Raw genomic sequence first — 57,671 nt, forward strand, 5'->3', positions numbered from 1 at the left:
GCCGGTGCCGCAAGACCTGACACAAAAGAACGGGGCAGTCTGGTCATCTTCCTCTTAATCCTCATCATCAGTGCTTGTTCTATCTTTCCGTTACGAAAACAAAACAAGCAAGCCATTTTATGTTGGCCAGTCTATAAAACTGACCCCGTTTTAGTCATCCAGGCGGAAACGGATAACATAGACCTTGTGCAATTCCTTTACCGGCGCGCCATTGCGTGTAGCCGGGCGGTAGCGGGCCTTGTGCACGTAATCCAATGCAGATTGCGCAAAAGCCTGCCCGCCAGAGACAGACTGCACATGGCAGTTGCTGGTCATGCCCGAAGCTTCCACATCACAAATCAATGTGACGCGACCCTCAATATTTTCTTCCTCCATTTCTGGCGGATACACCGGCTGCACATTGTTTAACGGCGCAGAACCAGCAGACGTATCTGGTGCATCTGTGGTGCCTTCACCCGCTGCTGCTGCATTGCTGGGTGCAGATGTTGCGGGCGGTGCCTTGGCCGTTTTGGTCTGCGGGGGCGTCGGGTGTTTGGGCGGCGCCTTGGCCACATGCTTGATGGGCGGCTTGGGCGGCGGTGGCACCTTGATTTTGGGTGGCGGAATATATGGTGGTGGAGGCACCGCCATAACGGGTGGCGGAGGTGGCGGTGGCGGAGGTGGTGGTGGCGGAGGTGGTGGTGGAAGCATTTCCGCTTTAATGGGCGGATGCATAATGGGTACATTTGCCGTTGTGCCCATGCCGTACATCAGCCCCAGCACGCCTATCATATGCAGCGCAACAACCACAAACAGGGCAATAACACTGACAACAGCCCCTACTCGGAACGTATATTTCACCGATCCCGGCTGTTGCTCGTAGTCATTCATACTTGCACGTCCTCCTTTATCACCCTGCATCTCAACAGATGCTGTCGTCCTACCCTTGATACACAGGGCGTTACCGGAGCCTGTTTACCTTGGTATGCCAACAGCTGATTGCTGGTTTGCCATACAGGTAACCTTTCCCGACTTCCGATTGGGCAATTAGAGAGGACATCTGTCAAGAATGATCTGAAGATTTCACATTTTCTTTCATTCAGATAAACCGTTCTGATAATGGAATAATTTGGCTTTGAAGCAGAGTTTTCCCGGCGTGTTAGAACGCTTTGCCTACTCTTGTTCTCATTTTTCGCCCAACAAAAAAACAGGCCCATAATGGGCCTGTTTTCCTGATTTTTTATTGCTGATAGGAAATAACTGTCTACTGCGCAGAAGCACTGGCCTCTGATCGCGTTGCCCCTACCCGCATGGCAAGAGCCGCCGCCATAAAGGCATCCAGCTCACCATCCAGCACGGCATCCGGGTTGCCGGTTTCCACCCCTGTGCGCAAATCCTTTACCATCTGGTAAGGTGCAAGCACATAAGAACGGATCTGATGCCCCCAGCCGATATCTGTTTTGGCGGCCTCTTGCGCTGCGGCTTCGGCCTCCCGCTTCTGCAACTCAGCCTCATACAACCGCGCACGCAGCATCTGCATGGCCGTTGCACGGTTGCGATGCTGGGAACGGTCTGTCTGACAGGCCACAACAATGCCTGTGGGCACATGCGTAATGCGGATAGCGGAATCTGTTTTATTAACGTGCTGCCCACCTGCGCCTGAGGCCCGAAAGGTATCCACTTTCAGGTCTGCATCATTGATCTCGATTTCAATCGAATCATCAATAACGGGGTACACCCACACAGATGCAAAGGAAGTCTGGCGGCGTGCGGCGGCATCAAAAGGAGAGATACGCACAAGCCGATGCACGCCTGCTTCTGTTTTCAGCCAACCATAGGCATTGGGGCCGGAAACCAGAATGGTAGCGGATTTCAGCCCTGCCTGTTCCCCTTCCGAGCTTTCTATCAGTGTGACCTTATAGCCATGCGCTTCTGCCCAGCGGGTGTACATGCGCAGCAGCATTTCTGTCCAATCCTGCGCTTCTGTGCCACCTGCACCGGCATTTACTTCCAGATAACAGTCATTGCTGTCTGCTTCACCAGAAAGCAGACTTTCTGTTTCACGCCGTTTGGCTTCTTCCGCCAGATCACGCAACGTGGCCATACCCTCGGCCACCAAATCGTCATCCCCTTCGGCTTCTGCCAGTTCAATCAGCTCACTGGTGTCACGCACATTGGCTTCAAGCGCTTCCACCCCTTCAATCTGGTTGGCCAGAAGGGTGCGCTCACGCATCATTTTCTGCGCGGCGTCAGAATCATTCCACAGATCGGGATCTTCTGCCCGATTGTTCAGTTCAGCGAGTCTTTCCTGGGCGACATCCCAGTTAAAGATGCCTCCTCAGCAGTGCCACTGACTGCTTGATCTGGTCATTAAGGGCTTCAGTCTCGGCAGACATCAGGCCGATTCTCCATATTTTTCTATCGTGTCAAAAAAAGACAGCGCGGTGCTGGCCCCTCAATAAAGGCCACCCATGCCTATGTCACCCCCAGCAGGCGCAGATGGCGCAGCAGAACGCGAAGAACTCCCATTGCCTGAAGATGAATGTTCTCCAGATTGCCCGCTACCAGAGCCTTCAGCCGCCATATCGCTTTCAGAATCAGGCATGTTTTCAGCACCCGTATCTGCTGCTGTGAGTTCCTGCGGATTTACGTTGCTGGAGAGGTTTTCACTCACACCCGGCACCTGCCCTTCCTTAAAGGCATCTATTGCCACGCCTCTGCCCGTATCATACTGCACCAACGTAATGCCAGCGGGGGGCACAAAATCCTGCCGTGGATATCCATCCAGAGCCGTTTTCATCACCTTGTTCCACAAGGGGCCTGCAATAGCACCACCCGTTTCGTTCTTGCCCAAGGACTGCGGGGTATCAAACCCGATCCACACAACGGTGACGATATCTGGAGTATATCCGGCAAACCATGCATCATTAAAGTTCTGGCTGGTTCCGGTTTTGCCTGCAATGGGCACATCTATGCCCGTTCCAGCCCGCACACCCGTGCCGCGCCGGATAACATCCTGCAACATGGTGGTAATCTGGAACGCACTTTGGGCAGATGCGACCTGTTGCCGGCTATCATGCAAGGCAGGCAGATCATTCTGCCCCGGCATAACAATAGGCTGCTCAACGAGTGCTGGGGCAGGCGCGGGTTTTCCGGCCTCAGCAGATTTCTGATCCGATGGCGCATCTGGGAATACCGCATCTACTGCGGGTTGATCTGCCGCTTGTGTGCCGTGGGTGGCTTGCGCAGAAGCTGTGGTTAATGCCAGCCCCTCCGGTCGCCAGATGACGTGTCCTTCACGGTCCTGCACATCATCCACCAGTGTTGGTGTGACCTTACGCCCACCGGCCGCGAGCGATGCATAGGCTCCGGCTTCCTTCAGCACCGTGGTTTCCACCGCACCCAATGCTGCGGGCAATACGTGTGGCATGGAATCTACCAGCCCAAGGTTGGTGGCCATATCTGCCACAGTCTTCATACCCAGATGTGCTGCCAGACGAATGGTGACCAGATTGCGCGATTCACGCAAAGCATCATGCAGGGTGGTCGGGCCCCAGAAATCCTTTTCATAATTGTTAGGATGCCATTCTCCGTAAGAAACGGGAGAATCATCAAACTTCTGGGAAGGGGAAATCCCCTGCTCCATGGCATCCAGATAGACAAATGGTTTGAAGGAAGACCCCGGCTGACGCAGCGCCTGTGTTGCGCGATCAAACTGCGAAGCCTGAAAGGACCATCCACCCACAAGCGCCAAAACACGGCCCGTACGCGCGTTCATGGTAACAATGGCACCTTCCACCATAGGCACCTGCATAAGAGCAACATGCCCACCTTCTGCCTGTGGCTGCACCATCACTACATCACCGGCACGCAATGGTCTGAATCGTCGCGCCCATGCCATATCCTTGGCCTGCACCATACCCGTGCGCGGCTCACCCCCACTTTGGGAGCCATTGTTCCGCCGCACCACGCTGCCTTCAAGCCAACCCACCTGCCCCTTTGCATCCAGCACAACAGCCAGACGCCATTGGTCCAACATACCGGCAGGCACGGGCACACCTTGCAAAGCCTGCACCCATTCTGCCGTGGCGGAAGATGATCCTACATCGGAAAGATGATGCACCGGGCCACGCCAGCCCCGATGTGCACGGTCATACGCCATCAGGCCCTGACGCAGAATATCCTGTGCATTGCGCTGGAGCGGCAGATCCAGACTGGTATGCACATCCAGCCCACCCTGCATGGTAACATCCTGCCCATAGCGCTCCATCAACTCACGGCGCACTTCTTCCGCAAACCACTCGGCACCGGGTGCCGGGCCGGGCCGCGTAAAGCTGCGGGTGGTCAGTGGCTGGGCTTCTGCCACGCGGGCGGCATCATGCGTAATGGCGCCAATATCGGCCATACGCTCCAACACCCAGTTTCTGCGCCCTCTGGCCGCATCGGGAAAACGGACAGGGTTATAATTTGTGGGAGATTTTGGCAGCGCCGCCAAAAACGCGGCTTCCGCATCATCCAGTTGATCCAGCGGCTTGTTGAAATAGGTCTGAGACGCCGCAGCAATACCATATGCACCGCTGCCCAGATAAATTTCATTCAGATAGATTTCGAGAATTTTGTCTTTGGGTAGAACCTGCTCCACCCGCATGGCCAAAAAGGCTTCCTTGGCCTTACGCCTAAAGGACACGGCATTGCTGCCCAGCAGCATAATACGCGCCACCTGCTGCGTGATAGTAGAAGCCCCAATAGGTCGCTTGCCTTTACCTCGCGTGAGATCCGTAAGCCCTGCGCGCGCAATGGCAACGGGGTCCACACCTTTATGGGTCCAGAACTTTTGGTCTTCCGCCGCCACAAAGGCATTTTTTACCTTATCTGGCACAGCGCTGATGGGCACAAAAATGCGCCGCTCATTCGCCAGTTCGGCAATAAGCTGATCATCACCAGCATAAAGGCGGCTCATCACTGGCGGCTGGTAGGAGCGCAGGCCCTCTACCGTTGGCAGATCAGCCACAATCCCTTCGTACTGGGACCACAGCAGAACTACGGCCCCGGTCGTGCCAACCAATGCCAGCGCAGCCGTAGCCCCCAGCACTTTCCGCCACTGCCGAAAACGCGGACGGCGCAAATCGGGCCTACGGTTTTGCGGAGGCCTGCCCTGAGAATGGCTGGAAGATGAACCCTGATCACCAGAAGACGGAGCGCTTGTCATACAGGCCCTTTACCATTCCCACACATAATCGTCTGCCCTGTTTGCGCATTGTAATAAAAATCATGGCCGAATTCCGACCACGGGCCCAAACAGTGGTTAGCCCAGCATTTCACCCAGAAGGCGGGCTGTATAATCCACAACAGGCACAATACGCCCATAATTAATGCGGGTAGGACCAATAACACCAATGGCCCCTACAATCCGGTTGGCCTCGTTCCGCGCTGGCGCCATAACAACAGACATCCCGGTCGCGCCAAACAGTCCACTTTCCGCACCAATAAAGATACGCACCCCTTCAGAGTTTTCTACCAACTCCAACAGGCGCAACATGGTTTCCTGCGCTTCCAGCCGGTCAAACAGTGTTTGAATGGCCAGTAGCCTGTCCTGCCCATCAACATCAGCCAACAAACGGGACTGCCCACGCACAATTAATGTGCCCCCCAGCCCATCACCACCGCCATCCCAAATGGCGAGGCCACTTTCTACAACCTCTGCTGTCAGACCATTCAGAATACTGCGGTCTTCCGTCATTTCAGAACTGACGCGCGTGCGCAGATCTGGCAGCGAAGCCCCCATGGCGCGTGCATTCAGATAGTTTGCGGCCTCCACCAAGGCAGAAGGCGGCATACCCGGCGGGGTTTCAATAACGCGGTTTTCAACATGCCCATCCGCCCCCACCAGAATAACCAGCGCGCGATTGCTGCCTAATGCCACAAACTCAATGTGCTTGATGCCCCCATCCCCTTTGGGGGCCACCACCAACCCGGCCGCATCGGACATTCCCGCCAAAAGTGACGAAGCCTCTGTAAGCGTATCTTGCAAGGAACGCCCCTTGGCCTCCAGAGATTGACCGATTACCCGCTGGTCTTCTTCCGAGAGCGCGCCAAACTGCAACAGGCCATCTACAAACAGCCGCAGCCCTTTTTCTGTAGGCAGCCGCCCAGCAGATGTATGGGGTGAAAACAGCAACCCGGCTTCTGTAAGAGACGCCATGATATTGCGTATTGTGGCCGGAGAAAGCGGCAGCCCAAGCCTGTGAGACACCGTGCGCGAGCCAACAGGCTCACCACTCGCAACATATTCTTCCACCACTTCACGCAAAATAGCCGCAGACCGCGCATTCAACCCCGGAGGCAGAGCAGCTTTTACTGGCAGCAGGCCACGCTTCATGACACAAGGGCTCCTTCGCATATCCATAAATTCCGGATAGCCTTTATATACCCCATTCGTGCAGTTTTACTGCCGATAAAAGCGCACCATATGCGCCAGTTGTCTTATTTTACCAAGGAGCTTTCCATGCGCCCTTCAGGCCGCCAGCCAGACCAGATGCGCTCTATTACCATTCAAACCGGTTTTGCCCGCCATGCAGAAGGCTCTGCCCTTATTCGTGTTGGTGGTACGGAAGTACTGTGCACCGCCAGCGTTGAAAACCGCGTACCTCCTTTTTTGCGTGGCAAAGGTACAGGCTGGGTGACGGCTGAATATGGCATGCTACCCCGCGCCACCCATACACGTGGCAACCGCGAAGCCGCCAAGGGCAAACAGTCTGGCCGCACACAGGAAATCCAGCGCCTTATTGGCCGCTCACTGCGCGCAGTAACAGACCTGGACGCTCTGGGTGAAATGAGCATTACGCTGGATTGTGATGTGCTGAACGCCGATGGTGGCACGCGCTGTGCTTCCATTACAGGTGCATGGGTGGCGCTACGTCTGGCCCTTGGCAAACTGGTGGCCACCAACGTATTGCCACGGCTGCCGCTGCGTGGACAGGTTGCTGCAGTTTCCTGCGGGCTGACAACTGAAGGCGCTGTGCTGGATCTGGATTATGTGGAAGATAGCTCTGCTTCTGCCGACACCAACTTTGTGCTGACAGCAGACCGTCGCATTGTGGAAATTCAGGGCACAGCCGAAAGCGCACCATTTACGGAAGATGCGTTTGACAACCTGTTTGCACTGGCCCGCAAGGGTGTGACCGAACTGTTTGAAGCTCAGGTAGCGGCCGTGGAAGCCGCGGAAAAACAGCGCGCATGACCCCCATAAAACTGGAACGTGGCAGCACACTTGTGCTTGCCACACACAATGCTGGCAAGCTGGCAGAATTTGCCAAGCTGCTGGCTGATTTTGGCATCAAGGTTATTTCTGCCGGGGAGCTGAACCTGCCAGAACCAGAAGAAACTGCCACCACTTTTGCTGGCAATGCCGCTATTAAGGCATTGGCGGCTGCCAAAGCCGCCAACCTGCCTGCACTGGCTGATGATTCCGGGCTGTGTGTTGCGGCGCTAGATGGCGCGCCGGGTATTTATTCCGCCCGCTGGGCTGGCCCGAATAAAGACTTTGCCAGTGCAATGGCCCGCATTGAAGACGGCATTGGGCAAGGCAAACGCAACGCATGGTTTATGTGTGTACTTTGTCTGGCTCTGCCGGACGGTCGCACAGAAAGCTTTGAAGGCCGCATAGATGGGCAGATTGTCTGGCCCCCTCGTGGCACACAAGGCCACGGATATGATCCAATTTTTGCCCCCGAAGGCGAAACTCGCACATTTGCGGAGATGGCCGATGCAGAAAAAAATGCCATCAGCCACCGCGCCCGCGCCTTTGAAGCCTTTAAAAACGCGTGCCTGAGCTAATAAACGCTTAAACTAGCCACCTGCCAGTTCTGCGGAGCTGACAGGCGGCCCCTGAATGGGAAAGCGAATCAGCAAGTAAGGTGGTTGGCGTTCATCCTTACCATCATGAAAGCCCGCAAGCCGATTCCATTGCCCCAATGTGCAGTACACATGCGTTTGCGTACAAAAAATGCCATCTGGGGAAAGAACCCGTGGGTCATGCACCATCAGGTCCATGGAACCATCCATATTACGGCGGAAAATGGCATCATGCTCAAAATTGGTGGTGTAAATGCGCCCCTGTGCATCTGTTGCCAGACCATCCGCCACACCTTTTTCCCCTTCATCCTTTACTGCGGCTGCCAAAGCATTTTCTGACACAGACATGTCGGACAACAAAGCCGTAGGCAGGCTATACAGACGGCGGCTGGTAAGCGGCGCATAAAAGACACGGCTGGAATCCGGGCTTAAAGTAATGCCATCTACGCCGCCAGTTACAAATCTGGGTTTTTGCGTGGGGTCATATTTAAGCGGCACGCCTTCCACCACAGCCATAAAACCTGCTTCTGCCTGTGTGGAAAGATGTTTTTCCAACACCCGCCGTTGCTGGCCTGTGGCAACATCCACCACCACCAAAGCCGGGCTATGGCCGAAGGAACTATCGGTCACATACACGGTTCCTTCTGCGCCGTGCGTAAGATCCACCCGCAAATCATTCATGTGGCTATCGGGCAGCAATACCGGCGATTTGAGAATAATGGAGCGCACCAGCTTATTGGTGGCAGGGTCAAAACAGACAATTTTTGCAGCACCCGGTTGCAAAGGCTGACCTGCCAGTTTGCCATCATCAATTGCCCAGATAAGACCGCGCGTGTCCTGCGTCATCCCGTGGATGGACATAAGACGTTCTGCTGGAGGGGTATCTGATGGCATACTCAACGCAGTCCTGGGCCACGGAACAAGATGGCCGTTCACCAGCTCTGCCAACGTGGCCCCTTTATGATTAATGGCATGCCGCGGAAAGCCTACAAAAATGCGGCCATTCTCCGTAACAACAATGCCTGATGGCCCCGGCCCATAAAACTCCGCCACAATCTCGAATGATCCGGCAGATTCATAACCCTGATCTCCATGTACCCCGGTTTGCACAATGGCACCCGGCATGGCCCGCACAGATTTGGCAAGTATCAGCCCTACCCCCGCACCCCCGGCCACAAGCAGATGCCGACGTGCAAGTTTTGGGCTGGTTGTAGAACTGAGGGGTTTCTGATTCAGCGTTATGTTCCTGCGCACCATACTGTTGTGTCTCCAGTTCTTTGATGAATCTGAAACACAGTGTGGCACAGATTGGCAGATATCCGGGTGATTTCTGCCCAGACCTCTCATCACAACACGGCACAGCACAAAAAAATGGCGCCGGAAACCGACGCCATTTTCTTAACTTTAAAACGCATTGTTCAAAAAACATAAAGGAGCAGTCAGGCCGCCCCTTTATGACTGAACAATTAGTCTTCGCCGTCTGTGTTACGACGACGGATAGCTGCACCCAGGATATCACCCAGGGAAGCGCCGCTATCAGCAGAGCCGTATTCGTTGATGGCCTGCTTGTCTTCTTCCACTTCACGACCCTTAATGGTCAGGGCCAGCTTGCGGGCTGCACGATCAACAGAGATGATCTTCGCATCCACGCGTTCGCCAACAGCAAAGCGTTCCGGACGCTGTTCTGCCTTGTCACGGGCCAGCTCAGCGCGGCGGATAAAGCCGGTCAGAACGTCATCAACCTTCACTTCGATACCGTTCGTCTGAACAGCGGTCACGGTGCAGGTTACGATGGAGCCCTTCTGAACACTGGCAAGCGCATCGGCTGCCGGATCTTCCTGAAGCTGTTTGATGCCCAGAGAGATACGTTCTTTTTCCACATCCACGTCCAGAACCTTGGCTTTGACAACCTGGCCCTTTTCGTAGTGCTTCATGGCTTCTTCGCCCGGTTCGTCCCAAGACAGGTCGGACATGTGAACCATGCCGTCGATGTCTGCAGACAGACCGATGAACAGGCCGAACTCGGTGATGTTGCGGATTTCGCCTTCTACGGTGGAGCCAACTTTGTGCTCTTCCGCGAACTGCTCCCACGGGTTGCGCTGAACCTGCTTGAGGCCCAGAGAAATGCGGCGCTTGGCGCTATCCACATCCAGAACCATCACGTCCACTTCCTGAGAAGTTGCGACGATCTTGCCCGGATGGACGTTCTTTTTCGTCCAGGACATTTCAGACACGTGCACCAGGCCTTCAACGCCCGGTTCCAGCTCAACAAATGCGCCGTAATCGGTGATGTTGGTCACGCGGCCCGTGAAGCGGGCACCCGGCGGGTACTTCAGGGCAACATTTTCCCATGGATCAGCTTCAAGCTGCTTCATGCCAAGGGAGATACGCTGCGTTTCCGGGTTGAAGCGGATAACCTGCACGCGCACCGGCTGGCCGATCTGCAGAGCTTCGGACGGATGGTTGATGCGCTTCCAAGCAATGTCGGTCACATGCAGCAGGCCATCAACACCGCCCAGATCAACGAACGCGCCGTAATCGGTGATGTTCTTGACCACGCCATCCAGAATCATGCCTTCCGTCAGGCCCTGGATCAGTTCGCTGCGCTGTTCAGCACGCGTTTCTTCCAGAACGGCACGGCGGGACACAACGATGTTGCCACGAGCGCGATCCATTTTCAGAATCTGGAACGGCTGGGGCACACCCATCAGCGGGCTGACATCACGCACGGGGCGGATATCTACCTGGCTGCCGGGCAGGAACGCCATGGCGCCACCCAGATCAACCGTGAAGCCACCCTTCACACGGCCATAAATGGTGCCGTTGACGCGGTGATTGGCTTCGAAAGCCTTTTCCAGGCTTGTCCAAGCTTCTTCACGACGTGCCTTTTCACGGGAAAGCACAATGCTGCCATCGCGATCTTCATACCGTTCAACATACAGTTCAACGATATCGCCGGGCTTAACTTCCGGCTTTACACCCTGAGGTGCAAATTCACGCAGAGCAACGCGGCCTTCGCTTTTCAGGCCGACATCAACAATGGCGTAATCATCGGTCAGACGAACAACGCGGCCACGAACAACGGAGCCATCAAAGCCCGTATCCCGGCCAAGGGTTTCGTCCAGAAGGGTTGCAAAATCTTCACCGCGGAAATGGTCCGCAGTCTGGGTTGTGGCTGAAGCCATGTGTAACTGTTAACCTTGGGCCCGCCTGCAAGGGGCAGACAAGCTATTCCTGCGCCCCGCATCCTGCGGCACGACTTACTTGACATGTCTAGAGGGGCCATCCCCTGTAGCCTTTTTGCCAAGCCTCAAATCAAAATAAAAACAAACCTGCTGGTACGCAGTGTTTGATCATGCACAGACACCGTGCACAGGCCGCTTGTCAATACAAACCACCTGTGCACTGCCTGAAAATCGCCAGAAAACAGTATAACGTGTCCGCTCTAACACAGAAGTGCAGAATTTTTATTCTGTGATTCCAGCGAGTCGTTCCCGCACAATCTGCAAGGCTTTCGTCAAAACGGCATCTGCTTCCAGATCATCTGTTTCAATCACATATGCGTCATCTGCCACGCGCATGGGCGCAGAACTCCGCTGGGCATCTGCATTATCCCGCTCTCGCAGGGCATTTTCCAGCTCTGCAATACGGGCGGGGGCATCAGGAGCACTCTGGTTTCCGCCCAATTGCAAAAAGCGCCGTAAGGCCCGTGTGGCGGGCGATGCCGTAATAAACAGTTTTACATCTGCATCGGGAAAAATGGCGGTGCCAATATCGCGCCCATCCAGCACTGCCCCTTTTGCCTGTGCAAACCGGCGCTGCGTTTCCACCAAAGCAGCGCGCACGGCTGGCTGGGCGGCAACCTTGCTGGCGGCTTGTGCAACCTCTGGTGTGCGTAAGTCTGTCCGTTGCAAATCTGTCGGCTGTAAGCGGATGGCAAATTCCTGCGCCGGAGCGGCCGGGTCCTGCCCTGCATCCAATGCCAGACGCCCAACCGCACGATATAGCAATCCTGTATCCAGATACGGCAGATGCAAAGCCTCCGCCAACCTGCGCGCCAAAGTGCCCTTACCTGCTGCGGCAGGGCCATCCACTGCAATAACTGGGCCGCCTCGTGTCATGCTACAAACCCCGCGCCAATGCTGTTCATCAAATCCAGATACTGCGGAAAGCTGGTTTCAATAAAAGAGGTATCATCAATTTCTACGGGTTTTTCAGCCACCAGCCCCATCACAGAGGCACTCATGGCCAAGCGATGGTCCATGTGAGTTTCCACCTTGCCGCCACCGGGAATGTGGCCTGCTGTGCCATACACCACCATATCATTCCCTTCCACCGCGGTGCGGACTCCATTGTTTTCCAGCAACGCGATGGTTGCGGCCAGCCGATCACTCTCCTTCACCCGCAGTTCCTCAACCCCACAAAAGCGGGAAACGCCGGATGCATAGGCCGCAGCAACAGCCAGCACCGGGTATTCATCAATCATGGAAGGTGCACGTTCTGGCGGCACTTCCACGCCCTTCAGGGCAGATGCACGCACACGCAAATCCCCTACTGGTTCTCCACCTTCTGTGCGGGCATTCAGAATTTCAAGCTGCGCCCCCATTTCCTGCAATGTGGTAAACAGCCCAGTACGCAGCGGATTAAGCCCAACCCCAAAAATGGTAATGTCAGACCCAGCCACCAACAGTGCTGCAACCAACGGAAAAGCTGCGGAGGAAGGATCTCCCGGCACCACAACATCGCGCGCCACAAGGTTGGGCCGCCCCTGTAAGCGAATAATCCGACCACCATCTGGTGCTTTTTCCACCGAAACATCTGCCCCAAAATGGCGCAGCATATTTTCCGTATGGTCACGCGTGGCCACAGGTTCTTCCACCCGCGTTTCTCCCACCGCATTCAGCCCCGCCAGCAATACAGCAGATTTAACCTGCGCAGATGCCACAGGTAGGCGGTAATCAAGCGGTTTGGGGTCTGCCAGACCACGAATGGCCATAGGTAAACGCCCACCCTCACGCGCAAGGAATGTGGCGCCCGTGCCCGCCAGTGGGTCCATCACCCGTTTCATGGGCCTGCGGCGGAGGCTAGCATCACCCGTCATCACAGATGTCATGCCATGGCTGGCCAAAATGCCAGATAATAGACGGGCGGCTGTGCCTGAATTACCCATATCCAGCACGTTATCCGGCTCTTTAAGTTGGCCTACACCTGGCCCGCTTACACGCCACTGGCCCGGCCCTTCCTGCACGGCATCCGCCCCCAATGCCCGCATGGCGGCTGCGGTGCACAACACATCCTCACCTTCCAACAGGCCGGAAATATGTGTGGTTCCTTTGGCGAGGGATGCAAACATGAGGGCACGATGGCTGATAGACTTATCTCCCGGCACCCGAATGGAGCCGGAAAGAGGTGCTTGAGCGCGAGAAACCCGTAATGGGCGGTGTGAAGGTGTGGTCTGCTGTGTCATACCTTGTTCATTCCGGCGTGTGAGGCGGCAAGTCAATCCGCCAGAAACCATAAAAACTGCTTTCTGCTGCCAGAAAATGCATTTGTTCTGCAAGTCGGGTTTGACAGGACACAAGACACAATGGCATTTGGCGTCGCCTTATAGTCTGGTTCGATTCCACTCGCGTTGCGCGAAGGTGTCGTCCTTCTTTTCCGGGGCATCTGTGCCCCTCAATCTGACTGCTCAGGATCGACAGGTAGCAAGATGTCTCAGCCCGATCTCGGCACCAAACGCGTCTGCGTCTCCTGCGGTGCCCATTTTTATGATCTCAACCGCACCCCAGCCGTGTGCCCCAAATGTGGTACGGAACAGCCCCCTCTGGTGCCCCGTTTGCGCCGGAATTCCGATACTCTGTCCAACACTCCGGCCACTGCGGCCCCGGCCAAGAAACCCAGTGAAGACGACATTGATCTGGATACAGATGCCGATACAGATGATGATGACGTGCTGGAAGATACCGCCGATCTGGATGACGACGATGATGATGACATCAGCTCCGATATTGATGTCAGCACGGATTCGGACGAACACGATTCCTGATCTGCTGCCATAAACACGGCAAAGAAAAAGCCCGCCAAAAAGCGGGCTTTTTTTATGGAAACTTCATTAAAATTTATGCTGGGGTTGAACGTCTTTCTATTTCCACCCCTACTGCTTCAATTTCTTCAAAAACATCCAGCTTTTCAATGCGAACCCGCACAACCTTTACGCGGTCATCCGCCAGCACACCTGCAGCAATACGTTCTGCCAGCGTTTCCACCAGCCTGACATGCCCCTCCGCCACAATCTGACGTACAAGCACCACAACCTGCTCGTAAGAGACTGTGCGGCTGAGATCATCCGCCCCCACTTCCAGATCCGTGCGGTCATCCACACCGAATGAAACAGACACGCGAATACGCTGCGAGACCCCCTGTTCATGCGGAAAGACACCAATATTGGCATCCAGAATCATGTTGCGGATAAACAGGCGGCGCAAAGGCGGCTGATCCGCCCATGGAGCAAAAACAGCCATTTTCTATTCTTCCAATACGGCTCCGGCAGGCAACGCCGGAGACCATTGCAAATGCTGCCCACCATCCAGCGCCAACATCTGCCCTGTTACGGAGGGTAAAGCCAGCAGAGCCAAAGCCGCGCGTGCAACCTCTTCTGGCGATGTACCATGCCCCAAAGGCACAGAAGCACATTGCCGGGCAAACTGCTCTTCTGTCTGCCTTACACTAGGCAATGCTGGCCCCGGACCAATAGCGTTTACCCGTATGCCTTTAGAAGCAAGCGCCAACGCCATTGTCTGCGTTAACGTCCATAAAGCGCTTTTAGACACGGTATAGCTGACAAAATGCGGAGTGAGAGACCACACACGCTCATCCAGCATATTCAGCACCATGCCCTGTGCTGTTTCTGGCAGCGCTTTGGCAAAATGCTGCATTAGCACAAAGGGTGCGCGCAAATTGGGTTTAAGATGCGCCATCCAGCTTTCGCGCGTGACATTATACCACTCATCCCGCTCGAACGTGGAGGCATTGTTCACCAAAACGCCTAACGGCCCACCCAAGGCAGCCGCAGCCTGTTCTACCAGAGGCTCTACCCCTTCCTCCCGCGCCAGATCAGCCTGTAACAGGCAACTTTTCTGCCCACACGCGTTAATGGCGGCGGCTGTTTCCTGCGCATCTTCCTGCCCAGAGCGATAGTGAATTGCCACATCAAACCCAGCCTGCGCCAACCCCAAGGCAATAGCACGCCCAAGCCTTGCACCCGCACCCGTGACCAACGCACGACGGGGAATGGCCGCCGAAATGGGAAAACCATTCAATGGCATCGTATCAGCCTCCTTTATCGTCATGCTGGGCGCCGGGCACCCAGTGCTGCGGCCAGAGTACCATCATCCAGCACATCCAGCGCCCCACCCATGGGCACACCTTGCGCAACACGGCTGACAGTTACACCACCGTAAGGCGCAAGCTGATCCATCAGCCAGTGCATGGTGGTGGCACCTTCCACCGTGGCCCCCAGTGCCAAAATAATTTCGCGCACCGTGCCTTTGTTCAGCTTTTCAAACAGCGGGGCCACATCCAGATCTTCCGGCCCAATTCCCGCCAATGGAGAGAGTGTGCCACCCAGAACCTGATACACACCACGATGCACGCCCGCACGCTCCAGCGCCCACAGATCACCCACTGTTTCCACAACACAGATCAAACCCTGATCTCGCAAAGGATCAGAACAGATATGGCATGGATCTATTGTATCCAGATTGCCGCAGGATGAGCAGGTTTTTATGGCATTGCCCGCCCGCTCCATTGCGTGCGCCAAAGGGGCAAGCCGGGTTTGCGGCTCCTTGAGCAAATACAATGCAACCCTGCGCGCAGAGCGCGGGCCAAACCCCGGCAACCGGCCCAAAAGCCGGATAAGCTGCTCTATTTCCTGCCCACCCATACCGGACAATGCTGTTATCCGTTCCGCTGTATCAGAATGGCAACTTCATGCCCGGTGGCAGGTTCAGGCCACCAGTCACCTTCTGCATTTCTTCGGCTGCTTTTTCATCCAGCTTTTTGCGGGCATCTGCACAGGCAGCCACAATCAGATCCTGCAGCATTTCCATTTCTTCCGGATCAGCCAGCTTGGGGTCAATCTTGATGGAACGCATGTCCCCTTTACCGCTCAGCACAACCTGCACCATGCCTGCGCCGGCTGAACCTTCAATGTTCATGGCTTCCAGCGTGCTTTGCATTGCTTCCATCTTGGACTGCATCTGCGTAGCCTGCTTCATCAATGAGGCAAGATTTTTCATCAACTATCCCTTTATTTTCACACTGCCCTGTTGCTGGCAGCCTGTTGCTATATGTCACACCGCACAGCCTGAGGGGCGTGCATTACCTGCTCACCGGCTTCAGTCTGGAGACATGCCCGGATCATAGGGCCGTTCATCCTCATCCAGAAACTCTGCATCCAGTGGCGCAAAAAGCAGTTCGGGGGCGGGTTCTTCTGGCGGCAGGCCGTAATCATCCAAACCATGATCACGCACTTCACCCAGTTCTGCATCCGGGAAAAACTTGAGAATGGCCTTCACCAATGGGTGAGCTTCAGCCTCCTTGCGCCGAAACTGAATAATCTCAGCTCCCTGCGCATCTAACGTAGGCTCGCCTTCTTCCTCCGAAAGCTCGACCCGCCAACGCATATCCGTAGCGCGGTCCAGCACTTTGCGGAGCTCCTGCGCGGCCCCAGAAGGCACATGCTGCTCAAACCGCAGGACAATATGCCCTGGCGCAAAGGAAACCAGATGTGCCGCATGCCGAAGCTGCCCATGCAAAATGGCTTCTTTCTGATCTTTCACCAAAGCCACGGCTTCTCGCCACGTGCGTGGAGTGGGTAGAGCTTGAGATTCAGCAGATGGCGTGGGAGCTGGAGCAGCCATTGGTGCCGCAGCAGAAACACTTTGCCCGCCACTCACCATACGCAATGGCGGTGGCTGATGTCCTGCAGGAGTGGATGGAGCTTGTACGGCAGAAGTTGCCCCGGCAGAGGGCACTCCAGAACTCGCGCCCGCACTTGCTCGCCCTGCCGAGCTTTCCCCTCCTGAAAGACGCTTTATTAAATCTTCTGGAGAAGGAAGATCCGCCACGTAACACAGGCGAATCAGCACCATATCTGCAGCGGCACGCCTGTCTGATGCAGCTTCTACTTCCTGCATCCCTTTTACGAGCATCTGCCACGCACGCATGAGCACGGGCACAGTAAAAGTATCCGCCATATGCGTGCCGCGTACACGCTCTGCTTCTGGCATATCAGCCGAATCGCGCAGGCCTGGCACGGCCCTCAAACGCGAAACGGTATGCACCAGCTCCAACATATCTCCCAACACAAGGCCAGGATCTGCACCGCGTGCGTAGGCAGCATCCAACAATGCCAAAGCCTGATCTGGCTTGCCCGTGAGCACAGCCTCCAACAGATCGAACACAACTTCCCGATCCGCCAGACCCAGCATGTCACTGATAACAGCTGCGCCGATTACGCCATCTGCATCAGTTTGACCGGTACCCTGCGCAATGGCCTGATCAAGCAGGGAAAGGCCATCACGCACCGAACCATCCGCCGCCCGCGCCACCAACGCCAGTGCATCTGGCGACAGGCGTACATGTTCCTTATCTGCAATGCGTGAAAACAACCCCGCCAGCTCAGATTGCGGAACACGGCGCAAATCAAACCGCTGGCAGCGTGAAAGCACCGTAACAGGCACCTTCCGCAATTCTGTAGTAGCAAAAATAAACGTAACCTGCGCTGGTGGTTCTTCCAGCGTTTTCAGCAACGCATTGAAGGCATTGCGTGAAAGCATATGCACTTCGTCAATAATAAAAACCTTCATGCGCCCCTGCATGGGGCGGAAGCGCGTGGCCTCTATAATCTCGCGCACATCATCCACACCTGTGCGGGAGGCAGCATCCATTTCCAGCACATCCGGGTGCCGATCATTCAGAATAGCCACACAGTTGGCACACACACCGCATGGATCTGCCGTTGGGCCGCCTTTGCCATCTGGCCCAATGCAGTTAAGGGCGCGCGCAATAATCCGGGCCGTAGTGGTTTTACCCACCCCGCGCACACCTGTAAGCATAAACGCATGCGCCACCCGCCCCAGCGCAAACGCATTACGCAGCGTGCGCACCATGGCTTCCTGACCAATCAGATCATCAAATGTGGTTGGACGATATTTACGGGCCAGCACCCGATAGGGTGATGCTGCCTGATCCTGCTGCGTTGCGGGAAGCTGTTCTGGTGCCTGTTGGGCGGGCTCATCACCAAACAGACCGGGACCTTCCATTTCAGGATTGGGGAGTCCCTCATCCTGAGGAAGCTGCGCGTCTGTTTTGTCGCTCATGCCTTGCCCGAAGAAAAAGTTCACGCCTTGTTTTATATGCGAAACACGTGCCGCATTGGCGGAAAATAACGGGTGGAAAGCCGAACAATGACCCGGACGAAACTTACCATGGCTGCTTCCTTCCGGATCTGACCGGGTTGGCAAGGTATCCGTCCACTGCCGACTTTCCATTTTCTTTATAACACTACAAGCGGGCACATGCCAACCCTGAGTTCTATAAGCCAAGGTGTGTTGCTTTACCTTCTGATCATGAACAGGCTAAAAACAGAGCACCCTTGCGTATATCCTTGTGTATGAAGAGAGTTCTGCGCGTGTTTTTCTTCCGCCTTTCTGCTCCGCCTTTACGGCCATTTGCTCTGGCTTCCCTCTTTTTTATAGGCACTCTTGCGGTCTCGGCCACTGTGCGGGCGGACGATGATCCACCGTCGCGCACAAATGTACCCAATGTGCAGCTTCAGAAAGAGCTGGCCGTACTTCATTTCAAGCCGGAAGCCGCAAGCCAGGCCTGTATTGATGCGCTAAAAGAGCTGCACAAAACGCAAGACATGCTTAAAGCAGAGGAAGAGCGATCCCATGATCAGGATCTGGCCATTGCGGAAGATGTGCTGGAATCTGATTTTGAAAATGCCATAGAAATGTGTGCTCCAGATGTACAGCGCTTGTGCGAAGCCCCTAACCCCTCAGCTGATCTGGCACATACTTGCGAAAAAATTGATAGCCTGCCTGATTCCGCAAACTGATTTTTTCTAAAACCAGGAAAGGTCTGGCCGCGCATGCATAATCGCCGCCCTTGGCATGCTGTTTCCTGCCCGGCTGGATCTTACGGTTGGCTGCCATTTATTGCCGTTGCAATATTGTTTTTCATAATCGGTTTTGTAACCTGGTTAAATGGCCCGCTTATTTCTTTTATGAAAATTGCATTTTCTCTTGATGATATCAGTGCTTTTCTGGTTCCGTTTATTTTTTATCTTTCCTATTTTTTATTCGCTATTCCCGCCAGCAAAATTATAACCCGGAAGGGGCTCCGACAAAGCCTGATATATGCCCTAAGTATTATGATAATGGGCATGCTTGTTACGGCCCAGTTTATAAAATCTCTTTCATACCCAGGCGCACTTTTTGGATTCTTAATTCTGGGTAGCGGTCTTGCGCTTCTTCAGGTTGCCGTAAATCCATATGTTAGTTTTTTGGGTCCGGCTAACCGCGCCGCACAGCGTATTGCCACTATGGGGATTTGCAACAAAATTGGAGGCATTCTCGCACCCGTTACATTAGCAAGCCTTGCCATACCACATGTTGAAAAATTGGAATTTACAAATAACTTACAGAACTCTTTAGCCTTACAACAAAAATTCACTTCTGCAATTTACTGGCCATATGTCGGAATGGCTGCACTTTTGGCGCTTGCAATTTTATATATAAGATTATCAAATCTTCCTGATATAAAATTATCAGATACAAAAAAGAGCATAACAGAGCCATACGCTGCCACACAATTACCCTCAGCCGTATGGCTGGGTGTTATGGCAATGTTTCTTTATGTCGGCATAGAAGTTCTCGCTGGGGATGCAATAGGAACATACGCTTCCGGGTTTCAGATCCCAGTCAGAATATCCAGCCTTTTTACTTCAGCCACTCTTGTTTGCATGCTTTGTGGATATCTGCTGGGCCTTGTGTGTGTACCTCGCGTTTTTTCTCAAGAACGTGCATTGATGTTATCTTGCATTATTGGATTTGGCCTTAGTATTTTAGCCTATATAACACACGGTTACGTATCCGTTGCATGTATTGCACTCCTTGGATTTGCAAATGCCATGATATTTCCGTCCCTTTTTCCAACAGTTTTAAAAAATGCGCCCAACAATGCTTCTTTTGTGTCGGCACTTCTGGTTATGGCATATTGTGGAGGAGGAATTTTACCACAGTGTTTTGTGTGGTTAAAAACCATTATAGGTTTTCAAGCAGCATTTTCTGCGTTGTCCTGCCTCTCCTATATTGGCATTTCCATGTATATTTTGCGTTTTTCACAACACACTCGATAACATCAACCGCTGATGGCTGACTGATATGACCGAAATTTCAGGAAATCTCATACTCCCACATACAATCATGAGTGGGAGCATGGATTTTGACATGTCAATCCAGACTATCACTCCAACCCAAAAAGAAACGGACCGTTATATTTTACCGGGTTTTATTGACGGGCATATTCATGGAGGTGATGGTGCAGATACAATGGATGGTGTAAAAGCCATTCATACTCTTAGCCAGTTTCATGCGCGGCATGGCACAACAACGCTTCTGCCCACAACAATTACCAACCCCTGGCCAGATGTTATGAACGCATTGCGCGCCATTGCCGAGGTAACGGGGCAACAAATTCCAAATGGTCCCATTATACATGGCGCTCATCTGGAAGGGCCTTTTGTCAGCCCTCATAAACTTGGTGCACAGCCTCCATTTTATATCTCCCCAACACCAGACAAGGTTTCAGAAGTACTCTCTACCAACTGCGTACGCATTGTTACACTGGCACCGGAACTTCCACATGCGCAAACAGCCATGGAAAGTTTTGCAAAAGCAGGGGTGCGCGTCAGCCTTGGTCATACCGTAGCAAGTTACGAACAGGCCAATCAGGCCATTTGCCACATCTGCAAATCTGGCGGGGTTGCAGGGGGCACGCATCTTTTTAACGCCATGCCACCTATTGAAAGCAGAAGACCCGGACCCGTAACGGCCCTGATGTGCAGTGATGCCTATGCTGAAATGATTTTTGATACATACCATATTCACCCGGCAACATTTCGGCTTGCTCAACGGATCATGCCTGAGCGGCTGGTATTTGTAACCGATGCCATGCGTGCTGCCGGTTTGCCAGATGGCCCCAGCCAACTGGGAGGGCAGGACGTTATTGTAGAAAATGGTACAGCACGCCTGCCAAATGGCAGTCTTGCAGGAAGTGTGCTGACACTGGATGCCGCTTTACGCAACGCCGTTGCGGTTGGCATACCGTTACATGAGGCTGTAGCGCTTTTAACCCGAAACCCGGCAAACTATCTAGGCCTGCATGACCGGGGCACACTTGCTTTAGGTAAACGTGCTGATTTTGTTGTAATGGATTCTTGTCTATTTGTGCAAGAAGTATGGGTAGGCGGCAAACGCATTCACTAATACAGGGCGGGAAGAAAATTCTTTTCCTTCCCGCCTACACAAACAGATTTACTCTGCAAGTTGCAGAACGCTTTCTACGCCTTTGCGCGTACCAAGCACTGCAGCTTTTTCCTTTACCGTCAGTTTATGCTCAACTTCAGAAACTGTGTGAGATTCAGAAAGTTTTACCAAACCAACCAGTTGATCTGCATTGATCGGATCTCCCGCTTTGCGTTCTGGTGGCAACATGGCCATATGCGCCTGTGCCAAACCAATATCTGCCCGCAAAGCACGCAGAGCATCTTCTGGAAGGTCGGGCGCTTCATCACTTTCGCGGTCCTGCTCAACCTTTTTAAGAACATCGGGCATATTTGTTTCTTCTGGCACCAGAAGTAAACCGGCCTTCCGAAAATCCAGCCCAACATTACGGCTGCTGGTAAACGCCACCAAAGGAATGGAAAAAACCAGCCCCAGCAAAACAGGGGTCATCCAGAAGAAAAGAGAAGGTGAAACAACCCACGCCCCAGCGCCCAACAACAAGCCAAAAATGGTAAAACGCCCATACTGGCGCACAATATCCATAAATGGCACGCCACCATCATCTCGCCGCTGTGCGTTCCAGCCAGAATCATGACCAGTAAGAATGGAAAAGACACCAAGAGTTTGAATCAGCATGGCAATGGGCGCAATCAATCCGCCAATCAGTGTTTCCACCAATATGGAGGCTGCCGCACGTATGGCACCACCGCAACCTTTGCAGTTTTCCCTATCCAGAAGCAAAGCAATATAGGCAAGAAGTTTTGGTGCCAGCAGCACAATCATGGTGCCGATAAACACATATTTAGCCTGCACCGGATCAACATGCGGCCAGTGCGGATAAAGAAGTTTTGTTTCTCCAAAATATTCAGGCCGCTCAAAATGCGCCTGAAGAGAAATTAAAATGCCTGTCAGCAAAAACACCAACCACAAGGGAGATGTTACATAAGCGCCTATGCCAACAACCATGTGCATACGGCTGACCCAATGCAGACCTTTGGTTGGCAGAACCTTGACGTGCTGAAGATTGCCCTGGCACCAACGCCGGTCACGAATGGCAACATCAGTTAAAGAAGGCGGGCTTTCCTCATAAGAACCATCCAGCGCTGGCACCATATGGATGGCCCAGCCGCCACGGCGCATCAAAGCGGCCTCTACAAAGTCATGGCTTAAAATATGCCCACCAAAAGGCGGCTTACCGGGCACATGGGGCATGCCTGCCTGCTCTGCAAAAGCACGCGTGCGGATAATGGCATTATGTCCCCAGTAATTGCCCTCCGATCCATGCCACCATGCAATACCATATGCAATAACTGGCCCGTACACACGGCCTGCAAACTGCTGCAAACGCGCAAAAAGTGTTGTGCCACCGGTAATAACTGGAAGTGTCTGTATAAGTCCTACGCCGGGGTTGCGCTCCATTGCAGCCGCCATGCGCACCAATGTTGCGCCAGACATAACGGAATCTGCATCCAGTGTCACCATATGGTCGTACGCCCCACCAAAACGGCGTACCCATTCCCCCAAATTACCAGCCTTACGTTCAACATTGTTATGGCGGCGGCGGTAAAAAATATGGTCATATCCACCAGTTTCTTCACGCAGCGCCAGAAATGCAGCTTCTTCTTCCACCCATACATCCGGGTTTGTGGTGTCTGACAGAATGAAGAAATCGAAGGCGGGCAGTTCTCCTGTTTCCTGTAAACTTGTATAAATAGCTTTCAGCCCCGCCATAACGCGGCGGGGTGGCTCATTATATGTGGGCAATAAAACTGCGTTGCGTCGCATGAGTTGAGGCAAGGGGCCAGACCTGCTGATGCCCAGCCCAAGGCCGCCATGCGCAACCAAAGAACAAAACCCGGCAACAGAAGATGTAAATGCCAGAGCAATCCACATAAACAGGGCAATAAACAGCAGCAGCATCATCACACCCAAGGTGGAAACGCCTGCTTCGTCCATCACCTTATGTGTGCGCCATGCGCCATAAGCCGTCAGCAACAACGCTGAACCAATAACGGCCAGCCGTCGCAACACAATGTTGCGTGGAGACGTTATGGGTGTACGCCCACGCCCCCCCATATTGGGTGCAGCATGAAAATCCTGCACCGGCATATCCAAAGGGGATTCTGAAGGGAGAGCACGAAACATTTCTGTAGAATCCGGCATGTTTACGGTGTCCATCGGTACAGCCACTCTTCAGAAACTGGCCCGGTATCCGTTTCCAGAACACAGCTTAGATCTGCCACCTTGGCATCACCTGGCACGAACTCAAACGTTGTACGCCACCCATTGATTTCTGGATTAGGTTCAACAACAACATTGCGAATTGTACCCGCAGAAGCCTGAGGCGAGACATGGAAGTGTGTATCTTTGGGCAAATGCTCAAACGGCGCACCTTCAAAATCTATGGCAAAGAAACGCGCAGTTTTATCATCCACCACTGCCCCCACGCGTGTGGCACCAATCCGCGCCAATGGTGTGGGAAAAGGTACATCCCATCCCCAGTACATACGGTATGTAAAGCTGTATTCCTTACCAGCCTGTAAGGTCTCCTTTGGCCGCCAGAAAGCGACAATATTATCATTCACCTCATTGGGGGTCGGGATTTCAACCAGATCTACCCAACCTGAACCCCAATCTCCAATGGGCTCAATCCACAAGGAAGGGCGTTTTTCATAATGCAAGGACAGATCTTCATAATCATGAAAAGAACGCCGACGCTGCATCAACCCGAAACCACGCGGCGAGGTATCGGAAAATGTTGAAAACTGAAGATCCAGTGGATTACGCAAAGGGCGATAAAGCTGCTGATCTGCGCCTGTCCACATTTGCAGGGCTTCGCTATCATGCGCAGCGGGGCGCCAATCATCAATATGGTTGCGGTCATTCCCGTCAAAATAGAACATGCCTGTCAGCGGAGCGATGCCAGACTGTTCAATCTTGGTGCGTGGAAAAAGCGTGGACTGGACATCAAATACCGTGCTTTCACCCGGACGGATAGTGAAACGGAAAGCCCCAGTTAAGGAAGGACTATCCAGCAAAGCATGCACCACCACAGACTGTACACCTGGCTGCGGTTTTTCCAGCCAGAATGCACGGAAAAGCGCAAACTCCTCCCCTTTCGGATCCCCCGTGCCATCGGCAAACCCGCGCGCAGAAAGCCCATAAATCTGGCCCTTTCCTACAGCGCGAAAATACGATGCACCCAGAAAAACACAGAACTCTTCCATTACGCCGGGCGTGTTAATGGGGGCCCGTATGCGCAGGCCTGCAAAACCCAGATTATCTTCAACCCGCAGCGAAGAATCTGCATAAGTAAACAGATCAGGAGAATAAGGAACAGCGGCGGCCTGCCCATTCTGTACTTCGTAAATTTCAATCCGCGGCCTGTATAAAAAACCACGTGGATAAAACTCCACATCAAAACCCAGATTATCGCCGCTCCACAATGCCCGGTTCGGGCGATAAGCAATGCTACGGAACTGATCGAAATTCAGGTTTGACAGCACCTTTGGCAAAGTCTGATCTGGCGCCTTGTAGGCGCTATTGGCCAAACGGCGGGCAATCTGCGCAACCGTGTTATCATCAAATGCGCCTGTAGCACTTGCCAGCCCTTGGGCATGTGCGCGCCCAACGGCACCCCCTACCAGCGAAGCCAGGGTAACACCTGCCCCTGCCTTGATTACATCACGTCGCTGCACATTTGCTGACACATCTGTCTCCCGATTTTAACTAATTCTTATGGGATGGTTTTTTCATAACTCTGAATCTGGCCATCTCATTCTGATGCGGTTTTTTGTGGGCAGGCCGACAATAAACTTTCCAGTTCTGACACATCGGCACTGGCCGCCTGTGTAGCCTTACTTTCAATCTGACGGTACAAGGCAACAACAGTTTTGCCTGTGGGCGTCAAAAAAGCTCCACCGCCACCACCGGGCCGGGTGATTACCAGAGGTTCCTTAAAAAGCTGGTTCAAATTATCCACCAACAACCATGTCCGGCGATAAGACATGCCCATGGCGCGCCCTGCTGCTGAAATGGAACCTGTTTCTTCCAACTTTTCCAGAAGATGTATTTTGCCATGCCCCAATGCAGGTTTACCATCTGCATCCAGTCGCAATGTCAATCTTACCCGTGCCGTCATGCCTACCCACTTTTCCAGTTATCCGCCTTTGAGTTGAATAACTGTATAAGGAAAAAACGGAAATTCTATATGGCTTCAAGCGCAGATACCACTTGGCGTTCCATGACACCAGATGATCTTGCTGGTGTCATGGCACTCACAGCCCATGTCCATCTGGATTACGTGGAAGACCAGGCCGTGTTTGAAGAACGCCTGAAACTTGCGCCAGATGGCTGTTTTTCTCTTGCGCGGGAACAGCAGGTGCTTGGCTACCTTATAAGCCACCCATGGCAAGGGTTTGTTTCCCCACCGCTCAACACCCTGTTGCATGCTTTGCCTGATAAGGCAGACAGCTGGTACATTCATGATCTTGCCCTCTCCCCCACAGTCAGGGGGCAAGGGTTTGCGCAACAGGCTTTAGTCTTGGCAGAACAGGCCGCACGCGGGCAAAACTTGCCTATCCTTTTATTAACGTCCACCTGCTACGCCATTGGCTTTTGGCAGAAAATGGGTTTTGCAGAAGCCCCTACCAGTAAAACAGAACAGGCGGTGCTGGCATCTTACGATGCACAAGCCCGCCTGTTTTATCGCACTATAAATAGAAGGACCTAGTCACCTTCATGGTGTTCTGGCGCCACCATCATAGCCTCAGCCACAACGCCTGCGTGTTCACGCACGCGGCGTTCAATATCTGCAGCCATTTCAGGGTGATCGCGCAGGAACTGCTTAGCGTTTTCACGCCCCTGCCCAATACGCTGGCTATCATAAGAGAACCATGCGCCAGACTTTTCAACCACGCCAGCCTTTACGCCAAGGTCAATCAACTCACCAACCTTACTGATGCCTTCACCGTACATGATGTCAAACTCAACCTGACGGAAAGGCGGTGCCATTTTGTTTTTAACAACCTTTACACGCGTCTGATTGCCCGTCACTTCGTCCTTATCCTTGATAGACCCGATGCGGCGAATATCCATACGCACGGAAGAATAGAACTTTAGGGCATTCCCCCCGGTCGTTGTTTCGGGATTTCCGAACATGACGCCAATTTTCAGGCGGATCTGGTTCAGGAAGATCATGAGTGTATTGGAGCGAGCAACTGTGCCTGTAAGCTTGCGCAATGCCTGACTCATCAAACGTGCATGCAGGCCAACATGGCTATCCCCCATGTCTCCTTCCAGTTCTGCACGCGGCACCAAGGCTGCAACACTATCCACCACCAACACATCAACCGCGCCGGACCTTACCAGCGTATCTGCAATTTCCAGCGCCTGTTCTCCGGCATCTGGCTGGCTGATCAGCAGGTTATCTACATCCACGCCCAGTTTTTTGGCATAGCCAGGGTCCAGCGCATGCTCGGCGTCAATAAAAGCGCATGTGCCGCCGCGTTTTTGCGCTTCTGCAATAGCATGGAGCGCAAGCGTGGTTTTACCGGAACTTTCCGGCCCGTAAATTTCCACTACACGGCCACGGGGCAGGCCCCCAATGCCCAATGCAATATCCAGCCCAAGAGAGCCCGTAGGAATAACATCTGCTTCTACCTTGGGCCGCTGCCCAAGACGCATGATGGAACCTTTGCCAAAAGCACGCTCGATTTGCCCTAACGCGCCTTCCAGAGCCTTTGCCTTATCCATTTTTACCATTCCCTTCCTGTGGGCCGGACTGCCAGACATAACGTAAGGCCCCTTGAATATGCACAACGCACCATGCACAGAAATTGTACGTTCAATTTCTGCCATAAAGCCCCAATGGCAGCAACGAAACTACCAGATAGGCACCTTATGGAAACTTTGTGTTAATGCTACGATCTCTGTCTGTTCTATTAAGAACAAATTGGGAACTTTTCAAGATGGCAGCATAAGATTAAACTGCCATCTTTATCAGACCTTAAAAATCATCAGTTCTTTTTGCTTTGGCCAGAAGAAAGCGCCAACCCGAACCCTCTGGGGTCTGTCCATCCAAAACATTTGCTTCCATCACCCGGCAAACCGGCGGGGCAAGACACAAAATTGGCACGCCCTACACCATTGGTCACCTGGGGGCGCGTGCCTGCTATTGCTGCCTGTAACGCAACGGCAGCTGTATCTGCGGCAACATTCTGCCCGGATGCTGTAGCTGTTGCCTGAAACTGGGTTGTGCCACGATGTGCAATGGCAACCGGCAAAAGTGGCAAGGGCTTCCGCACAGGGGAGGCCCCCAGCATAATACCGGTGGAGCCTGCAATACGCCCAGTACCAAACAGGTTGTTCATGGTAAACGCACAACCAACAGATTCACCCTGCCTGTCTGTCACGACAAAAGACGTGGAGGCTGGCAAAGCAGGCAAAACAGAACCGGTAGGAATATGCCCGGAATTCAAAAGGGCCTGTGCATCTGCAATACTGGTGGCTGCCCCTTTTGCGCCCTGCCGTGCACGCCAGCCGGATACCGCTGTTTCAGCCCTTACGCGGCCCCCATTCTGCCCGACATTGGAAAGATACGCAGCCGCCATGCCAAACCCACCATCCGCTGGCGGGGGCAGAAAGCTGATATCAACACCATCAACACGTGCTGTCAGCGGTTGTGCTGCCACCGGAATGGCGGCGCGCAAATCAAGCGTTGTAAGCCCCCCACCGGCAGCACGGGCTGCATCAGTAAAAGTCTGCCCCAATGCACCTACGTAAAGGTCACCCACCCCGGCAATACGCATTCGCTCCAATGCACCTGCCAGACGCGTTTGCACCATAACATCGTCTGCCACCAGCACGTTGCCGTTGGCATTACCAAAAATGGCGCGAGTTTTTTCATCCGCCAGCAAAGGAGCCTGCACGGCGGCAAGGTCTGATGCCAGCAACCCGCCCACAGGCACGCCGCGAGATGCCAGATTGCGGGCGGGCAGCAGCAGATCTGCAAAGTCCACACTGCCATAGCGCAACTGCATGATATATAAGCCACGCGCCAACATGGGAGCAGAAGCTGGGCGATCTGCCCCGGCATCATTCAACCCGGCTCTGGGCAGGAAAATAAAGGCTTGCCCGGCACTATCTCCCGGCTTCCATGCCAGACAGGCGCCACCTCCCCCAAGAGATGCCCTGGAAGGCAGTGTAACAGAAAGGGCCAGCCCCAGTGCAGCCGCGGCATCTGCCGCATTACCCCCTTTGGCCAGAACATCACGCCCGACCAGAACGGCCTGAGGTTCATCCGCCACAACCTCACCCACAAACCCTGTTTCAACAGGCTGTGCGAGATGGCTGCCAGAGCTACAGGCTGGCAAAACGGAAGTAAGTGCAAGAGCCAAAGCGCCTGCACGCTTGCGAGAACCAGAAAGCACGGTTTTAAACCGCGTGAAACGGGGGATCATAGAACGGGCGGCCACGCCTTGCTTTCTCCACTACTGGGCCCGTCCGGCGGGCAGTCGTCTGGATGATATCTTTCTGGATTAACCTGCTTTACCGCAAGCAGCAACCGCTCAACCTTGCCCCAACCACCGCACGTGCCATACCATTCCAGTTTATGGAGAAGGACACCATGCAGAATCTGAAATCTTTCTTCCGCCTTACAGCAGGCGCTGGCGCATTGGCCGCTGCCCTGTTTTATGCGGACTCCGCGCCAGCACGTGCCGCAGACAGCAGCTTTACGCCAGCCCAGCGCGCTGAAATTGTCAACATCATGCGCAATGCATTAAAAACCGACCCTTCCATTCTGTCGGATGCCATTGCCGCCCTGCAAACCAAAGCGGCCGCACAGAAAAATGCTTCTGTGCTGGATCTGGTGCGCCGTAACGCACCACTTTTTGGCGGAAGTTCTTCCGATGTCGTGCTGGGCAATCCGCATGGTACCCTCAGCGTGGTAGAGTTTTATGATCCCCGCTGCCCCTACTGCCGCAAGGTTTTAGATGATCTGGATGCACTTGTTGCCGCAGAACCAGATTTAAGACTCGTGGAAAAGGTTATTCCTGTTCTGGGGCCAAACAGCACATTGGATGCTCAGGCCATTATGGCCGCTGGCCTGCAAGGCAAGTACATTCCATTCCAGAAAATTCTGATGGCAGATTCTTCAGCTCCCGGTATGGACCGAATCCGCAATGCGGCCCATCAGGCCGGGCTGGATGCAGACAAGCTGGTGAAGGATATGAAAAGCTCTGCTGTCACCACAGCGCTGGCAAAAAATGTTGCCTTGGCCCGCTCCATCAATCTGGAGGGAACACCCACCTTCATTATTGGGGATCAGGCCATTATCCCCGGTGCGGTCTCTTTATCCGAACTCAAAGCCGCTGTGGAAAAGCTGAAAAACAGCCATTAATTTTTTGTGGCGGGTAGAGAGGAAACCTTTACCCGCCACAAATGTTTTTACGCGGCTGAGCAGGCTGCCTGACGTGCTGGCATAATGCCTTCTTCACGCAGCAGGATACTCAGTGCGTTAATCAGATCATCCATCATCTCATCCGTGTGGAACGGCCCCGGCGTCAGGCGCAAGCGCTCCGTGCCCTGCGGCACAGTTGGATAATTGATGGGGGTTGCATAATGGCCATATTCCGTCAGCAAACGGCGGCTGATCTGCTTGCAGCGCTCAGCATCCCCAATGGGAATAGGCACAATATGGCTAGGTGTCATGGTAAAGGGCACACCTGCCGCACGCAACCGATGGCGGAATGTATTAACGCGTTCAAAAATACACTCGCGCCGCCAGTTTTCAGCACGCACCTTGCGCACACTGGCAAGTGCCCCGGCCACAACCGGCGGCGGCAAAGCCGTGGTGAAAATAAAGCCCGAAGCCGTAGAACGCAGAAAATCTACAATTTCGGCAGAAGCCGTGATGTAGCCCCCATGTACCCCAAACCCCTTGGCCAGCGTGCCTTCAATAATATCAACCTGATCGGCCACACCATCACGCTGAGAAACACCACCACCTTCCTGACCATATAGGCCAACGGCGTGCACTTCATCCAGATATGTCAGCGCATTGTATTTGCGGGCAAGCGCACAGGTTCCGGCAATATCGGAAATATCACCGTCCATGGAATAAACGCTCTCAAACGCGATCAGCTTGGGAGCATCTTTTGGCGCTGCCGCCAGCTTTTCTTCCAGATCTTTCAGGTCATTATGTTCGTAAATGACTGTCTGAGACCCGCGCGCACCTTTAATCCCCGCGATCATGGAGGCATGATTCAGCCGGTCTGAAAAACAGATCCAGCCGGGCATGGATGTCAGAATGGTTTGAAGACTGGCCTGATTGGAAACATAACCAGAAATAAACAGAAGCCCCGCTTCCTTACCATGCAGGGAGGCGAGTTCTGCCTCTAGCTGTGTATGCAGCGGGCTTGTGCCTGCAATATTGCGCGTGCCACCGGCCCCGGCCCCATGTTCCCGAATAGCGGCAATGGCAGCGTCCTGCACCTCTGGCACAACGCCCATACCCAGATAGTCATTGGTAGACCAGACAATAACTTCACGCCCTTGCGGCAGACCCCTTACGGCTTCTTCGTACAAAGGAAAACGCTCAGCCTGCCGCGCCAATGGTGTAAAGGTTCTGTATCGCCCCTGATGTCTGATCTGATCCAGCGCCTGATGGCAATGATCATAAAAAGGATGGCGGGCGTTTTTTATCGCTCCCACGCTAACTTTCTCCTCGCTTCTCGTCAGAAACGGTCGGGGCATGGCGCGTACCCATCGGCCGTCTGGCCTGTGTGTTCACACGTTTGTGTATATAATGCTGCTTTATCGCACATACACCCGCACAATCGGTTTCGTCACGGAAGAATCCGGCATAGCGGACATTTCCACCTGCGCTTCAGAAGCGCCAGCGTTAATGATTTCCTGTAATACAGCACGCCCATCCCCCTGCACCAGATTCATCAGGGACGTCTGTTCTGCATCTGCATTGGCCTGTGGAGGCACCAGACACCTGACAACAAACAGAACATCAGGTTTGCGGCTAAGGGCAAGGCGCGTAATCTGATCAACAGGCCCTTCCCATTGCGATGCAGGGGTGCCTGCGGCCAGCTCAATCAGCGGTGGCACAGGCGGCGGCCCCGGTGGTGGTGGCGGAATATAGGGCTTGGGCGCCACACCTGCATTGGGATTGAAGGTTTTTTGATCAACCAACTTGCAGCCTGTCATGCCAACCAGCACGCACCCCGCAACAACAACACGCAGAAAAGACCCTTTTTCTGTAACTCGGGAAACGGGCAGCATAACAGAACAGTTCTCCACCAGAACGTGTAATGGCAATTCAACATGGCTTTACAGGACCATTTCTGTTTCTTTCGCGCTCTCCTGCACCGGGTGCAAGCCCTTTGGGCCTTTTCTTGCTCTTTTCAGCAGCAAAAATTCGTTCCACACTCCTTACCCAATGGCACAGGCCGCACTTACAGACCATCCACTTGCTTCACCTGCAGCAGCAGCGGCTACGCAGGATGCTGTTGTGCTGCGCCTGTGCGCAGCGGCTCGCTTACTGTTGGAAAAAGCCCGAAATCCTGCCCATCTGGCGTTGCTGCAAACACTTTGCCTGCCCGTTACAACATTATGGTGCCGTGTGCTGCGGTTTGATCCGGCACATCCAGATTGGCCTGATCGGGACAGATTTGTGGTGCCCTCCGCAATCCTGCACCCTTTGCTACAGGCCATGTTGCACCTAAGCGGAACCTTTCCTTTTTCCGAGTCTCCCTTAGAATATGGCGTGGATCCGGGCATAGAAACGGCACCCGGCCCAGCCGGGCAAGGAATTGCGGCCGCAGCCGGCATGGCGCTTGCAGAACACCTGCTTGCAAAGCGCTATGGGCGCTCATTGGTCAACCATCGTACATGGGTTCTGGCACGGGATGCAGATCTGGCAACAGGGGTTGCCATGGAAGCCGCGCAGCTTGCCGGACGTTTTGGGTTAACCCAGCTTGCTGTTATGGTAAGCCCCACCCCAGGAACAGATAGAACCGATTTTTCAAACTCCCTGGCACGTTTTGGTGCATCTGGCTGGAGTATCCGCAAAGTGGATGCTGCACACTCAGGTGCCATCAATGCGGCATTGGCGGCAACATTACGCGCCAAAAAGCCAACGCTTATTGCCTGTATGCCGCCAGAAAACCCACAACATTCCATGCCCCACCCCTGCCTGTCGCCAGAAGAGGAACTGACAGGCCCTTGGAGCCCGACCGCACGACGAGGCGCCACCGCTTATCGCTCATGGTTAAAACGCTTGGCCAGACATCGCCAGCGCACTGCTTTTGAGCGAGAAACCACCAATACACTCCCCAGTCTGCTCATGGAGGACTGGAGCCGCCTTTGCCGCCGCGCCATGCAACCCATGCACCAGGCATCCACCCAACAAGCCGCTATCGCCAGCCTGCACACGCTCTCTGCCCTTCTGCCAGAACTAACAGTCTTAACCGCCACCTCTGCGCTCCCCAGAACTCCTGCGGCGGCACACATACAGCCCGATTGGCCCTGTAATATTCAGGAACATGGTATGGCCGGCATGCTGAATGGCATGTCCCTGCACGGAGGTATTCTGCCTTGTGGTATTGCCAGCATCATCACGGTAGATCGCATGCGCGCGGCATTGCGCATGGCCGCCCTGATGCGCCGAAAAATTATTTACCTTTTAACAGATGATGGACTGGCACTTAGCCATGATGGCGCTGGCTGGCAGCCTGTAGAGCAACTGGCCAGCCTGCGTGCCATGCCGCATCTGGCCGTTTTTCGGCCCGCCAACGCGCAGGAAGCCTTTGCGTGCTGGAAAGCCGCCATGCGCTGGCAATCTGGCCCGGCAGTTATCATGCTGTGCCCCACCCTGCCCGAACATTCCCACACCGTGCCTATGCAGGGGTCTGCGGCCCGTGGGGGATATATTCTGCACGGCAGCCACACACGGCAGGTTACCCTTATTGCCTCTGGCCCTGAAGTCAGCATTGCTTTGGAAACAGAACAGCTTTTACAACAACACGGCATACAGGCTGCCGTTGTTTCCATCCCCTGTTGGGAAGTGTTTTCCAACCAGCCGGAAGCCTATAAAACAGCCATTCTGGGCAGCAATGTTCTGCGCGTGGGCATTGAGGCCGCCTCTGGCTTTGGGTGGGAACGCTGGCTGGGCAACCAGGGATTTTTCGTTGGTATGGATGATTTTGGCATATCCGCCCCAGCCAACGCGGTGTATGAACGCTTTGGCATTACTGCCGGAGCGATTTGCGCGCGCGTGCTAAAACACCTGCGTGCATCCGGCGCCACAGAGGAAAGGTTCTTTCAGGCGCCATCATCCACTTCCCGTCAGCAAGAGCGGGAACCGTTGTAACAATAAAAAGATCGTACACGATCACAGAACGAAAAGAACGGAGAAAGAAAACCATGGCAGTCAAAATCGCTATCAATGGCTTCGGACGCATCGGCCGCCTTGTGCTGCGCGGCATTATTGAAAGTGGACGCACCGATGTTGTGCCTGTCGCTATCAATGATCTGGGCAGCGTAGAAGCCAATGCCCATCTGCTGAGCTATGACAGCGTGCATGGTCGCCTGCCTGCCGATATCCGGGTAGATGGCAATAAAATTATTGTCACTGCCAATGGCCGCACATGGGACCCCATTACAGTTTCTGCAGAACGTGATCCCTCCAAGGTGCCTTTTCAGGGCGTAGACGTGGCCATGGAATGCACTGGCCTGTTCACTTCCAAGGAAAAAGCGCAGCCTTTGCTAACAGCGGGCGCACGTAAAGTTATTATTTCCGCACCAGCCACAGATGTGGACGCCACCATTGTTTACGGTGTGAACCAGGATGTTCTGACACCGGACATGACCGTGATCTCCAACGCATCGTGCACCACAAACTGCCTGGCCCCAATGGCCAAGGTGTTGGAAGATGCCTTTGGCATTGAACGTGGCTACATGGTGACCATCCATTCTTACACGGGTGATCAGCGCACGGTGGATACGCTGCACAAGGATCTGCGCCGCGCCCGCGCCGCTGGCCTGAACATGATTCCAACCTCCACCGGGGCCGCGCGCGCCGTTGGGCTGGTTTTGCCACAGCTTAAAGGTAAGCTGGATGGCACAGCCATTCGTGTTCCGACTGCCAATGTTTCCATTGTTTCTCTGGACTTCGTGCCCAAAAACGCGCCTACTTCAGCTGAGGACGTCAACAACGCCATCAAGGCTGTTGTGGACTCCGGTAAAATGAAAAACGCTCTGGCTTATTCTGATGCGCCGCTCGTCAGTTCTGATTTCAACCACGCGCTGGCATCTTCTACATTTGATGCAACTCAGACAGCCTTGGTAGATGGTGGCAAGCTTGTTCGTGTGTGCTCCTGGTACGATAACGAATGGGGTTTCTCCAACCGCATGTCTGATACAGCCGCCCTGTTCGGGAGCCTGTAATGGCAGAACTTCCTTTCAGCACGCTGGATACGCTTGACCCAAAAGGCAAACGTATTCTGCTGCGTGTAGACCTGAACGTCCCCATGAAGGACGGAAAGGTGACAGACGAAACACGTATTGAACGTGTTGTACCCACCATTCGCGAACTGGCTGAAAAAGGCGGGCGGGTTATTCTGCTCAGCCATTTTGACCGGCCAAAAGGCAAGGTGGTGCCCGATATGTCACTCCAGCCCATTGCTACGGCTCTGGCCACAGCTTTGGGGCGGCCTGTCAATTTTGTGCATGATTGCATTGGCCCGGATGTAGAAGCCGCAGCACGTTCTATGCAGGATGGAGACATCCTGCTGCTGGAAAACACACGCTTCCAGCCAGGCGAAGAAAAGAACGATGCAGGCTTGTCGGCTGCTCTTGCCAGCCTTGGCGATGTGTATGTGAACGATGCCTTTTCTGCCGCGCATCGTGCTCATGCTTCTACCGCTGGCGTTGCAGCCCATCTACCATCTTATGGTGGCCGGTTGATGCAGGCAGAACTGGAAGCCCTGTATGCTGCGCTGGAAAACCCGGAACGGCCTGTTGGGGCTATTGTGGGTGGCGCGAAAATATCCACCAAACTCCAGTTGCTGGAAAACATGCTGGCAAAGGTGGATATGCTGGCCATTGGTGGCGCTATGGCCAACACCTTTCTGGCTGCCAAAGGGCTAAAGGTTGGCAAATCCCTGATCGAAAAAGACATGCTGGATACAGCACGCACGATTATGGAACAGGCCAAAGCCAAAAATTGCGATCTGGTTCTACCGGTAGATGTGGTGATTTCGGAAGATTTCATTGCCGGAGCACCCACGCAGGTTGTGCCCGTAACGGCTATTCCTGACGGTTGGATGGCGCTGGACCTTGGGCCCGAAACTGTAAAACTGCTGGAAAGCAAAATTGCTGGCCTGAAAACACTGGTCTGGAACGGGCCTTTGGGCGTGTTTGAGTTGCCACCGTTTGACGAAGGCACCAATGCCGTTGCGCAAGCTGCTGCCAAATTGACCCAGGAAGGCAAGCTGAAAACCGTGGCCGGTGGGGGGGATACTGTCTCTGCCCTCCGCCATGCAGGTGTGTTGCATAAGATGTCTTATGTTTCCACCGCAGGCGGTGCTTTTCTGGAATGGCTAGAAGGCAAGATTCTGCCGGGTCTGACAGCCATCAGCACCACACTGGAAAAAACCCTGCCGATCTAAGCAGGTTTTATAGAGCCTTAGATCGCTCCTGCGTTTAAGGTCTATTTTTACAAAACCACTTCAGGCTTTATGTCTGGAGTGGTTTTTTTATGCTTTATGCGAAGCCGCCGTTTGCACGCGTGGGTGTCCGTACATCTGCATGACCCCAACGCCAATCATAACAATGCATCCTCCAACAAGAGTACGTGCACTTGGCACTTCCCTAACCAATAAAAACGCCAGCAGAAGCGTTGTTGGCGAAAGAAGATAAAGCAGCCCAGATGAACGGGCCACACCAACCTGCCCCACCACATGCGCCCAAGCACCATACCCCAAAATAGATGGAAACACTCCCAACACCCCAACCAGAGCCCAAGGTTGCCACCCATTATGCGTGGTGATGGCAAAAGGCAGCCACGGCAAAAGCAAGCCAGCGCCAATTAACAAAATATAGGCTGTGGTCACCAATGCGCCGTATCGGGTTACCAAAGGCCGTTGCAGCAAATAATAGGTTGCTGAACATAAAGCCGCCGCCAGCATAATTGTGGTGCCAGATCCAAAACCAAGGCCACCGGGCTGCCCGCTCCCAATAACCATCACTCCTGTAAAACTTACAAGAGAACCCAGCCAGCCCCACACTGTCAGGCGTTCCTTTAAAAAAAGAACAGCAACAATGGCTGCCAAAAAGGGTGCTGTATTAAGCAACAAACTTGCTGCACCAGCAGAAACCGTCTGCTCTCCTGTATTAAAGAGAATATTGTAAAGGGAAATGCCAATACCTCCACATGCCACAAAGCGCGGCAAATCCTTCATGCGCGGCAGAGGTGGGCGTTTTACAAACAGCCAACAGGCAACAAAGCATGCCGCAACCATGTACCGGGCCGCCGCCAATGGTATTGGAGCAAAAAACGGTAATGCCAAACGCACAACAGGATACGCACACGCCCAAGACAACAGCGCGACCATAACTGCCAAAACTGGCACGGGTTTATGAGGAACCACGATATCAGGCCCTGCAAGAACAAGAGGTTATAAAAACGAGATTCCTCTCCGCAGCACTTATTCGCGCCGCAAAACCTGATCTGTCAGGAAAGAAGAAAGCTTATTGGCAACAAATTCTGCCTTCAGGGCATGTTCATCATATTCATTACGCACCCATTCAAGAAATGGCAGACGGCCTTCTCCCTCCGCCTGATAGTGCAAGAAAAACGCATCCAGAATACCTGTGCGTGAACTGCGGAAATGTCCGTATTTCCAAGACAGTTCCTTCAGTGCCTGTTGGGCAGATCCGCCCTCAAACAGTACAACCAGCCCAGATGCCAATCCCGCGCGGTCTGCGCCAGATTTACAATGCATCAGTATTGGAAAATCCAATTTCTGATACATCTCCGCAAAACGTAAAATTCTGTCTTTATGAGGGGCGCCACGGCTTTCAAACGCCATATCAACATGCTGCAGACCAAGCTCTTCAGCTGCATTGCGCGAAAGAGCATCAGACCCGCATTTTCTATGTCCGCGCAAATTTACCAGAGTCCGCAGGCCCAAACGCTCTTTCATCCATTTCAGGCGTGCGGGTGTCGGATGATTGCACCGATAGACCTTGCCCGGAATAACGGCATGGAAGTTTGTCCATACCAGGCGGAAAATGGCATGATCTACAAACAGGCTGTCAGTCCAGGCCCGTGCACGGCCAGATGATGAAGAAAGATGGCCGTCAAACACAAAAAACCTCACTACAAACAGATCGTATTCTAGCAGGTTTCATGTTCCATCTTCCTCTGCTGCCGTCAATGCAGAAGGAAAGGAGAGCACATATCTCCAACATATTACAAAAAACCCGGTAAGGCTTAGCCCCACCGGGTTTTAGGAGTCTGCTATCTGAAAGAAAGGAAAATCAGATCTTCCGTTCCAGCTGAAGTTCCTTAAGGCGGCCAATGGCCTTGGCCGGGTTCAGGCCCTTCGGGCAAGTCTGGGTGCAGTTCATGATGGTACGGCAAGCATATAGCTTGAACGTATCTTCCAACGCATCCAAACGGTCACCCGTGTGCTCATCACGGCTATCAGCAACCCAACGATACGCTGCCAGAAGCACAGCCGGGCCGAGATACTTGTCACCATTCCACCAATAGGACGGGCAGGACGTTGTGCAGCAGAAGCACAGAATGCATTCCCACATTCCATCCAGTTTGGCGCGTTCTTCAACGCTCTGTCTCCGTTCGGAATCCGGCGGAGGTGCACTGTCTGACTGCATCCAGGGCTGAATGGAGCGCAATTGCGCATAGGCACCATCCAGATTGGAAACCAGGTCTTTTACAATAGGCATATGTGGCAGCGGATAAATGCGCACATCGCCCTTGATATCCTTAATGGGTTTCAGGCACGCAAGCGTGTTTTCCCCATCAATATTCATAGCACAGGACCCGCAAATCCCTTCACGGCAGGAGCGCCGGAATGTCAGTGTGGGGTCTACTTCATTCTTGATATGGATAATGGCATCCAGAACCATTGGCCCAATGGTATCCAGATCAAGTTCATAGCTATCAATTACCGGGTTTTTGTCATCATCCGGAGTCCAGCGATAGATCCGGAATGTTCTGACATTTTTTGCCCCGGCTGGAGCGGGAAAGGTTTTGCCTTTCCCGATCGTGCTGTTGCGCGGCAGTCTGAGTTCAACCATGTTCGCCTCCCTTTATCGCCCGTTTGTTCCGATAACTCAGTAAACGCGCTTTTTGGGTGGGAAGACCTGCACATCATCGGTCAGGGTCTTCATATGCACCGGACGGTAAGTCAGCTTCACGCCGCCTTTGTCATCCAGCCACGATACGGAATGCTTGAGCCATTCCTTGTCATCACGGTTCGGATAGTCATCCCGTGCGTGTGCCCCGCGGCTTTCATGCCGTGCAAGGCCACTTTCCAGCGTGACTGTGGCGTTTGCCAGAAGGTTTTCAAACTCCAGCGCTTCCATCAGATCACTGTTCCAGATCAGTGAGGAATCAGACACGGAGATATCGCTCACGCCGTTCCAAATATCACGGATCTTGTCCACGCCTTCCTGCAGGCTTTCCTGCGTACGGAACACGGCAGCATGTGTCTGCATATCACGCTGCAGGCGTTCACGCAGGGCAGAAACCTTGGTGCCACCCTTGGCATAACGCAGCTTATCCAACCGATCCAACGCAGCTTCACCAGCACCGGCAGGAAGCGGGCGGGTAAAGTCTGTTGGTTTCACCACTTCTGCTGCACGACGTGCAGCGGCGCGACCAAACACGATAAGATCAAGCAGGGAGTTTGTGCCCAGACGGTTTGCACCATGCACGGAAACACAGGCGGCCTCACCCACAGCCATCAGGCCGGGCACAACGGCATCCACGTTATCCGGGGTTGGGCGTACCACTTCACCATGAATATTGGTGGGGATACCACCCATATTATAATGCACCGTTGGCAGAACCGGCACAGGTTCCTTGGTCACATCCACACCGGCAAAAATACGGGCTGTTTCAATAATACCCGGCAAACGCTGGTGCAGAAGGTCAGAACCAAGATGCTCAAGATGCATCATGATATGGTCTTTTTTCGGACCACAGCCACGGCCTTCCTTGATCTCGATCGTCATGGCGCGGGAGACCACATCACGCGATGCCAGATCCTTGGCCGTTGGCGCATAACGCTCCATAAAGCGTTCGCCTTCGGAATTGGTCAGATAACCACCTTCACCACGGCAACCTTCTGTCAGCAGGCAGCCTGCGGGATAGATGCCGGTGGGATGGAACTGCACAAATTCCATATCCTGCGTGGGAATGCCCGCACGCATGGCCATACCGTTACCATCACCCGTACAGGTATGGGCAGAGGTGCAGGACTGATAAGCACGACCATAACCGCCGGTCGCCAGCACAACCATCTTGGCGTTGAAACGATGGATTGTGCCATCGTCCTGACACCAAGCCATCACACCACGGCATTCGCCTTCGGCGTCCATGATCAGGTCGATGGCAAAATATTCGACAAAAAATTCAACATTGTGCTTGAGGCACTGCTGATACAGCGTATGCAAAATGGCATGGCCAGTACGGTCAGCTGCCGCACAGGCACGTGGCACAGGCGCCTTACCGTAATCGCTCATATGCCCACCAAAGGGGCGCTGGTAAATCTTGCCTTCTTCCGTGCGGGAGAACGGCACACCAAAATGTTCCAGTTCGTGCACGGCGGGCACAGCCTCACGGCACATAAATTCAATGGCGTCCTGATCGCCCAGCCAGTCAGACCCCTTTACGGTGTCATACATATGCCAGCGCCAGTTATCTTCAGCCATATTCCCCAGAGAAGCCCCGATGCCCCCCTGAGCGGCCACAGTATGGCTACGTGTTGGAAAAACCTTGGTAACGCATGCGGTGCTTAGCCCTGCGGCGCCCATTCCCAACGTTGCGCGCAGGCCCGAACCACCTGCTCCAACAACCACAACATCATAAGCGTGATCAACAATTCGGTAAGCTCCCCGTGACGGAGAGGTATTGGCGTTCATCGTGACGGCGCTCCCATTGCGTTCGGCCTGTCAGTCTTTTCAGGTTCGTGCCACAGCGCTTCAGGCTTTTGGGCGCTGGCGGCACAGGCTCTTGATTCTATAAGGCGGTGACCCGGCTTATTTGGCGGCACTTCCACGCACAAACAGCTTGATAACGGCAATTACGCCCAGCAGCCCCAACAGAGAGGTGCCGATCTTAACAAGCAGGCGGGTTGGCAGATGCGCCTTGCCATGCACGTAATCATCCACAATTACCTGCAACCCAAGCTGGGCATGGTAGAAAGTGGTGATGATCAGGGCGATCAGCATGGTGGCGTTTACGGGCTTGCTGCCCCACTTTACCACTTCTGCATGATCTGCACCGCCAAGGCGGAACATCTGCACCACAAACCACGTTGAAAGCGGAAGAAGGGAAGCCGCCGTTACGCGCTCGGCCCACCAGTGGCCCACACCGGAATGCCCGGCCCCAAGCCCGCGTGCCCGCCCAAGCTGGGAGCGCATGACTTCAATATGAGGAGCAGAAGCATTCATGTCAGGATACCTTTCCTGCTTTGGCGCGGCTGCGTTTACGACAAATGGAAACAGCCAGAAGGCCCACTGCCAAAACAGTGCTGACACCTGCGGTAACACCCACGGCTACCGGGCCATCCTCGTTCACTTCTTTTTTGTCATAACGGTAACCGCTATCCCAGATCAGATGGCGGATGCCGCCAACCGTGTGGTAAACAACGGATGCCAGCCACCCAAGCAGCACAAGCTGCCCAAGCGGGTTGCCTGTAACTTTGCGCGCCTTGGCAAAGGTCTTTGGCCCTTTGGCCGCGGCCCCAAGCCAAAACACACCCAGTGCTGCACCTGCTGTTGCGATAACGCCCGTAATACGGTTCGTAATGGAAAGAACCATGGAAAGGCGATAACGGTAGACTTGTAAATGCGGCGACATGGGCCGCTGAATAAGTCTGCCGTCACTTCGGCTCCCTACATAGAGGGCCTTGCGGATATCCTGCATTGTCTGCCTCGTACCCCGTCTCTATCCCGTAGCGCCGGCTGGATCCGGCGTTTGCATCGTTTTTGTCCTACGCCCCTGCCCTCTTGCCGGTCAATTCAACAGACCAACACGAGGCCGAGAGGCGCGGGATTCTCACTCAACCGTGTCTGGGCAGAAGATCGAGAGCAATCATGGTTTCAGCAATCTGCACCGCGTTCAAAGCCGCACCTTTCCGCAGATTATCGGACACACACCAAAACGCGAGGCCATTGGGAACCGTAGGATCGACACGAAGGCGTGAAACGTAGGTTGCATCTTCCCCTACCGAGTCAACCGGAGTCACGTAACCACCATCTTCGCGCTTATCCAGCACCACAACGCCTTCTGCTTCACGCAGGGCCTCGTAGGCGCGCTTGATATCAACCGGTTCTTCAAATTCAGCCACAACCGCTTCAGAATGGCCAATAAACACGGGCACACGCACGCAGGTGGCAATGACATCTACATCCGGATCGAGAATCTTTTTGGTCTCGACTCGCATCTTCCATTCTTCTTTGGTCGCGCCGTCATCCATAAAAACGTCGATCTGTGGAATACAGTTGAAGGCAATCTGCTTCTGAAACTGCTCAATCTTGGGCGGATCATTCACAAAGGTGCCGCGTGTCTGCGCAAACAGCTCATCCATGCCATCCTTACCGGCGCCCGAAACAGCCTGATAAGTGGACACCACAACACGCTTGAGGGTGAACAGATCATGCAAGGGCTTGAGTGCCACCACCATCTGAATGGTGGAGCAGTTGGGGTTGGCAATAATGTTGCGCTTGATCTGTTTGAGAGCATTCGGGTTTACTTCCGGCACCACCAACGGCACATCTGGATCCATACGGAAGTGAGAGGTGTTGTCGATCACCACGCAACCGGCCTTGGCGGCAATGGGAGCATATTTTGCTGAAACGGCCCCGCCGGGAGAAAACAGCCCGACATCCCAACCCGTAAAATCAAATGTTTCCAGGTTCTGCACTTTCAGAACCTTATCCCCGAAGGAAACCTCCCGCCCGGCAGAACGCGGTGAGGCCAACGCCACAATTTCATCAACCGGAAATTCCCGCTCGGCCAGTGTTTTGAGGATTTCACGCCCCACGGCACCAGTCGCGCCTACAACAGCAACCCGATATCCCATAATCCACCTGCTTTTGATCATATATTTATGTCGGCCATATATATGGCCTGATGGCGGCAGACCCTAGACCATTACGTAAGCAAATGGAATTGCGCGTCATGGGCAGCTGCCACAGTCATGGCATGACATGCAGCTTTTCCTGCCCCCCCAAAAATCCGGCATCCACCCATAGCAGAAACCCGCCACCATGATCCGTCGTTTACGCTCATGACATGCGGACACAAAGGGTCTGGCAGCCTTAAACAAAACAGTAACAAATTACTTGAACACTCTGATCAAGTTTTTTGATGTATCTCATTGCAGCCCCATTGCGCCCCGTAGTGTCATGATTTTCGTGCCTCAGGCAGGGTGCAAAACCTGTTCTGATCCTTACCCAACTTTTACAAAAGAGTTTGGAACAGACCGTGACACTTAAAATTGCAATTCTGAAGGAAACCGCACCCGACGAAAAGCGGGTTGCCATGATTCCATCAGTCGCCCAGCGCATTGCCAAACTTGGCGCCACTTTGGTTCTGGAACAGGGTGGGGGTGCTGCAGCCACCTACACGGATGCCGCATACATACAGGCTGGTGTCACTACAGAAGTAGACCAACAAAAACTTTTGGGAGATGCCGATATTGTTTTGGGTGTGCAGCCACCCAGCAGAGATACAATAAAAAAAATGAAGCTCGGCAGCCTGCTGGTCTCTTTCATTTACGCCAAAACGCAACCTGATCTGGTTAAGGCATTGTGCGAGAGCAAAATTACCACATTTGCCATGGAGCTTATTCCACGCATCAGCCGGGCACAGGCTATGGATGCACTTTCCAGTCAGGCTGCCCTGGCAGGATATTATGCGCCATTGCTGGGCTGCGTGCATATGCAGAAAATCCTGCCCATGATGACAACAGCCGTTGGTTCACTCCGGGCTGCGCGCGTGTTGGTTATGGGGCTGGGTGTAGCTGGTTTGCAGGCCCTGGCAACAGCGCATCGGCTTGGCGCTGTTTGCGAAGGATATGATGTACGCCCTGAAACTAAAGAAGAAGCAGAATCTGTAGGTGCACGTTTTGTAGATACCGGTGTAGATGCCCGAGGTACGGGAGGGTATGCGCGTGAACTTACGACCGAAGAAAAAACAAAAGTACGTGCTGTACTCAGCCAACATATTGCACAGGCAGATCTGATCATCACCACAGCGGCCGTTCCCGGCAAACATGCGCCACGCCTGATTGATGCAGACCAGTTAGCCGCCATGAAGGAAGGATCTGTCGTGGTAGATATGGGCGCGCCAAATGGCGGAAACTGCGAAGGTACAAAAGCAGGCGAAATTATAAAAGTTGGCCCTGTTATACTGGTTGGCCCCACCAACCTGCCCTCCTGCCTAGCCGCGCAAGCCAGTGAGCTTTATGCCAAGAATATCTACAACCTTTTAGAACAGGTTGTGCACAATGGCGTACTGAAACCTGATTTTACGGATGATGTTATCAAAGGCACCACCCTGACACATGATGGTGCAATAACCAATGATATCATCAAACAGTTTATCGAAAATGTGCCGGCGGAGAAAGTATCATGATAACCGCAACATCCATGACCTTTATTGTCGCTTTATACATTTTCATGCTGGCAGCCTTTACTGGCTATGTCGTCATCAGCCGCGTACCCTCTATCCTGCATACACCTTTAATGTCTGGATCCAACTTTATTCACGGCATTGTTGTTGTAGGTGCGCTGGATGCGCTGTTTAACGCAACCAGCATTTTCGGACAGATTGTGGGTTTTATTGGCGTTTTTCTAGGTGCAGGAAATGTGATGGGGGGCTACGTGGTAACAGACCGCATGCTGGCCATGTTCCGGCCCAGCCAAAAAACGGCACCTCCCAAAAAGGAGCAGCAATAAATGTTTATTGAATACATTGTGGGCCTAAGCGGCCTTATTGCTGCCAGCCTGTTTATTTATGGGCTAAAAGCCATGTCCTCCCCCGTTACGGCTGTATCTGGAATTGTTACTGCCGGTTACGGAATGGTCTTTGTTATTTTTGTAACTTTTTTAAATATATTTAACGTAACAGAAGCTGCAAAGCCTTACCTTTTAACAAATGTGGTGCTTGCATTACTGGCTCTGGCTTTGGGTTGCGCATGGGCTGGGTGGCGTGGCCGTACCGTGCAAATGACAGCCATGCCACAGATGGTTGCAATTTTTAACGGTATGGGTGGCGGTTCTGCTGCCTGTCTGGCTGCTACAGAACTTTTAAGCAATGATCAAACATCCTCCCTACATCTCAGCATTACCGTTTTGGGTGCGCTTATTGGATGTATTTCACTTACCGGTTCTCTTATTGCTTGGGCCAAACTGGATGGACGACTAAAAAAGCCTGTGCGCTTTGCTGGTCAACGTCTTTTTAATGCCGGGGTGTTTCTGGCTGCATTGGTATTGGGTACGCTCACAGTCTTGCAGTATGCCACTCCAATAGGGGAGCTACCACGGGATCTGTTTTTTCTGGTGGCTCTGTTGTTTGGGGTATGCATGACACTGCCAATTGGCGGTGCGGATATGCCGGTTGTTATTTCGCTTTACAACGCATTCACTGGTCTGGCTGTGGGGCTTGAAGGGTATGTGATGAACAACCCCGCCCTGATGATTGCAGGAATGGTGGTGGGTTCTGCTGGTACATTGCTTACCGTGCTAATGGCCAAGGCCATGAACCGTTCACTCACCAATGTGCTGTTTAGCAACTTTGGTGATAGCACCAGCAGCACCAAAGGCCCGCAGGGTGAAATGAAATCTGCTGATCCGGCAGATGCTGCCACCACCATGCGTTATGCATCCAGCGTAATCATTATCCCCGGTTATGGGCTTGCTGTGGCACAGGCACAACAAAAACTTTATGAATTTGTCAAAATTCTTGTTTCAGATGGCGTGGACGTCAAGTTTGCCATACACCCCGTTGCTGGCCGTATGCCTGGGCATATGAATGTTCTTCTGGCCGAGGCTGGCGTACCATATGACATGATTTATGACATGGATGACATAAATGATAGCTTTGCCACAACGGATGTTGCGTTGGTGATTGGCGCGAACGATGTGGTAAACCCAGAAGCCCTGACGGATAAATCCTCCCCCATTTATGGCATGCCAATTCTGAACGCTTACAAAGCGCACCAGGTATTTGTTATTAAACGCGGAACGGGCGCTGGGTATTCTGGTGTACAGAACCCGCTTTTTTTCCAAAAAAACTGCACAATGGTATTTGGTGATGCGCAGGCCGTGCTTTCCAAAATGGTTGAGGCTGTCAAAAGTCTTGGGAGTACCTGAACATGTTATAGGTGAGATTCATCCCTCGCTCATTTATGTTTCACGCTTTTTGTAAACGAAGGAAAATATAAAATGTCCGGAAAAATGAAAGCCGCTGTTGTTCATGAATTTGGCAAACCGCTAACTATTGATGAACTGGATATTCCTTCCATTAAACCCACCCAAATTCTGGTTAAAATGATTGCCTGCGGCGTATGCCATACAGATTTGCATGCAGCCAGTGGGGATTGGCCCAAAAAACCACATCTGCCGTTTATTCCCGGCCATGAAGGTGTTGGCACCGTTGTGCAGGTTGGCAATGAAGTGGACTGGGTAAAACAAGGTGATGTTGTAGGGGTGCCTTGGCTCTATTCTGCCTGCGGGCATTGTGAACACTGCCTGGCTGGGTGGGAAACCCTTTGCCCAAAACAGCAAGAAACAGGTTATTCCGTAAACGGTTGCTTTGCCGAATATGTGGTGGCTGACCCCAACTATATCGCTCATCTGCCCAAAGGTGTGGATCCCATAAAGGTTGCCCCAGTACTATGCGCCGGCCTGACTGTTTATAAAGGCCTGAAAATGACAGATACGCGAGCAGGGAACTGGGTTGCCATTTCTGGCGTTGGGGGGTTAGGCCAGATGGCTGTGCAATACGCCGTAGCAATGGGGCTGAATGTTGTGGCGGTAGATATTGATGATGAAAAACTGGCAACCGCCAAAAAACTTGGTGCAGCGTATATTGTTAACGCCAGAAAAACAGATCCTGCCGTATTTATTCAGGAAAAAGTGCGCGGTGTGCACGGCGGATTGATTACCGCTGTCTCCACCAAAGCGTTTTCTCAGGCTATGGGTTATGTGCGGGCAGGGGGCACATTGGTGCTGAATGGCCTGCCTCCGGGTGACTTCCCGATTTCTATCTTTGACATGGTCATGAATGCCATTACCATTCGCGGCTCCATAGTAGGCACACGGCTGGACATGATTGAGGCTCTTTCCTTCTTTGCGGAAGGGAAGGTAACATCTGTCACCACAACGGATCGGATTGACAACATCAACGCAATTTTTGATGCGCTCAAGAACGGTCGGGTGGAAGGCCGCGTGGTTCTGGACTTCCGCAACTAAGCAACTTCTAACCTCAGAAACAGAAGAAGGGTTATTCTGATGGCTTATGCAACAATCAATCCCTTCACCGAAGAGCAGGTGAAGACATTCCCCACCGCTACGGATGCGGAAATTGAAACAGCAATTGCCAAGGGTGATGCAGCTTTCCAGAAATGGAAAAACTTCTCCCATGCCGATCGTGCACGCATTTTGCAGAAAGCAGCTGACCTGCTGCGCGAAAATCTGGATGCGTATTCCAAGCTGCTGACCCTTGAAATGGGCAAGCGCTTTGCTGAAGCTCAGGCAGAAACGGAACTTTCCGCCGCTATTTTCGAATACTACGCCAAGAACGCTGAAAAGCTGCTGCAGCCGCAGGACCTGCCTGTAGCAGATCCGCAGGAAGGCCGCGCCAAACTGGTGTACGAACCGCAGGGAATTATTGTTGCGATCGAGCCTTGGAACTTCCCGTTCTATCAGGTTGCCCGCATTATTTCCCCACAGCTTGCGGCTGGTAATACGGTTATTCTCAAGCATGCTTCCAACGTGCCGCAGTGTGCTGCTGCCATGGAAAAACTGATGCTGGATGCCGGGTTGCCAGAAGGCGGCTTTATCAACCTGTATCCATCCCATGCACAGCTTGCCACGGTTATTCAGGACCCACGCGTACGCGGTGTTGCCCTTACAGGTTCTGAAGGTGCTGGTGCCAAAATTGCTGCTACAGCTGGTGGCGCACTTAAAAAGTGCATCATGGAACTGGGTGGCTCTGATGCGCTGATCGTACTGAACGATGCTGACATTGAAAAAGCTGCCAAATGGGCTGTTTTTGGCCGCCACTGGAACGGCGGACAGGTGTGCGTTAACGCCAAGCGCATGATTGTGGAAGACGGTGTTTACGACAAGTTTGTAGAACTTTACCGCAAAGGCGTAAGCGCCCTACGTATGGGGGACCCAATGGACCCCAACACCACCATGCCGCCTCTTTCTTCCCGCGGGGCTGTGGAAGACCTGAAAAAGCAGGTTTCTGAAGCTGTGGCACATGGTGCAAAGGCAGAAGAAGTTCCTCTGGAAATGCCTAACAAAGGCTGTTTCTTCCGCCCTGTTATTCTGACAGATCTGGACGAAAGCAACCCGGCTCGACGTTGGGAATTCTTTGGCCCCGTTACCATGCTGTTCCGCGCAAAAGACGCAGACCACGCTGTGGAAATCGCCAATGATTCTCCATACGGTCTGGGTGGTTCCATCTTCTCCCAGAACGAAGAAAAAGCAGCTGAACTGGCCCGCAAAATGGACACCGGTATGGTGTACATTAACCACCCAACAATGGTAAAAGCTGATCTACCATTTGGTGGTGTGAAGCGTTCTGGCTTTGGCCGTGAACTGATTGACCTTGGTCTAAAAGAATTCGTCAACACCAAGTTGATCGACATTGTGGATATTGACGCACCGTTCTAATAGGCGCGTTCATTCACCAAAAAAGGCGGAAGGGGTTCCCCCTCCGCCTTTTTTCATACCGTGTAACGATAAAAACTCTGATTACTGCGGTGCAACCTGCGCAAAAGCCCAATCCAGCCACGGTAACAGGGCACGTACATCCGCTGCCTCAACCGTGGCGCCACCCCAGATACGCAAACCCACAGGGGCATCACGGTAACTGGCCAGATCAAACCCAATGCCTTCTTCTGCCAGAATAGCCAGCACTTTCTTGACCGTTTTCGTCTGCTCTTCGCGTTCAAGTGCTAGAAACCATGGGGCAACAATACGCAAACAGATTGCTGTGGAAGAACGTTCTTCACGCTTCTGGGCCAGAAACTCCACCCAGTCTGTTTTTTCCACCCACATGGTCACTTCAGCCAGATTAGCCTGGCTGCGCGCCTTCAACCCTTCCAAACCCCCGGCACCTTCAGCCCATTTCAGGCTATCCAGTGCATCTTCCACACACAGCATGGACGGGGTGTTAATGGTGTCTCCGCGAAAAATGCCTTCAATCAGACCATTCTTGTTCGTCATGCGGAAAATCTTGGGTAGGGGGCGTGGTGCCTGAAAACTTTCCAGACGCTCCACAGCTTTGGGAGAAAGGGCGATCATACCATGCGCGGCTTCTCCCCCCAAAGCTTTCTGCCAAGACCATGTGACTACATCCAGACGGTCCCACGGCAAATCCATTGCGAATGCAGCAGATGTGGCATCACAAATCACCAGCCCCGCATGCTGCGCTGGAATGGCATCTTGTGAGGGAATACGCACCCCGGAGGTTGTGCCATTCCATGCCAGCACCACATCATGGTCCCAGTTCACCTGTGACATATCTGGCAGGCTGCCGTATTCGGCTTTCAGAACCCGCGTGTTTTCCAGCTTGAGCTGGGTGACAATATCCTGCGCCCATAGTGCGGAAAAACTTTCAAACGCCAGCACATCCACTGGCCGTTCCCCCAACATGGACCACAAGGCCATTTCCACAGCACCGGTATCGGAAGCAGGCACAATACCTACGCGCCAATCCTTCGGCACACCCAAAATGGCGCTGGAGCGGTCAATAACCTCTTTCAGCCGTGCACGCCCTTCCGCAGAGCGATGTGAACGCCCCACCAACGCATTTGCCAGCGCCGATACATTCCAACCCGGCCGCTTTGCACACGGGCCAGAAGAAAAGCATGGATTAAGGGGACGGCTGGCCGGACGAGAAAGAACGGATAGGGAAGCGGCTGTCATAACCTTGGCCAGAATAGGGGGAAGAAGAAATCTGGTGCGAGAGAGGGGACTCGAACCCCTAAGCCCTTTCGGGCGGTCGATTTTGAGTCGACTACGTCTACCAATTCCGTCACTCTCGCAGCGTGGCCCTTTTCCTACCAGCAAATTGCCTGCGGGAAAAGAGGATGCTTCATTTTATCGACATACTCTTTTTGTGCCATCGGCTGCAATATAGGTGCCTGTCTGGGTATCAAAGCACGCATTTTGCACACACGCATTGCCAGAAGAAAGCGGCTGCGGGTAATTTTGCACGCCCATGGCCATATTTTCACGCGCTGCTGTGCCACATAATGGCGTATTCAAAGGCGCGGAGGGATCATTCGTCAAATGGTTGTCATTGGTGGAAGATGGCTCGGTTGTCAGCCCCGGCGCAAAACTTTGTGGGGGAATACGATGCCCCTGCTGGGGCGCACACCCTGCCAGCAGCCCTCCCGCCAGACACAGGCTGACAATACCAACAGAAAAACGGATGGACATACGCTTTATTCTTTCCTGACAGCGCGGACCCTCCGCCCGCGTGGTTTCTATTGGCAGACCATAAACCTGATTGGCTTTGAAGCTCAACTTGGTGTGCTACAGTTCCAGCATACCTTGTCTGGGTTGGCGAGAGCCATCACCAATCACAGCCGGGCGGGCACCATCACCAAATGTCAGCTCTACACGCTCGCCATCACGCAATTGTCCAGCACTTGTTACTGGGTGGCCTTGCGCCGTAACCAATGCATATCCACGAGCCAATACGGCACGGGGGGATACGGCCTCTAATTGCCCAGCAATACCTGCAAGAGCTGTTCGCCTTTCCCGCACCAACGCCTGTAAGGGAGCAGGCGTGATACGTAGCCGCCCAAGCCGAGCATCCTGCTTTTGAAAAGCATGCACCATACTGGTTTGCAACATGTTTGCCAGCACAGCCAGACGCGTACGCCGCCCTGCCAGCAAGGTTTCAACCACTGGCATGTGGCGTTCTACCGCAACCAGATCGGCCTTACGCCGCTGCACCAAAGCAGGCAGGGCAACATCCAGACGGCGGCCTCTATCATCCAGTTGCATGCGCGCTGTCTGCAACAGGCTGGGCAGATCCGGCATGGCGGAAGATGCACGGTCCAACCTCAAACGCGCGGTTTGCAACAAGCGGGAAAGCGCACCTAGCGCCCGCGCATTTCGATGTTCAATATCAGCCAGCAGCTCAGTCCGTACTGGCACGGCCATTTCTGCCGCTGCTGTGGGCGTTGGTGCGCGCCTGTCTGATGCAAAATCAATCAGGGTTGTATCCGTTTCGTGCCCTACCGCAGAAATAAGCGGAATTGTGCATGCCGCCGCAGCACGCACCACAGCCTCATCATTAAAAGCCATCAGGTCTTCCAATGATCCGCCACCACGCGCCACAATCAGCACATCGGGCCGTGGCACGGCCCCTTGGCCATCCAGCCGAGAAAATCCATCAATCGCCGCAGCAATGCGCGCCGCAGCACCTTCACCCTGTACGGGCACAGGCCAGACAATGACAGGCCGGGGAAAACGCCGTTGCAGAGTGGTGCAGATATCATGCAGCACAGCACCCTGAGGAGATGTGACGACCCCAATCACACGCGGCAAAAGCGGAATGGCTTTTTTACGGGCTGTATCAAACAGTCCTTCTTCCGCCAGCCTGATCCGTAACCGTTCAATACGGGCCAGCAAAGCACCTTCACCCGCATATTCCATGCGTTCTACAACAAGCTGATAGCTGGAGCGCTCGCCATAAGCTGAAATCTTGCCCGTGGCGATAATTTCCACCCCGTTTTCCGGGGCCAAGCCAAGGCGTGACACCGAACCACGCCACACCACACCAGAAATTTTGCCCCGTTCATCCTTGAGGGAAAAATACACATGCCCGGATGGGTAACGTTTAAGCTCCGTAATTTCACCGCGCACACGTACACGGCTGAACGTGCCCTCCAGCGTGCGCCGGATAGCCCCTGAGATTTCTGAAACGGTAAATTCCGGCACATTATTGCTGGCCGATGGCATGTCAAACTGTTCGGTCATGCGGCTAACCTATGCTACAGACGCTCGCTCTGAAAAGAGCAGAACATCAAGATGCAGGAGAAAACAATGCGGGTACTTCTGGTTGGATCTGGCGGCAGAGAGCATGCGCTGGCCGCAACACTTGCCCGTTCTCCGGAACTTTCAGCCCTGTTTATCGCACCCGGAAACCCGGGCACAGCAGAACTTGGCGTAAATGTGCCTATTGGGGCGCAGGATGTTCCCGCACTTGTACAATTTGCTCTGGAACAAAAAGTGGATCTGGTGATTCCTGGCCCGGAAGCCCCGTTGGTGGAAGGGCTGGCAGATGCCTGTGCCCGCGCCAAGCTGGCCTGTGCTGGCCCCACGCAGGCCGCTGCCCGGCTTGAAGGTAGCAAAAGCTTTACAAAGGAAATCTGCTACGCCGCCAATATTCCCACAGCGCAGGCAGAACGGTTTACAGATGTAAACGCAGCGCTCACCTATGTGCGTGAAAAAGGTGCGCCCATTGTTGTGAAGGCGGATGGTCTGGCCGCCGGAAAAGGCGTTGTCGTGGCCTCCACACTGGCAGAAGCCGAAAGCGCTGTGCAGGACATGATGGCAGGTGGTTCCTTTGGGGATGCGGGCCGCTGCGTGGTGATTGAAGATTGTCTGGTAGGTGAGGAAGTTTCTCTTTTCGCGTTCTGCGCTGGAGAAACCGCAACCCTTATTGGTGCGGCCCAAGACCATAAACGTATTGGAGATGGAGATACCGGCCCCAATACAGGCGGAATGGGCGCTGTTTCTCCGCCAAAAGGATTTGGCCGGGCAGAGCAGGAAGCCGCTCTTGATCTGCTGGTACGCCCCATGCTGAAGGAAATGGTACGCCGCGGCACACCTTTCCGCGGGGTAATTTTTGCTGGCCTGATGTTAACAGAAACAGGCCCTCAGCTGATAGAATACAACGTAAGGTTTGGAGACCCGGAAGCAGAAGCGCTGCTGCCACGGCTAACATCTGATCTTCTTCCCGCCATGAAGGCTCTTGCGGAAGACCGGCTGGATACCGCTCCTATCACATTTTCCGATCAGGCTTCTGTTTGCGTTGTTATGGCAGCACGTGGCTACCCTGGCGCACCGGAAAAAGGTGCTGTTATTTCGGGCATTGAAGATGCCAACAAATTGCCTGATGTGCAGGTTTTTCAAGCTGGCACAATGTTGAATGCCGCAGGAGAACTTGTGGTGGCCGGAGGGCGCGTACTGGTTGTATGCGCATTGGGAGACACCGTGAAACAGGCGCAGGAACGTGCTTACGAAGGCGTTAAAGCCATTTCATGGGATGGGGCAACATGGCGCACAGATATTGGTAACCGTGCGCTCTAAAAAGCTTTAAATGTAATTGTCCTTGGCCACACAGATCCGCTTCTGTTTGGCCAAGGGCTTGCGACCTAGCAAGACCGCCCCAAAATCAGGGCATCCGAACCATCTTCATAATATCTTTTCCGTAAACCCAGTTTTTCAAAACCCTGTTTTTCATAGAGGGTTCTGGCAGACTGATTGTTTACCGATACTTCCAAAAACCAGGTTTGCGCTCCATTCTGCCGCCCGACCTGTGCCCCCCATGCCAACAGGCATTGGGCTACACCGCATTTTCTATATTCCGGCAGCACGCAAATTGTTAAAATTTCTGCTTCATCTGCTACACTTCGTAACATGATGAAACCAGCAGGCTGATCTTCCACCATGCCAATGCCTGCATGCACACCTGGAGAAGAAAGAAGAGCCGTTATAGCCGTTTGGTTCCACTGTGCTTTAGAATCAAAGCATTGAGCATGCATGCTGGCCAGCAGATGTGCATACGTCTTTCCAGCGTGTTGCACATGCATTTTCAAACCGGTTTGGCCCTTAATCCCTGCGCAGGCAATTTGGCTTCTGGTGGATCAACATATAGTGGCAATGGATCACGCGGAGGAATAACACCCTGTTGCCGCTTTAATGCGGCGCATGCAATCTGCTCCGGTGTTGGTGAGCACAAACCACTATAAATGGCATGAGAGAAAGAAAGATCTTTACATGCATTACCTGCCACCAACCATTTTCCTTCTGGCTGATGCCAACTGGCTATCATGACAGCACGCACCTGTTGGGCGTCCTCAACAAAAACCCGCCCACGCCGTGCCGGTGTTATCATCAGCCAGCCCTTGCATTCCGGATGCTGTTGCAATTCCTGATCCAAGGCAGGCGCCAAAGCTTCTGCACGTGTTACGCCTACCAAGGAGCAACCAGCCCCTAATGCAAACCCGGCCGCCACCGCACATGAAGCACGCAAGCCTGTAAAAGACCCAGGCCCAACAACCACAGCCACAAGATCTGGCTGCGTGTCTGTTCCTGCACCCCAGCCAACTTTTTGCAAAACAGCCTTAGCAAGAAGATTGATACCTTCGGCAGCCTGTTTACCGGCTACAACCTTGGCATCCAGCACAGAAAGCTTATCACCCTCAACCTGAACACATGCAGCCATTCCGCAAGCAGATTCCCCTGCCGGACTCCCATCCAGAACCAGAATACGCTGCACCATCATGAAACCACGCAACAGGCTTCTTCAAACGCCAGACGTGGCGCGCGTGGGGGCTGAGTTTCAAAATCTCCATATCCCAGACATAGCAGAAAATTCGCACGCCAGCCTTGCTCGGCCAGAAAAGCATCTTCTACCAAAGCCTGATCAAACCCGGAGATAGGTAGGGCATCTAACCCCAACGCACGGGCGGCCATAATCATGTATGCACCTTGCAACGTGCCATTACGGAAAGCCGTTTCCTCTGCCAGACCAACATCTGATGCAAACCATGAACGCAGATTTTCTTGCGGACACAGGCGCGGCAACTGCTCAAAAAACAAAGGATCATGCGCAACAATAGCAATAACAGGCGCCCCCATAACCCGATTGATATTGCCCGCAGACAAGGCAGGCCGCAGACGCTCACGCCCATCTGAGCCTGTAATAAAAACAAACCGGGCAGGGCAGCAATTGCCAGATGTTGGCCCCATTTTTGTAAGATCATAAAGCTGGCGCAGAAGGTTTTCTTCTACTGTGCGGGTTGTCCAGCGGAGGGGCGTACGCGCCTTTCTGAAAAGGAGGTCCAGCCCGTTTTCATCCAGCATATGTATCTTGCCCTGTCTTGCATCTGTCATTGAAAGGGCAGGCATAAAAATACCTGCCTGCTTTCTATGCCACGCTTTGGAGCGCGACAAAAGCAGACAGGTGCAATGCTTAATCTACCTGTTCGACAGACACCACTTCTGGCACGTAATGACGCAGCATGTTCTCTACCCCATGCTTGAGCGTTGCGCGCGAAGAAGGACAGCCAGAACAAGCCCCCTGCATAGTCAGACGCACCACCCCATTACGATACCCGCGGAAAACAATATCGCCTCCATCACCGGCTACAGCAGGACGTACCCTTGTATCCAGCAGTTCCTTAATCTGGGTGACAATTTCTTCATCTTCAGGGGCAATAGCATCTTCTGTAACAGCCACGCCTTCTGCCACCACAGGATGACCAGCCACAAAATGATCCATCAGAGTGGAAAGTACCTGAGGGCGCAGATCTTCCCAATCCTGAGAATCCGCTTTTGTTACGGAAACAAAGTCGTTCCCCAAAAACACGCGCGAAACACCCGGCAGGGCGAACAACGCCTCCGCCAGAGGAGAGCGACCGGCAACAGCATCGGCATCAATAAAATCAATTGTGCCTGCATCCCCCATCACAGGCTGCCCTGGCAGGAATTTAAGCGTAGCAGGATTGGGAGTACTTTCAGTTTCTATAAACATGACCAGTTAAGCCCGCATAACGAGGAAAGGAAATTTGTTACCTTTCAGTTGGCATTAGAATGCGTACGAAACAAGTCCTGTATTCAAAGAAAAACGGCTCTTTCTATGTTATTTCTCTTTGCATCAACAACTTCCCTTAATTTTACATGACAGAATCTTTCCTTGCTATTTAGCAAATCTGCCATGCAATTCTGAAACAGAAGATCATCTGAAATCAAAGAAGAACTTAGTTACGCTCGGATTGTTCTTTCAGCAATTTCTCCCTTAAAGCGGGATCATGTGCATACAGGTACAGCCCTTTTACGGCCCTTGTCATCAACACATTAATGGCATTGAGCATGATCTGTTCTTTCACTTTTTCAGGGTGAGGCAAACCATCCTTACCGGCAAACGCAGCACCATCTTCGTAGCGGGCAGGATCAAGACGCAGGCAATCAGCTTGCGTATCATACAAAACAGAAGGCCCCAGAATTAGCCCCACATAGTTTAAATCGAACCCTTGCACTGTATAAACAGATCCAACCTCATTTATTGTGTCTGGACGTTCTGCCCATGGCAGCCGTTCATCTGGCTTTGAAAGATCCCATCTTAGGTGAAAGCGCCCTTCATCAATAAAGTGCTCTTTTCCATCTAATCGATAAGGATAATCATATGTGGCAACAATACGGGATAACCCATATTGGCTATTTTTCTGCTTTATAAGATCATACATTTCCTGTGCATCAGCAAAACATCTGAAATCAAAATCCTGTTTTTTTGGGAAATGTGTCACCTTTCTTGCGCAGAAATTTTTTATCCACTCCAGAACATCAAAATTTGCATGCATTCGAAACTGATCTTCAAGATAAAAGGTTTTAACAGGATATCCCTTTAATATTTTTAAAAGTGCATTTTTATCCCAATAACTTTTAAATTTTAGAACCTGATTTTCGTCAAAAACAAGTATAACAATCCGTGCCAGCTTTATAATCTCTTCAAGATGATTATTTTGGTTAAATCTATTGTATTTATCGGGTCTTGTTAAAAGAAGATGTGCTTCATCAATAAGCACAACATCTGCTCTTTTTTTCAACTTATGCATTTTGTTTATAAATGTTGTTGGTCGCTCAAAATCCTTCTTCCTTATATAAGGAAAATCTTCTGAAATGTTTTTATATAGCTTCATCATTTCAGGATGGTTCACGATGAGATAATTTTCCTTTCCCGAAAATATATCTCCCGATTCCTTACTTCTGGAGAGACGCTGTAAATCATTAAATATGGAATTTATAACAACACTTTTTCCTGTTCCAGGATCACCTTCAATAACAAAAATGGCATGCTCATCTTTTTGGTGCGTTTTGCAAAACTCAAGAATATTCCCTTTTAACTGTTCCTGAGCAGAAGATAGTTTCTGAAATGGAGAAAGTTTCTTCTTTGCATCATTATTTTCAATTATTTCATTTTGAAAATCAGACATACACCTATCCTAATCTCATAAAAAAAGCCTTTCTTGAAACAAGAAAGGCTTTTCCAAAAACATCCTAGTTTATAACCTTAACGCAAAATGCCAGTGTGCCCAATGCAATACCTACCAGGCTGCGGCCACACAGTAAGACCATGAGGTTCGGCCCCAACTGGAATCTTGATCATAGAGCCATCATCCGTATTGATTCTATAAACAACATCATCAAACCGTCCGGAAAGCCAGAGGCTTTTGCCGTCTGCACTTACATTCCCCATATCGGGGCTACCGCCACCGGGGATCGGCCAGTTTGCCACCACCTTGTTGGTGGCAAAATCAATAACAGAAACACCACCAGCCTTACTATGTGGCTTGCCATGAATTTTGTGAGAACCACGGTTGGCTACATACATTTTTGTGGCATCACGACTGGGGTACAAACCATGAGTACCAACACCCGTATGGATAAAACCTGTTTCCTTGAACGTATCCCCATCTACGGTAAAAACACCATCTGCCATCATATCAGCAACGTAAA

General features: G+C 53.0%; 53 protein-coding genes, 1 tRNA gene and 1 other RNA gene (1 of these 55 running past the window's edge). 17 read left to right on the forward strand and 38 right to left on the reverse strand.

The features are described from left to right. Positions 1 to 150: 150 nt before the first annotated feature. The 4 genes from CSR02_RS15390 to hrcA form a co-directional block, all read right to left on the reverse strand. Positions 151 to 900: an energy transducer TonB gene (locus CSR02_RS15390; RefSeq protein ID WP_095045772.1), complete on the reverse strand. Its 750-nt coding sequence runs from the start codon at positions 898 to 900 to the stop codon at positions 151 to 153. 343 nt (positions 901 to 1,243) lie between these two features. Continuing rightward, positions 1,244 to 2,375 (reverse strand): peptide chain release factor 2 gene (gene prfB / locus CSR02_RS15395; RefSeq protein WP_099542267.1). Its coding sequence is split into 2 segments (ribosomal slippage): positions 1,244 to 2,305 and positions 2,307 to 2,375, totalling 1,131 coding nucleotides; the frame shifts between segments, so codons are not numbered across the junction. A gap of 59 nt (positions 2,376 to 2,434) precedes the next feature. Next, positions 2,435 to 5,188 carry a penicillin-binding protein 1A gene (locus CSR02_RS15400; protein ID WP_042786346.1) on the reverse strand — a complete coding sequence of 918 codons (2,754 nt, stop codon included), beginning with the start codon at positions 5,186 to 5,188 and terminating at the stop codon, positions 2,435 to 2,437. 96 nt (positions 5,189 to 5,284) lie between these two features. Next, the gene (gene hrcA, locus CSR02_RS15405) at positions 5,285 to 6,385 is read right to left on the reverse strand and encodes a heat-inducible transcriptional repressor HrcA (protein ID WP_183172631.1); all 1,101 of its coding nucleotides are present in this window, start codon (positions 6,383 to 6,385) and stop codon (positions 5,285 to 5,287) included. A gap of 99 nt (positions 6,386 to 6,484) precedes the next feature. Between hrcA and rph the strand changes: the two genes are divergently transcribed. Next, entirely contained in the window at positions 6,485 to 7,219 is a 735-nt protein-coding gene (gene rph, locus CSR02_RS15410; protein WP_099542299.1) for a ribonuclease PH, read from the forward strand. Beyond that, positions 7,216 to 7,815 carry an RdgB/HAM1 family non-canonical purine NTP pyrophosphatase gene (rdgB, locus tag CSR02_RS15415; protein ID WP_099542268.1) on the forward strand — a complete coding sequence of 200 codons (600 nt, stop codon included), beginning with the start codon at positions 7,216 to 7,218 and terminating at the stop codon, positions 7,813 to 7,815. Before rph ends, rdgB begins: the two co-directional genes overlap by 4 nt. 12 nt (positions 7,816 to 7,827) lie before the next feature. On the opposite strand, the gene CSR02_RS15420 is transcribed toward rdgB, so the two are convergent. The 4 genes from CSR02_RS15420 to aroA form a co-directional block, all read right to left on the reverse strand. Next, positions 7,828 to 9,180, reverse strand: a complete 1,353-nt coding sequence (locus CSR02_RS15420) for an L-dopachrome tautomerase-related protein (protein WP_183172638.1) — start codon at positions 9,178 to 9,180, stop codon at positions 7,828 to 7,830. A 119-nt stretch (positions 9,181 to 9,299) separates the two neighbouring features. Next, positions 9,300 to 11,018 (reverse strand): 30S ribosomal protein S1, encoded by a 1,719-nt coding sequence (gene rpsA / locus CSR02_RS15430; RefSeq protein WP_042786349.1) that lies wholly within the window; start codon positions 11,016 to 11,018, stop codon positions 9,300 to 9,302. A 282-nt stretch (positions 11,019 to 11,300) separates the two neighbouring features. Further along, entirely contained in the window at positions 11,301 to 11,954 is a 654-nt protein-coding gene (gene cmk, locus CSR02_RS15435; protein ID WP_099542269.1) for a (d)CMP kinase, read from the reverse strand. Then, positions 11,951 to 13,351, reverse strand: coding sequence for a 3-phosphoshikimate 1-carboxyvinyltransferase (aroA, locus tag CSR02_RS15440; protein ID WP_099542301.1), 1,401 nt, complete (start codon positions 13,349 to 13,351; stop codon positions 11,951 to 11,953). The genes cmk and aroA overlap by 4 nt, the downstream gene beginning before the upstream one ends. A gap of 192 nt (positions 13,352 to 13,543) precedes the next feature. On the opposite strand from aroA, the gene CSR02_RS15445 reads away from it, so the two are divergent. Next, positions 13,544 to 13,879: an FYDLN acid domain-containing protein gene (locus tag CSR02_RS15445; protein WP_042786351.1), complete on the forward strand. Its 336-nt coding sequence runs from the start codon at positions 13,544 to 13,546 to the stop codon at positions 13,877 to 13,879. Positions 13,880 to 13,952: 73 nt separating this feature from the next. Here the strand turns inward: CSR02_RS15445 and folB are convergent, their stop codons facing one another. The 6 genes from folB to ffs all read right to left on the reverse strand — a co-directional run bounded on the left by folB (position 13,953) and on the right by ffs (position 18,384). Next, positions 13,953 to 14,354 carry a dihydroneopterin aldolase gene (folB, locus tag CSR02_RS15450; RefSeq protein WP_099542270.1) on the reverse strand — a complete coding sequence of 134 codons (402 nt, stop codon included), beginning with the start codon at positions 14,352 to 14,354 and terminating at the stop codon, positions 13,953 to 13,955. 3 nt (positions 14,355 to 14,357) lie between these two features. Beyond that, on the reverse strand, positions 14,358 to 15,158 hold the full coding sequence (locus CSR02_RS15455; protein WP_099542271.1) for an SDR family oxidoreductase: 801 nt from the start codon (positions 15,156 to 15,158) through the stop codon (positions 14,358 to 14,360). Between the two features lie 20 nt (positions 15,159 to 15,178). Beyond that, positions 15,179 to 15,775, reverse strand: a complete 597-nt coding sequence (gene recR, locus CSR02_RS15460; RefSeq protein ID WP_003624888.1) for a recombination mediator RecR — start codon at positions 15,773 to 15,775, stop codon at positions 15,179 to 15,181. A gap of 31 nt (positions 15,776 to 15,806) precedes the next feature. Continuing rightward, on the reverse strand, positions 15,807 to 16,130 hold the full coding sequence (locus tag CSR02_RS15465) for a YbaB/EbfC family nucleoid-associated protein (RefSeq protein ID WP_003624890.1): 324 nt from the start codon (positions 16,128 to 16,130) through the stop codon (positions 15,807 to 15,809). A gap of 99 nt (positions 16,131 to 16,229) precedes the next feature. Next, the gene (locus tag CSR02_RS15470) at positions 16,230 to 18,215 is read right to left on the reverse strand and encodes a DNA polymerase III subunit gamma/tau (RefSeq protein WP_099542302.1); all 1,986 of its coding nucleotides are present in this window, start codon (positions 18,213 to 18,215) and stop codon (positions 16,230 to 16,232) included. Positions 18,216 to 18,286: 71 nt separating this feature from the next. Further along, positions 18,287 to 18,384: signal recognition particle sRNA small type (gene ffs / locus CSR02_RS15475), an RNA gene on the reverse strand. Positions 18,385 to 18,526: 142 nt separating this feature from the next. On the opposite strand from ffs, the gene CSR02_RS15480 reads away from it, so the two are divergent. Genes CSR02_RS15480 through nagA form a run of 3 tightly spaced genes read left to right on the forward strand, consistent with a single transcriptional unit; the run spans position 18,527 to position 21,386 of the window. Next, complete coding sequence (locus CSR02_RS15480; RefSeq protein ID WP_042786543.1) at positions 18,527 to 18,955, forward strand: hypothetical protein; 429 nt, start codon at positions 18,527 to 18,529, stop codon at positions 18,953 to 18,955. Positions 18,956 to 18,988: 33 nt separating this feature from the next. Beyond that, positions 18,989 to 20,257 (forward strand): glucose/galactose MFS transporter, encoded by a 1,269-nt coding sequence (gene gluP, locus CSR02_RS15485; RefSeq protein ID WP_099542272.1) that lies wholly within the window; start codon positions 18,989 to 18,991, stop codon positions 20,255 to 20,257. Positions 20,258 to 20,282: 25 nt separating this feature from the next. Next, positions 20,283 to 21,386 carry an N-acetylglucosamine-6-phosphate deacetylase gene (gene nagA, locus CSR02_RS15490; RefSeq protein ID WP_099542273.1) on the forward strand — a complete coding sequence of 368 codons (1,104 nt, stop codon included), beginning with the start codon at positions 20,283 to 20,285 and terminating at the stop codon, positions 21,384 to 21,386. 48 nt (positions 21,387 to 21,434) lie between these two features. On the opposite strand, the gene mdoH is transcribed toward nagA, so the two are convergent. The 3 genes from mdoH to CSR02_RS15505 all read right to left on the reverse strand — a co-directional run bounded on the left by mdoH (position 21,435) and on the right by CSR02_RS15505 (position 25,545). Beyond that, positions 21,435 to 23,567 carry a glucans biosynthesis glucosyltransferase MdoH gene (gene mdoH, locus CSR02_RS15495; protein ID WP_183172632.1) on the reverse strand — a complete coding sequence of 711 codons (2,133 nt, stop codon included), beginning with the start codon at positions 23,565 to 23,567 and terminating at the stop codon, positions 21,435 to 21,437. Between the two features lie 2 nt (positions 23,568 to 23,569). Next, positions 23,570 to 25,114: a glucan biosynthesis protein gene (locus CSR02_RS15500; RefSeq protein WP_099542275.1), complete on the reverse strand. Its 1,545-nt coding sequence runs from the start codon at positions 25,112 to 25,114 to the stop codon at positions 23,570 to 23,572. Between the two features lie 65 nt (positions 25,115 to 25,179). Then, entirely contained in the window at positions 25,180 to 25,545 is a 366-nt protein-coding gene (locus CSR02_RS15505) for a winged helix-turn-helix domain-containing protein (protein ID WP_042786357.1), read from the reverse strand. 69 nt (positions 25,546 to 25,614) lie between these two features. Here CSR02_RS15505 and CSR02_RS15510 point away from each other — a divergent pair, with 69 nt between their 5' ends. Continuing rightward, entirely contained in the window at positions 25,615 to 26,136 is a 522-nt protein-coding gene (locus tag CSR02_RS15510; RefSeq protein WP_099542276.1) for a GNAT family N-acetyltransferase, read from the forward strand. Here CSR02_RS15510 and recA read toward each other — a convergent pair. Continuing rightward, the gene (gene recA / locus CSR02_RS15515; protein ID WP_272867654.1) at positions 26,133 to 27,158 is read right to left on the reverse strand and encodes a recombinase RecA; all 1,026 of its coding nucleotides are present in this window, start codon (positions 27,156 to 27,158) and stop codon (positions 26,133 to 26,135) included. The genes CSR02_RS15510 and recA overlap by 4 nt on opposite strands. Before the next feature lie 263 nt (positions 27,159 to 27,421). Next, on the reverse strand, positions 27,422 to 28,879 hold the full coding sequence (locus CSR02_RS15520; protein WP_099542277.1) for a gamma-glutamyltransferase: 1,458 nt from the start codon (positions 28,877 to 28,879) through the stop codon (positions 27,422 to 27,424). A gap of 47 nt (positions 28,880 to 28,926) precedes the next feature. On the opposite strand from CSR02_RS15520, the gene CSR02_RS15525 reads away from it, so the two are divergent. Continuing rightward, the gene (locus CSR02_RS15525) at positions 28,927 to 29,805 is read left to right on the forward strand and encodes a DsbA family protein (RefSeq protein WP_099542278.1); all 879 of its coding nucleotides are present in this window, start codon (positions 28,927 to 28,929) and stop codon (positions 29,803 to 29,805) included. 47 nt (positions 29,806 to 29,852) lie between these two features. Here the strand turns inward: CSR02_RS15525 and hemA are convergent, their stop codons facing one another. Together hemA and CSR02_RS15535 are read right to left on the reverse strand one after the other, a co-directional pair. After that, a complete protein-coding gene (gene hemA / locus CSR02_RS15530) occupies positions 29,853 to 31,160 on the reverse strand; it encodes a 5-aminolevulinate synthase (protein ID WP_099542279.1) in 1,308 nt (435 codons plus the stop codon). 60 nt (positions 31,161 to 31,220) lie between these two features. Then, positions 31,221 to 31,697: a hypothetical protein gene (locus tag CSR02_RS15535; RefSeq protein WP_042786362.1), complete on the reverse strand. Its 477-nt coding sequence runs from the start codon at positions 31,695 to 31,697 to the stop codon at positions 31,221 to 31,223. A 157-nt stretch (positions 31,698 to 31,854) separates the two neighbouring features. Here CSR02_RS15535 and CSR02_RS15540 point away from each other — a divergent pair, with 157 nt between their 5' ends. The 3 genes from CSR02_RS15540 to CSR02_RS15550 are packed head-to-tail and all read left to right on the forward strand — an operon-like array spanning position 31,855 to position 36,085. Then, a complete protein-coding gene (locus tag CSR02_RS15540) occupies positions 31,855 to 33,786 on the forward strand; it encodes a transketolase-like TK C-terminal-containing protein (protein ID WP_099542280.1) in 1,932 nt (643 codons plus the stop codon). Positions 33,787 to 33,839: 53 nt separating this feature from the next. Then, on the forward strand, positions 33,840 to 34,862 hold the full coding sequence (gap, locus tag CSR02_RS15545) for a type I glyceraldehyde-3-phosphate dehydrogenase (RefSeq protein WP_099542281.1): 1,023 nt from the start codon (positions 33,840 to 33,842) through the stop codon (positions 34,860 to 34,862). After that, entirely contained in the window at positions 34,862 to 36,085 is a 1,224-nt protein-coding gene (locus CSR02_RS15550) for a phosphoglycerate kinase (RefSeq protein WP_099542282.1), read from the forward strand. Before gap ends, CSR02_RS15550 begins: the two co-directional genes overlap by 1 nt. Before the next feature lie 87 nt (positions 36,086 to 36,172). Here CSR02_RS15550 and CSR02_RS15555 read toward each other — a convergent pair whose 3' ends face one another. From CSR02_RS15555 to CSR02_RS15585, 7 genes are all read right to left on the reverse strand, one after another. Continuing rightward, complete coding sequence (locus tag CSR02_RS15555; RefSeq protein ID WP_099542283.1) at positions 36,173 to 37,066, reverse strand: DMT family transporter; 894 nt, start codon at positions 37,064 to 37,066, stop codon at positions 36,173 to 36,175. Between the two features lie 57 nt (positions 37,067 to 37,123). Beyond that, entirely contained in the window at positions 37,124 to 37,786 is a 663-nt protein-coding gene (locus CSR02_RS15560; protein WP_042786545.1) for a fused DSP-PTPase phosphatase/NAD kinase-like protein, read from the reverse strand. A 172-nt stretch (positions 37,787 to 37,958) separates the two neighbouring features. Next, entirely contained in the window at positions 37,959 to 38,741 is a 783-nt protein-coding gene (locus CSR02_RS15565; protein ID WP_042786367.1) for a succinate dehydrogenase iron-sulfur subunit, read from the reverse strand. Positions 38,742 to 38,777: 36 nt separating this feature from the next. Further along, the gene (gene sdhA, locus CSR02_RS15570; RefSeq protein ID WP_042786368.1) at positions 38,778 to 40,589 is read right to left on the reverse strand and encodes a succinate dehydrogenase flavoprotein subunit; all 1,812 of its coding nucleotides are present in this window, start codon (positions 40,587 to 40,589) and stop codon (positions 38,778 to 38,780) included. A gap of 117 nt (positions 40,590 to 40,706) precedes the next feature. Continuing rightward, positions 40,707 to 41,120 carry a succinate dehydrogenase, hydrophobic membrane anchor protein gene (sdhD, locus tag CSR02_RS15575; RefSeq protein WP_042786369.1) on the reverse strand — a complete coding sequence of 138 codons (414 nt, stop codon included), beginning with the start codon at positions 41,118 to 41,120 and terminating at the stop codon, positions 40,707 to 40,709. Between the two features lies 1 nt (position 41,121). Then, positions 41,122 to 41,595 (reverse strand): succinate dehydrogenase, cytochrome b556 subunit, encoded by a 474-nt coding sequence (gene sdhC, locus CSR02_RS15580; RefSeq protein WP_099542284.1) that lies wholly within the window; start codon positions 41,593 to 41,595, stop codon positions 41,122 to 41,124. A gap of 136 nt (positions 41,596 to 41,731) precedes the next feature. Then, positions 41,732 to 42,754, reverse strand: a complete 1,023-nt coding sequence (locus tag CSR02_RS15585) for an aspartate-semialdehyde dehydrogenase (RefSeq protein ID WP_042786546.1) — start codon at positions 42,752 to 42,754, stop codon at positions 41,732 to 41,734. Between the two features lie 404 nt (positions 42,755 to 43,158). Here CSR02_RS15585 and CSR02_RS15590 point away from each other — a divergent pair, with 404 nt between their 5' ends. From CSR02_RS15590 to CSR02_RS15610, 5 genes are all read left to right on the forward strand, one after another. Further along, the gene (locus tag CSR02_RS15590; RefSeq protein WP_099542303.1) at positions 43,159 to 44,310 is read left to right on the forward strand and encodes an NAD(P) transhydrogenase subunit alpha; all 1,152 of its coding nucleotides are present in this window, start codon (positions 43,159 to 43,161) and stop codon (positions 44,308 to 44,310) included. After that, a complete protein-coding gene (locus CSR02_RS15595) occupies positions 44,307 to 44,633 on the forward strand; it encodes an NAD(P) transhydrogenase subunit alpha (RefSeq protein ID WP_042786371.1) in 327 nt (108 codons plus the stop codon). The genes CSR02_RS15590 and CSR02_RS15595 overlap by 4 nt, the downstream gene beginning before the upstream one ends. Further along, positions 44,634 to 46,049: an NAD(P)(+) transhydrogenase (Re/Si-specific) subunit beta gene (locus CSR02_RS15600; protein ID WP_099542285.1), complete on the forward strand. Its 1,416-nt coding sequence runs from the start codon at positions 44,634 to 44,636 to the stop codon at positions 46,047 to 46,049. A gap of 72 nt (positions 46,050 to 46,121) precedes the next feature. After that, positions 46,122 to 47,150: an alcohol dehydrogenase AdhP gene (gene adhP / locus CSR02_RS15605; protein ID WP_099542286.1), complete on the forward strand. Its 1,029-nt coding sequence runs from the start codon at positions 46,122 to 46,124 to the stop codon at positions 47,148 to 47,150. A gap of 39 nt (positions 47,151 to 47,189) precedes the next feature. Continuing rightward, positions 47,190 to 48,581 (forward strand): NAD-dependent succinate-semialdehyde dehydrogenase, encoded by a 1,392-nt coding sequence (locus CSR02_RS15610; RefSeq protein WP_042786374.1) that lies wholly within the window; start codon positions 47,190 to 47,192, stop codon positions 48,579 to 48,581. 81 nt (positions 48,582 to 48,662) lie between these two features. Here the strand turns inward: CSR02_RS15610 and CSR02_RS15615 are convergent, their stop codons facing one another. The 4 genes from CSR02_RS15615 to xseA all read right to left on the reverse strand — a co-directional run bounded on the left by CSR02_RS15615 (position 48,663) and on the right by xseA (position 51,905). Then, the gene (locus CSR02_RS15615; RefSeq protein ID WP_099542287.1) at positions 48,663 to 49,838 is read right to left on the reverse strand and encodes a phosphoserine transaminase; all 1,176 of its coding nucleotides are present in this window, start codon (positions 49,836 to 49,838) and stop codon (positions 48,663 to 48,665) included. Positions 49,839 to 49,870: 32 nt separating this feature from the next. After that, positions 49,871 to 49,957: transfer RNA gene (locus CSR02_RS15620), tRNA-Leu, on the reverse strand. A 55-nt stretch (positions 49,958 to 50,012) separates the two neighbouring features. Then, entirely contained in the window at positions 50,013 to 50,354 is a 342-nt protein-coding gene (locus CSR02_RS15625) for a hypothetical protein (protein ID WP_042786375.1), read from the reverse strand. A gap of 96 nt (positions 50,355 to 50,450) precedes the next feature. Next, a complete protein-coding gene (gene xseA / locus CSR02_RS15630; RefSeq protein ID WP_099542288.1) occupies positions 50,451 to 51,905 on the reverse strand; it encodes an exodeoxyribonuclease VII large subunit in 1,455 nt (484 codons plus the stop codon). Positions 51,906 to 51,956: 51 nt separating this feature from the next. On the opposite strand from xseA, the gene purD reads away from it, so the two are divergent. Then, complete coding sequence (gene purD / locus CSR02_RS15635) at positions 51,957 to 53,240, forward strand: phosphoribosylamine--glycine ligase (protein WP_099542289.1); 1,284 nt, start codon at positions 51,957 to 51,959, stop codon at positions 53,238 to 53,240. A gap of 65 nt (positions 53,241 to 53,305) precedes the next feature. Here the strand turns inward: purD and rimI are convergent, their stop codons facing one another. The 6 genes from rimI to CSR02_RS15665 form a co-directional block, all read right to left on the reverse strand. After that, positions 53,306 to 53,743, reverse strand: a complete 438-nt coding sequence (gene rimI, locus CSR02_RS15640; RefSeq protein WP_099542290.1) for a ribosomal protein S18-alanine N-acetyltransferase — start codon at positions 53,741 to 53,743, stop codon at positions 53,306 to 53,308. 2 nt (positions 53,744 to 53,745) lie between these two features. Then, positions 53,746 to 54,438, reverse strand: a complete 693-nt coding sequence (tsaB, locus tag CSR02_RS15645; RefSeq protein ID WP_099542291.1) for a tRNA (adenosine(37)-N6)-threonylcarbamoyltransferase complex dimerization subunit type 1 TsaB — start codon at positions 54,436 to 54,438, stop codon at positions 53,746 to 53,748. Beyond that, a complete protein-coding gene (locus CSR02_RS15650; RefSeq protein WP_095045776.1) occupies positions 54,435 to 55,064 on the reverse strand; it encodes a malonic semialdehyde reductase in 630 nt (209 codons plus the stop codon). Before CSR02_RS15650 ends, tsaB begins: the two co-directional genes overlap by 4 nt. 64 nt (positions 55,065 to 55,128) lie before the next feature. Beyond that, positions 55,129 to 55,689 carry a NifU family protein gene (locus CSR02_RS15655; RefSeq protein WP_042786379.1) on the reverse strand — a complete coding sequence of 187 codons (561 nt, stop codon included), beginning with the start codon at positions 55,687 to 55,689 and terminating at the stop codon, positions 55,129 to 55,131. Between the two features lie 226 nt (positions 55,690 to 55,915). After that, positions 55,916 to 57,148: a DUF2075 domain-containing protein gene (locus CSR02_RS15660; RefSeq protein WP_099542292.1), complete on the reverse strand. Its 1,233-nt coding sequence runs from the start codon at positions 57,146 to 57,148 to the stop codon at positions 55,916 to 55,918. A gap of 77 nt (positions 57,149 to 57,225) precedes the next feature. Beyond that, positions 57,226 to 57,671 carry the 3' portion of a YncE family protein gene (locus CSR02_RS15665; protein WP_099542293.1) on the reverse strand. The gene runs 820 nt beyond the window's last position, so the window shows 446 of its 1,266 coding nt (coding positions 821-1,266); the start codon falls outside the window, past its right edge — the gene reads right to left on this strand; its stop codon occupies positions 57,226 to 57,228.

The sequence above is a fragment of the Acetobacter pomorum genome (assembly GCF_002738225.1).
GTDB classification, from domain to species: domain Bacteria; phylum Pseudomonadota; class Alphaproteobacteria; order Acetobacterales; family Acetobacteraceae; genus Acetobacter; species Acetobacter pomorum.

Bases quoted from the DNA above. Each gene is read 5' to 3' on its own strand.
- CSR02_RS15390 (WP_095045772.1), bottom strand. From the start codon at position 900: ATGCAGGGTGATAAAGGAGGACGTGCAAGTATGAATGACTACGAGCAA.
- CSR02_RS15400 (WP_042786346.1), bottom strand. From the start codon at position 5,188: ATGACAAGCGCTCCGTCTTCTGGTGATCAGGGTTCATCTTCCAGCCAT.
- hrcA (WP_183172631.1), bottom strand. From the start codon at position 6,385: ATGGATATGCGAAGGAGCCCTTGTGTCATGAAGCGTGGCCTGCTGCCA.
- rph (WP_099542299.1), top strand. From the start codon at position 6,485: ATGCGCCCTTCAGGCCGCCAGCCAGACCAGATGCGCTCTATTACCATT.
- rdgB (WP_099542268.1), top strand. From the start codon at position 7,216: ATGACCCCCATAAAACTGGAACGTGGCAGCACACTTGTGCTTGCCACA.
- CSR02_RS15420 (WP_183172638.1), bottom strand. From the start codon at position 9,180: ATGAGAGGTCTGGGCAGAAATCACCCGGATATCTGCCAATCTGTGCCA.
- rpsA (WP_042786349.1), bottom strand. From the start codon at position 11,018: ATGGCTTCAGCCACAACCCAGACTGCGGACCATTTCCGCGGTGAAGAT.
- cmk (WP_099542269.1), bottom strand. From the start codon at position 11,954: ATGACACGAGGCGGCCCAGTTATTGCAGTGGATGGCCCTGCCGCAGCA.
- aroA (WP_099542301.1), bottom strand. From the start codon at position 13,351: ATGGTTTCTGGCGGATTGACTTGCCGCCTCACACGCCGGAATGAACAA.
- CSR02_RS15445 (WP_042786351.1), top strand. From the start codon at position 13,544: ATGTCTCAGCCCGATCTCGGCACCAAACGCGTCTGCGTCTCCTGCGGT.
- folB (WP_099542270.1), bottom strand. From the start codon at position 14,354: ATGGCTGTTTTTGCTCCATGGGCGGATCAGCCGCCTTTGCGCCGCCTG.
- CSR02_RS15455 (WP_099542271.1), bottom strand. From the start codon at position 15,158: ATGCCATTGAATGGTTTTCCCATTTCGGCGGCCATTCCCCGTCGTGCG.
- recR (WP_003624888.1), bottom strand. From the start codon at position 15,775: ATGGGTGGGCAGGAAATAGAGCAGCTTATCCGGCTTTTGGGCCGGTTG.
- CSR02_RS15465 (WP_003624890.1), bottom strand. From the start codon at position 16,130: ATGAAAAATCTTGCCTCATTGATGAAGCAGGCTACGCAGATGCAGTCC.
- CSR02_RS15470 (WP_099542302.1), bottom strand. From the start codon at position 18,215: ATGAGCGACAAAACAGACGCGCAGCTTCCTCAGGATGAGGGACTCCCC.
- gluP (WP_099542272.1), top strand. From the start codon at position 18,989: ATGCATAATCGCCGCCCTTGGCATGCTGTTTCCTGCCCGGCTGGATCT.
- nagA (WP_099542273.1), top strand. From the start codon at position 20,283: ATGACCGAAATTTCAGGAAATCTCATACTCCCACATACAATCATGAGT.
- mdoH (WP_183172632.1), bottom strand. From the start codon at position 23,567: ATGCCGGATTCTACAGAAATGTTTCGTGCTCTCCCTTCAGAATCCCCT.
- CSR02_RS15505 (WP_042786357.1), bottom strand. From the start codon at position 25,545: ATGACGGCACGGGTAAGATTGACATTGCGACTGGATGCAGATGGTAAA.
- CSR02_RS15510 (WP_099542276.1), top strand. From the start codon at position 25,615: ATGGCTTCAAGCGCAGATACCACTTGGCGTTCCATGACACCAGATGAT.
- recA (WP_272867654.1), bottom strand. From the start codon at position 27,158: ATGGATAAGGCAAAGGCTCTGGAAGGCGCGTTAGGGCAAATCGAGCGT.
- CSR02_RS15525 (WP_099542278.1), top strand. From the start codon at position 28,927: ATGATATCTTTCTGGATTAACCTGCTTTACCGCAAGCAGCAACCGCTC.
- hemA (WP_099542279.1), bottom strand. From the start codon at position 31,160: ATGCCCCGACCGTTTCTGACGAGAAGCGAGGAGAAAGTTAGCGTGGGA.
- CSR02_RS15535 (WP_042786362.1), bottom strand. From the start codon at position 31,697: ATGCTGCCCGTTTCCCGAGTTACAGAAAAAGGGTCTTTTCTGCGTGTT.
- CSR02_RS15540 (WP_099542280.1), top strand. From the start codon at position 31,855: ATGGCACAGGCCGCACTTACAGACCATCCACTTGCTTCACCTGCAGCA.
- gap (WP_099542281.1), top strand. From the start codon at position 33,840: ATGGCAGTCAAAATCGCTATCAATGGCTTCGGACGCATCGGCCGCCTT.
- CSR02_RS15550 (WP_099542282.1), top strand. From the start codon at position 34,862: ATGGCAGAACTTCCTTTCAGCACGCTGGATACGCTTGACCCAAAAGGC.
- CSR02_RS15565 (WP_042786367.1), bottom strand. From the start codon at position 38,741: ATGGTTGAACTCAGACTGCCGCGCAACAGCACGATCGGGAAAGGCAAA.
- sdhA (WP_042786368.1), bottom strand. From the start codon at position 40,589: ATGAACGCCAATACCTCTCCGTCACGGGGAGCTTACCGAATTGTTGAT.
- sdhD (WP_042786369.1), bottom strand. From the start codon at position 41,120: ATGAATGCTTCTGCTCCTCATATTGAAGTCATGCGCTCCCAGCTTGGG.
- sdhC (WP_099542284.1), bottom strand. From the start codon at position 41,595: ATGCAGGATATCCGCAAGGCCCTCTATGTAGGGAGCCGAAGTGACGGC.
- CSR02_RS15585 (WP_042786546.1), bottom strand. From the start codon at position 42,754: ATGGGATATCGGGTTGCTGTTGTAGGCGCGACTGGTGCCGTGGGGCGT.
- CSR02_RS15595 (WP_042786371.1), top strand. From the start codon at position 44,307: ATGATAACCGCAACATCCATGACCTTTATTGTCGCTTTATACATTTTC.
- CSR02_RS15600 (WP_099542285.1), top strand. From the start codon at position 44,634: ATGTTTATTGAATACATTGTGGGCCTAAGCGGCCTTATTGCTGCCAGC.
- adhP (WP_099542286.1), top strand. From the start codon at position 46,122: ATGTCCGGAAAAATGAAAGCCGCTGTTGTTCATGAATTTGGCAAACCG.
- CSR02_RS15610 (WP_042786374.1), top strand. From the start codon at position 47,190: ATGGCTTATGCAACAATCAATCCCTTCACCGAAGAGCAGGTGAAGACA.
- CSR02_RS15615 (WP_099542287.1), bottom strand. From the start codon at position 49,838: ATGACAGCCGCTTCCCTATCCGTTCTTTCTCGTCCGGCCAGCCGTCCC.
- CSR02_RS15625 (WP_042786375.1), bottom strand. From the start codon at position 50,354: ATGTCCATCCGTTTTTCTGTTGGTATTGTCAGCCTGTGTCTGGCGGGA.
- xseA (WP_099542288.1), bottom strand. From the start codon at position 51,905: ATGACCGAACAGTTTGACATGCCATCGGCCAGCAATAATGTGCCGGAA.
- purD (WP_099542289.1), top strand. From the start codon at position 51,957: ATGCAGGAGAAAACAATGCGGGTACTTCTGGTTGGATCTGGCGGCAGA.
- rimI (WP_099542290.1), bottom strand. From the start codon at position 53,743: ATGCATGTGCAACACGCTGGAAAGACGTATGCACATCTGCTGGCCAGC.
- tsaB (WP_099542291.1), bottom strand. From the start codon at position 54,438: ATGATGGTGCAGCGTATTCTGGTTCTGGATGGGAGTCCGGCAGGGGAA.
- CSR02_RS15650 (WP_095045776.1), bottom strand. From the start codon at position 55,064: ATGCCTGCCCTTTCAATGACAGATGCAAGACAGGGCAAGATACATATG.
- CSR02_RS15655 (WP_042786379.1), bottom strand. From the start codon at position 55,689: ATGTTTATAGAAACTGAAAGTACTCCCAATCCTGCTACGCTTAAATTC.
- CSR02_RS15660 (WP_099542292.1), bottom strand. From the start codon at position 57,148: ATGTCTGATTTTCAAAATGAAATAATTGAAAATAATGATGCAAAGAAG.